The sequence below is a fragment of the Streptomyces sp. NPDC002446 genome, from assembly GCF_053595675.1.
Window position 1 is genome coordinate 57,672 of sequence record NZ_JBSFYC010000020.1, and the last position, 52,282, is coordinate 109,953.

Annotated in this window: 18 protein-coding genes (1 of these 18 running past the window's edge); 8 read left to right on the forward strand and 10 right to left on the reverse strand. The window is 74.0% G+C overall.

Annotation, left to right across the window (positions count from 1 at the left end; all coding sequences use genetic code 11):
* From ACWD6P_RS14340 to ACWD6P_RS14365, 6 genes are all read right to left on the reverse strand, one after another.
* Nucleotides 1–1,975 carry the 5' portion of a glycoside hydrolase family 3 C-terminal domain-containing protein gene (locus ACWD6P_RS14340; RefSeq protein ID WP_451444382.1) on the reverse strand. It extends 350 nt beyond the left edge of the window, so the window shows 1,975 of its 2,325 coding nt (coding positions 1–1,975); it begins with the start codon at nucleotides 1,973–1,975; its stop codon lies beyond the left edge, outside the window.
* A 343-nt stretch (nucleotides 1,976–2,318) separates the two neighbouring features.
* Nucleotides 2,319–3,593, reverse strand: a complete 1,275-nt coding sequence (locus ACWD6P_RS14345) for an activator-dependent family glycosyltransferase (protein ID WP_451444383.1) — start codon at nucleotides 3,591–3,593, stop codon at nucleotides 2,319–2,321.
* Nucleotides 3,594–3,602: 9 nt separating this feature from the next.
* Nucleotides 3,603–4,688, reverse strand: coding sequence for a cytochrome P450 family protein (locus tag ACWD6P_RS14350; protein ID WP_451444384.1), 1,086 nt, complete (start codon nucleotides 4,686–4,688; stop codon nucleotides 3,603–3,605).
* Nucleotides 4,685–14,467 carry an SDR family NAD(P)-dependent oxidoreductase gene (locus ACWD6P_RS14355; protein WP_451444385.1) on the reverse strand — a complete coding sequence of 3,261 codons (9,783 nt, stop codon included), beginning with the start codon at nucleotides 14,465–14,467 and terminating at the stop codon, nucleotides 4,685–4,687. Before ACWD6P_RS14355 ends, ACWD6P_RS14350 begins: the two co-directional genes overlap by 4 nt.
* Nucleotides 14,464–25,461 (reverse strand): acyltransferase domain-containing protein, encoded by a 10,998-nt coding sequence (locus ACWD6P_RS14360; RefSeq protein ID WP_451444386.1) that lies wholly within the window; start codon nucleotides 25,459–25,461, stop codon nucleotides 14,464–14,466. Before ACWD6P_RS14360 ends, ACWD6P_RS14355 begins: the two co-directional genes overlap by 4 nt.
* Nucleotides 25,462–25,474: 13 nt before the next feature.
* Nucleotides 25,475–36,400 (reverse strand): SDR family NAD(P)-dependent oxidoreductase, encoded by a 10,926-nt coding sequence (locus ACWD6P_RS14365; RefSeq protein WP_451444387.1) that lies wholly within the window; start codon nucleotides 36,398–36,400, stop codon nucleotides 25,475–25,477.
* A 522-nt stretch (nucleotides 36,401–36,922) separates the two neighbouring features.
* Here ACWD6P_RS14365 and ACWD6P_RS14370 point away from each other — a divergent pair.
* Genes ACWD6P_RS14370 through desII form a run of 4 tightly spaced genes read left to right on the forward strand, consistent with a single transcriptional unit; the run spans nucleotide 36,923 to nucleotide 42,079 of the window.
* Complete coding sequence (locus tag ACWD6P_RS14370) at nucleotides 36,923–38,152, forward strand: acyltransferase family protein (protein ID WP_451444388.1); 1,230 nt, start codon at nucleotides 36,923–36,925, stop codon at nucleotides 38,150–38,152.
* Nucleotides 38,149–39,363: a cytochrome P450 family protein gene (locus ACWD6P_RS14375; protein ID WP_451444389.1), complete on the forward strand. Its 1,215-nt coding sequence runs from the start codon at nucleotides 38,149–38,151 to the stop codon at nucleotides 39,361–39,363. Before ACWD6P_RS14370 ends, ACWD6P_RS14375 begins: the two co-directional genes overlap by 4 nt.
* Before the next feature lie 2 nt (nucleotides 39,364–39,365).
* On the forward strand, nucleotides 39,366–40,565 hold the full coding sequence (locus tag ACWD6P_RS14380; protein ID WP_451444390.1) for a dTDP-4-dehydro-6-deoxyglucose aminotransferase: 1,200 nt from the start codon (nucleotides 39,366–39,368) through the stop codon (nucleotides 40,563–40,565).
* Nucleotides 40,562–42,079, forward strand: a complete 1,518-nt coding sequence (gene desII / locus ACWD6P_RS14385; RefSeq protein WP_451444391.1) for a dTDP-4-amino-4,6-dideoxy-D-glucose ammonia-lyase — start codon at nucleotides 40,562–40,564, stop codon at nucleotides 42,077–42,079. The genes ACWD6P_RS14380 and desII overlap by 4 nt, the downstream gene beginning before the upstream one ends.
* Before the next feature lie 30 nt (nucleotides 42,080–42,109).
* Here desII and ACWD6P_RS14390 read toward each other — a convergent pair whose 3' ends face one another.
* Complete coding sequence (locus ACWD6P_RS14390; RefSeq protein WP_451444392.1) at nucleotides 42,110–43,624, reverse strand: activator-dependent family glycosyltransferase; 1,515 nt, start codon at nucleotides 43,622–43,624, stop codon at nucleotides 42,110–42,112.
* Between ACWD6P_RS14390 and ACWD6P_RS14395 the strand changes: the two genes are divergently transcribed.
* On the forward strand, nucleotides 43,542–44,519 hold the full coding sequence (locus ACWD6P_RS14395; protein ID WP_451444393.1) for an NAD-dependent epimerase/dehydratase family protein: 978 nt from the start codon (nucleotides 43,542–43,544) through the stop codon (nucleotides 44,517–44,519). The genes ACWD6P_RS14390 and ACWD6P_RS14395 overlap by 83 nt on opposite strands.
* 12 nt (nucleotides 44,520–44,531) lie before the next feature.
* Here the strand turns inward: ACWD6P_RS14395 and ACWD6P_RS14400 are convergent, their stop codons facing one another.
* Nucleotides 44,532–45,506 carry a Gfo/Idh/MocA family protein gene (locus ACWD6P_RS14400; protein WP_451444394.1) on the reverse strand — a complete coding sequence of 325 codons (975 nt, stop codon included), beginning with the start codon at nucleotides 45,504–45,506 and terminating at the stop codon, nucleotides 44,532–44,534.
* Nucleotides 45,507–45,603: 97 nt separating this feature from the next.
* A complete protein-coding gene (locus ACWD6P_RS14405; protein ID WP_451444395.1) occupies nucleotides 45,604–46,773 on the reverse strand; it encodes a macrolide family glycosyltransferase in 1,170 nt (389 codons plus the stop codon).
* 705 nt (nucleotides 46,774–47,478) lie between these two features.
* On the opposite strand from ACWD6P_RS14405, the gene ACWD6P_RS14410 reads away from it, so the two are divergent.
* The 3 genes from ACWD6P_RS14410 to ACWD6P_RS14420 all read left to right on the forward strand — a co-directional run bounded on the left by ACWD6P_RS14410 (nucleotide 47,479) and on the right by ACWD6P_RS14420 (nucleotide 50,905).
* Nucleotides 47,479–49,206: a TlrC/CarA/OleB/SrmB family ABC-F type ribosomal protection protein gene (locus ACWD6P_RS14410; RefSeq protein ID WP_451444396.1), complete on the forward strand. Its 1,728-nt coding sequence runs from the start codon at nucleotides 47,479–47,481 to the stop codon at nucleotides 49,204–49,206.
* A 272-nt stretch (nucleotides 49,207–49,478) separates the two neighbouring features.
* Nucleotides 49,479–50,255: a class I SAM-dependent methyltransferase gene (locus ACWD6P_RS14415; RefSeq protein WP_451444397.1), complete on the forward strand. Its 777-nt coding sequence runs from the start codon at nucleotides 49,479–49,481 to the stop codon at nucleotides 50,253–50,255.
* A gap of 20 nt (nucleotides 50,256–50,275) precedes the next feature.
* On the forward strand, nucleotides 50,276–50,905 hold the full coding sequence (locus ACWD6P_RS14420) for a dTDP-4-dehydrorhamnose 3,5-epimerase family protein (protein ID WP_451444398.1): 630 nt from the start codon (nucleotides 50,276–50,278) through the stop codon (nucleotides 50,903–50,905).
* Nucleotides 50,906–50,994: 89 nt separating this feature from the next.
* Here the strand turns inward: ACWD6P_RS14420 and ahcY are convergent.
* Nucleotides 50,995–52,282 (reverse strand): adenosylhomocysteinase (gene ahcY, locus ACWD6P_RS14425; protein ID WP_451444399.1); only part of this gene is annotated, 1,288 nt, incomplete at its 5' end.

Here is a 52,282-nt window from a genome sequence, read left to right on the forward strand (position 1 = left end):
CGTACGCGAAGGACGTGTAGGAGAGGCCGAAGCCGAACGGGAAGAGCGGCTTGACCTTCTCGCGGTCGTACCACCGGTATCCGGTGTGGATGCCTTCGGACTGCCGCACGACGCCGTCGACGCCGGGGTAGCGCTCGGGTTTGCCGGCGACCGGGGTGGCCTGCTCGGAGGCGGGGAAGGTCTGGGTGAGCCGGCCGCCCGGTTCGGCGTCGCCGAACAGCAGGTCGGCGGTCGCCTCCGCCCCGGCCTGGCCGGGGTACCACATGTCGAGGACCGCCCGGGTCTTGTCGAGCCAGGGCATGGTGACGGACGACCCGGTGTTCAGGACGACGACCGTGCGGGGGTTGGCGGCCGTGACGGCCTTGATCAGCTCGTCCTGGCGGCCGGGCAGGGACAGGGAGGTCCGGTCGCTGCCCTCGGCGCCGTCGTCGTAGGCGAAGACCACCGCGGTCGAGGCCTTGCGCGCGGTGGCGACGGCCTTGTCGATCGCTTCCTGGGCCTTGGCCGGGGTCACCCAGCGCAGGTCGAGGGTCATCGGCTGGTCGACGACCGCTCCGCCGCTGATCTTGACGGTGTGCGTGCCGGCGGTCAGCTTCAGCGGGACGCTGGTGAGCTTGCCGAAGACCTCGCCGATGCTGATGGGTTCGCCGCCGTCGATCTGGATGGCGCCGTTGCCGCCGGTGACGCGGGCCGCGATGCGGTAGAGGCCGGCCTTGTCCACCGTCAGCTTGCCGTCATAGATGACGCCGCTCTTGCCGGGCTGCAGGACGGTGCCGGCGGTGAAGGCCGGCTTCAGGGCGGAGGCCGGGATCGGCTCGCCTGCGAGGTCCTCGCCCTCGGCGTAGGAGACGTGTGCGCCGTCGCCGAGCTTCTTGGTGAGGGCGTCCAGCGGGGCGGTGGCCGCGTCGGGGATGACGTAGGAGCTGCCGAGGCCCGTCGCCTTGGGGGTCTTGGCCGTCGGGCCGATCACCGCGAGGTTGTCCGTGGCGGCCGCGTCGAGCGGCAGCATCCGGTCCTGGTTGCGCAGCAGCACCGCACCGGACTCGGCCACCTTCTTGGCCACCTTCGTGCCGCCCGCGACATCGCGTTCGGGCCGCGGCGGCTTGTTCTTGTCCAGGAGGCCGAAGCGCTCCATCTGTCCGACGATCCGGCTCACCGCCCGGTCGAGGACGGCCTTGGGGACGGTGCCGTCCGTGACGGCCTTCTTGAGGGTGTCGCCGAAGTACTTGCCGCCGGGTACCTCGCCGCCGGGCGGGATGGCGACGGTCGTGTCGATGCCCAGTTCCTGGTCGAGGCCCTTGGTGATGGCGTCCGTGCTGTGCGTGGCCAGCCAGTCGGAGGTGACCCAGCCCTGGAACTTCAGCTGCTCCCTGAGGATGCCGTTCAGCAGCGTCCCGTTGCCGCAGGCCGCTTCGCCGTTGACCTTGGGGTAGGCGCACATCACCGAGGCGGCGCCGGCCTTGACGGCGGCGTCGAAGCCGGGGAGCTCGATCTCCTGGAGGGTGCGCTCGTCCACCTTGACGTCGACACCCATGCGGTTGTTCTCCTGGGTGTTGGCGGCGTAGTGCTTGACCGTCGCCATCAGGCCCTGGCTCTGGATGCCCTTGATCTCGGCGGCCGCCGTGCGCCCGGTCAGGAGCGGGTCCTCGCTGAACGTCTCGAAGTTCCGCCCGCCCTGCGGCACCCGGATGTTGTTCACCATCGGGGCGAAGAGCACGTCCTGGCCGAACGCGCGGCCCTCGCGGCCCAGCACCTGGCCGTACTTCGTGGCGAGTGAGTCGTCGAAGGAGGCGGCGAGGCTGACGGGAGCGGGCATCGCTATCGCCGGCCGGTGGATCGTCACGCCCGCGGGTCCGTCGGTGGCGCGCAGCTTCGGAATGCCGAGGCGGGGTACGCCCGGCAGGTAGACCTTGGCCGTCGCGTCCTTCGTGTCGTAGTCCCAGTGGACGAACGAGAGCTTTTCGTCCAGCGTCATCTGCGCGACAAGACGGTCGGCGCTTTCCGTACGACTGGGAGATGCGGGGGCCACGTCCAGGTTAAGGAGCGCAAGAACCGTCAGACATACGGAGGGCACCCATATTCGTCGTTTCATTTTCCTCTTCCCGGCGTGTGGTGTCTCCGTAGCCAAGAATTCCGGCGCAAAGACGCCATGAATACGTCCGTGCTTTCCGAAGCGGCGCGGGCTCTATATCCGCGGCGACCCTAACAAGATCGTCAGACCTCTCACAAGCCTGTTCGACCCCAACTCGACCTCGGCACTAGGGATTTACAAGGATGCTTTGACCGTCGGCCGGTACGCGTTATCCCCGAAGTTTCTCTCAGCCTTTTCGACGGCGCGCCGCGGTCATCTTCTCCAGCACAGCGACGACTTCCGTCGGCGTCGGCTCGGAGAGGATCTCGTCCCTTATTCTCGCCGCGCCCTCGCGGAGCGATGGGTCCTGAAGGACGCGCAGAACGCTTTCCCGGAACCGACTGGCCGTCAGTTTCCCGGCCGGCAGGGACACGGCCATGCCGACCTCCTCCGACAGGCGGGCCCGCTCGTCCGTGTCCCATCCGTGGGGCAGCAGGACCTGCGGCACGCCGTGGATCGCCGCGGTGTGCCAGGTGCCCGGCCCGCCGTGGTGGGCGATCGCGTCACAGGTGGGCAGCAGGGCGTGCATCGGGACGAAGTCGACCGTGCGGACGTTGTCGGGGACGTGCGAGACCGATTCCAGCTGATGGGCGTCGAGCGTGGCGATGAACTCGGCGTCGATGTCGGCGACGGCTTCCAGGATCTCCTCGGTGGTGATGACCTCCACCCCGCTGTCACGTCCCGAGACGCCCAGCGTGAGGCACACCCGGGGCTTGGCGGGCGGCTCGTGCAGCCATTCCGGCACGACGGAGGGGCCGTTGTAGTCGACGTAGCGCATCCCCACGGTCGGCAGGCCCAGGTCGAGGCGCATGCCGGCCGGTACGGGGTCGATGGTCCACTGGCCGACGGCCATCTCCTCGTCGAAGCCGGGCTCCGGCGCCACCCCGTGCCGGCTCAGGGTCCATTCGATCCACTCCGCGAAGGGGTCCTCCCGGTGCTCCGGCTCCTGCCGGTCACGCAGGTCCAGGAAGGCGCGGCGGGACTTGGTGGTGATGTCCGGGCCCCACAGCAGCCGGGCGTGGGCCGCTCCGGTCACCTTGGCCGCGATCGGGGCGGCGAAGGTCAGCGGTTCCCAGATCAGCAGGTCCGGCTGCCATGAGCGGCAGAAGTCGACCATCCCGTCGATCAGCGAGTCGGGGGTCATCAGCGCGAAGAGGTTGGGCGTGAGGGCGGTCTGCATGCCCAGGAGGTGATCCCAGGTCGCGGTCTGCAGAGCGGCGTCGGTGAAGTCCAGTGACCGCACGTACTTGATCATGTCTTCGCCGACCGCGCTCATGTGCCCGACGAGGTCGACGTCCTCGCCCACGGGCACCGCCGTCAGACCGGCGGCGGTGGTGATCTCGGTCAGCCCCGGCGACCCGACGACCCGGACCTCGTGCCCCGCCGCGCGACAGGCCCAGGCGAGCGGGACGAGCGGGTAGAAGTGGGTCTTGCTCGTCATGGAGGAGAAGACGATACGCATCGGCAGTCCTTAGATCTCGACCGGGCACCGGCTGATGCCCCGCAGTACGGGCGAACGGCGGCGGTGGACCACGGGGCCCGCCGGCGCCATGCCGGGCAGCGTCCCGGCCAGGGCACGCAGTGCCGCGACGGCGTGCCGGGCGGCGAACTCGTCCAGGCCGTCCCGGTATCCGAGGCCCGACGTCAGGGCCGGTGGCGCGGCCGCGCGGTCCACGTCGAACCGGTCGGGCGCGGCGAACACCTCCGGGTCGCGGTTGGCCGCCGCGACGGCCACCACCACCTCGTCGCCCTCCGCGATCGCGGTGCCGTGGACCGACTGCCCGGCGGTGGCGTAGCGGCTTTCGAGATGGACCGGGGGCGCGGTGCGCAGGGTCTCCGCCACGATGCGGTCCGCCAGGTCCGGGTCGTCGGCCAGCCGGCCGGCCAGGCCCGGGGTGCACAGGGTGGCGAGCACGGCGTTGCACACCGTGTTCGCCGCCAGCTCGCAACCGGCCCCCGCCAGGACGCCGTCGGCGCCCGCCAGTGCACGCAGACCGTCCAGCGCGGCCACGGTCTCCTCGGTCACGGCCAGCGGCTGCGGGCTCAGCCGGGCGTCCAGGGCGGTGGCACTCGACCGCAGCAGGGCGGCGAGGCGCCGCGCGTCCTCGCCGGTCAGCCCGAGGTGCGCGGTCACGCCGCGGAGGGGGACCTCGCGGGCGAGGTCCCGCATCAGGTCGAAACGCGTCCCCGCCGGCGGCAGCAACGCGCGGTACTCCCGGACCAGTTCGTCCACGGCGGCGGGCTGCGGGCCGGCGGCCGTCCGCACGTCCAGGAACGGCCGGGCCCAGTCCGCGGCCGCCTCCCCCGCGGCCCGGGTGAACCCCGGGCCGTCCAGTACCTGAGCGGCGGCGGCGTACCGGGTCACGACCCAGGCCCCGGTGCGGCTGCGGAAGAGGGCGGGAGAGGCCGAGCGGATCTGCTCGTACCAGCGGGCCGGTTCGTCGTCCTGCCCGCACAGGAGCATCGCGTACGGGTCGCCGTTCACGCCGAAGGCCCAGTACCAGCCGCGGGCCATCTGGAGCCGGCTGCCGAGCCGGCTTCGGTCGGTGGTCTTCATGCCATGTTCCCTGTCCATGTGTGGATGCGGTCGGCGACGGCGTCGGCGTGCTCCTGCACCATCGAGAAGTGGTTGCCCGGCACGTCCACGCACGCGTGCGGGAACGGCCAGGCGGACTGCCAGGACTCGTCGTCCGGCCACTGCCCCAGCGGCTCGGAGGCCCGGACCAGCAGGGTCGGGACGGCGAGGTCCCGCGGCCGCCAGGTGCGGGTGAAGCGGTGGTACGCGCCCAGGGCGGTGAGCCGGGTGTCGTCCACCCGCACCCCGTCGCGGCCGAACATCGTGTCGGTCAGCTCCGTGAGCCAGCCCTGCACCGCCTGCTGCTGTCCGGGCGGATAGACGTCGATCAGGACGATGCCGTGCGGCGGGCGGCCGCGGTCGGCGAGTTCGGCCCCCAGGGCGTGCGCCATCATGGCGCCCGCGGAGTGGCCGACGAGCACGAACGGCCCGTCCGCGGACCTGAGGACGGCGTCCGCCTGGACGCCGAGGACCGCCGCCAGCGACGCGGGGAGCTGCTCGCCCGGCTCGTAGCCCGGCTGCGGGAGCGCGGACACCGGCATCCGGCCCCTGAGGGCGGCGGCCAGCCGGAGGAATTCGTGCGGCCCGGCCACCGGCGCCGTACCGGCACAGCAGATCGCCCGGACCTCCCCCGGGCCGGCCGCCAGTTCCACGAGGTCGACCGGGGCGGCCAGGTCCTTCGGGCCCTCGAAGTGGTCCCGGTGGTCGGACAGTTCGCCCAGCAGCTCCAGGTAGGAGTCGAAGCGTCCCTGCCGTACGGACCGCTCGTAGAGGGTGCGCAGCATGCCGCCGTCGGGGGCGGCCGGGGCGTGCGGGGTCCCGGACGTGAGCTGGGGCCGCAGATGAGCCGCGACGTCGGTGACGGAGGGGTGGTCGAAGACCAGGCTGGTGGGCAGGGACAGACCGGTGGCCTCCTGGAGCCGGTTGCGCAGCCCCACCGCCGTGAGGGAGTCGAAACCCAGCTCGGTGAAGGGCTGGTGCGGCCCCACGGCGTCCGGGTCCGGGTGCCCGAGCACGGCCGCCACCTGTGCGCGGACCCAGGTGGCGAGCGTCGCCTCGGCCTCGTCCTCGGGCAGGCCGGACAGCCTCTCCCGCCAGCTGGGCCCGTGTCCCGGCCCGTCCTGGGCAGCCGCGGAGGGCGCCTGCCGGGCGGCGTCGGGCAGGTCCTCGATGAGCGGGCGCGGCCGGGCGGCGGTGAAGCCGACGGCGAACCGGTTCCAGTCGACGTCGGCGATCGAGACGCAGACGTCCCGCTGTTCCAGGGCCTGTTGGAGGGCCCGCACCGCCTTGTCGGGAGCCATCGGGCGCAGCCCGCGCCGGATCAGGCCGGGCAGGTCGGCGTCGGCCATGCCGCCGTCGGCCCAGGCCCCCCAGGCGACGCTGGTCGCGGCCTTGCCCTGCGCCCGGCGCCGGTGCGCCAGCGCGTCGAGGTAGGCGTTGCCCGCGGCGTAGGCGCCGAGCAGGCCGCTGCCCCAGACCCCCGCGTTGGAGGAGAAGAGCACGAACGTCTCCGCGTCGGGGCACAGGGCGTCCAGCAGCCGGGCGCCGACCGTCTTCGCGCGGGTCACGCGCGCCAGGTCGTCCGGGTCGAGGTCGGCCACGGCCCGTCCGTCGGGGACGCCGGCCAGGTGCATCACCGTACGGATCCGCTCCCCCTGCCGCTCCAGTCCGTCGATCAGTTCCTTCAGCCGGCCTTGGTCGGTGACGTCGCAGGCCGCGAAGGTCACCCGGGCGCCCAGGGCGGTCAGTTCGGCGGCCAGTTCGGCGGCCCGCGGCGTCTGTCCGCCCGACCTGCCGACCAGCACCAGGTGCTCTGCCCCGGAGCGGGCGAGGTGGCGGGCGACGTGGCCGCCGAGGGCGCCGGTGCCGCCCGTGATCAGCGCTGTGCCGGCCGGCTGCCACGGGGCCCTGCCGGGCTCAAGCGGAGCCCTGACGAGCCGTCGGGCGTGGCAGCCGGTCTCGCGCAGCGCGAGCTGGTCCTCGTCCCCCGCGCCCGCGAGGCAGGCGGCGAACCTCTCCCGTACGGGCTCGGTGAGCTCTGCGGGCAGGTCGAGCAGGCCGCCCCAGCGCTCGGGGGCCTCCAGGCCCATCACCCGGCCGATGCCCCAGACCATGGCCTGCGCCGGGTCGGCCGGGTCGCCGGTGCCGTCCTCTTCCACCGCCACGGCCCCGCTCGTCACCAGCCACAGGGGCGCGTCGACGCCCGCGTCGCCGAGCGCCTGGTGGAGGGCGAGGTTGGCGGTGACGGCCCGCAGGTCGTCACACGGACCGTCCGCTTCCGCCTCCAGGGCCAGGACGGAGATCACCGCGGTGACGTCCGGGGCCGCCTCCCGCAGCTCCTTGGCGAGGACGTCCCGTCCGGCCGCGACGGCGTCCGTCGTGAGCCGCAGCACCGTGCCGCCGGCTTCTTCGACGGCACGGACCACGGCGTCCTCCCGCGGGCCGGTGCCGGAGCCGACGACCAGGTACTTCCCGGACAGCGGGCCCGCGGCCGGGGAGAGGGGCCGCCACTCGATGCGGTAGCGCCAGTTGCCCACCCGGTCGGGGACCTCGGGCGCCAGCCAGTAACGCTGGTGCTCGAAGGGGTAGTTGGGCAGGTGGGCGAGCGGGCGGTCCGGGAAGACGGCCCGCCAGTCGACGGGCACGCCGCCCACGTGGGCGCGGGCGAGTTCGCGGACGAAGTGCCGTTCGCCCTCGTCCCGGTGCAGGCTGCCCAGGACCAGCGCCTGGCTCCCAGACCGCTCGGCGGTCTCCTGGACGCTGGTCGTGAGAACGGGGTGCGGGCTCACCTCGACGAAGGTGTCGCAGCCGTCCGCGAGGGCGGCGCCGATCGCCTCGTCGAAGCGGACCTGGGAGCGGAGGTTGTCGTACCAGTACGCGGCGTCCATGGCGCCGGTGTCGCAGCGTTCACCGCGCAGCGTGGAGTAGAGCGGCGTCGCGGACGGCCGCGGGGTGACGTCCGCGAGGTCGGTGAGGACGCGCTGCCGGACCCGCTCCATGTGGGGCGAGTGCGAGGCGTAGCTGACGGGGATGCGCCGGGCGCGGATTCCGTCCGCGGCACAGCGTCCCTCGAACGCGGTCAGGGCTTCGGGGTCACCGGCCACCACGACCGACGCCGGGGAGTTGACCGCGGCGACGCTCACCTGCTCCGGCCAGTCGGCGATCAGTTCCCGCACCTGGTCCTCGGGCAGCGAGACGGAGGTCATGGCGCCGTCGCCGGCGAGGTCGGCCAGCGCCCGGGCCCGCAGCGCCACCACCCGCGCCGCATCCGGCAACGACAGGGCACCCGCGACACACGCCGCCGCGATCTCCCCCTGCGAATGCCCCACCACGGCGTCCGGCTCCACACCGCACGCCCGCCACAGCGCGGCTAGGGACACCATCACCGCGAACAGCACCGGCTGCACCACATCGACCCGGTCCAGCGAAGGAGCACCCTCCACCCCGCGGATCACGTCCACGACCGAGAAGCCCGCCACCTCCGCAAGAGCCTCATCACACTCCGCCAACGCCTCGGCGAACACCGGGACGTCAAGGAGCCCACGCCCCATCCCCGCCCACTGCGAGCCCTGACCGGGGAACACCCACACCACCCGACGCCCTCGACCACCGGTACCGGTGAGCAGGCCGGGAGCCGGCAGCCCCTCGGCGAGCCGTCGCAGGAGGTCCTCGGCCGTCTCGTGGTCCTCGGCCAGGACGACGGCGCGCCGCTCGTGGTGGGTGCGTCCGGTCGCGAGCGTGCGGCCGACGCGCTCCAGCCCGTCCGTGCCCGCCGCGTCCGCCAGCACCGGTGTCAGGCGGCGGGCCTGGGCGGCCAGCGCGGTGTCCGTACGCGCCGACAGCACCAGCGGCACGGCACCCGCGGCCCCCAGCACGCCCACCGGACCGCCGGCGGCCTGCGTCTCCTGGACCGCCGAAGGGGGCTCCTCCACGATCAGATGCGCGTTGGTTCCGCTCACACCGAACGCCGACACCCCCGCGCGGCGCGGACGGCCGGCCGCCACCGGCCATGCGCGCTCCTGGCGCAGCACCTCCACGGCGCCCGACGACCAGTCCACATGCGGCGACACCACATCGGCGTGCAGCGTCCTCGGCAGCACCCCGTGCCGCAGCGCCAGCACCATCTTGATGACCCCGGCCACCCCGGCCGCCGCCTGGGCGTGCCCGATGTTCGACTTCAACGAGCCCAGCCACAGAGGCTGTTGGGGATCGCGGCCCTGTCCGTACGTGGCCAGCAGCGCCTGCGCCTCGATCGGATCGCCCAGCACCGTTCCCGTGCCGTGCCCCTCCACCGCGTCCACCTGATCCGGTGTCAGACCGGCGGCGGCGAGCGCCTGCCGCACCACCCGCTGCTGTGCGGGGCCGCTGGGCGCGGACAGGCCGTTGCTGGCCCCGTCCTGGTTCATCGCGCTGCCCCGCACCACGGCCAGCACCTGATGCCCGTTGCGGCGGGCGTCCGACAGCCGCTCCAGCACCACAAGGCCCACGCCCTCGGCGAATCCAAATCCGTCCGCCTGCTCGGAATAGGCCTTGCAGCGCCCGTCGGCGGCCAGCGCGCCCTGCCGCGAGAACTCCTCGAACACCTCGGTCCCCGACATCACCGACACCCCGCCGGCCACCGCCAGGCAGGACTCGCCGTCCCGCAGGGACCGGGCCGCCAGGTGCAGCGCCACCAGCGACGACGAGCACGCCGTGTCCACCGTCAGCGCGGGCCCCTCAAGCCCCAGTACGTAGGCCACCCGGCCCGAGGTGACGGCGGGTGAGCCGCCGGTGAGGAGGTAGCCCTCGCTGCTCTCGGGGGTGTCGGCGCCGTGGCCGTAGCCCTGGTAGGCGCCGCCCAGGAAGACCCCGGTGTCGCTGCCGCGCAGCGCGCGCGGGTCGATGCCGGAGTTCTCCAGCGCCTCCCAGGCGACCTCCAGGACCTGGCGCTGCTGCGGGTCCATCGCCAGCGCCTCGCGCGGGGAGATCCCGAAGAACGCCGCGTCGAAGTCCCCCGCGTCGTCGAGGAAGCCCCCGTAGCGGGGGCCGGCCGTGCCGTCGGCGGCGGTGTCGCCGAGGCGGTCGAGGTCCCAGCCCCGGTCGGCGGGTATCTCCGAGACGGCGTCACGGCCGTCGGCGATGAACTCCCACAGCTCGTCCGGGGAGTTGATGCCGCCGGGGAACCGGCAGGCCATACCCACGACGGCGATCGGGTCGTCCTCGTGCCCGGCGTCGCCGCCGACAGGCCGCGGCCCCGGCCCGGGCTCCGCCCCGCCGGTCGGGGTCTCCTCGGAGACGAACAGCCGGTCGAGCAGGTAGTCGGCGAGAGCGGTGACGCTGGGCCGGTCGAAGATCAGGGTGGTCGCCTCGCGCAGGCCGGTCACCGCGGTGATCCGGTTGCGCAGCTGCACCGCGGTCATCGAGTCGAAGCCGAGGTCGCGGAAGGCGCGGTCCCGGTCGACGGCCTCGGCGTCCGCGTGTCCGAGCACCGCGGCGGCCTCGGCCCGCACCAGGCGCCGCAGGTGCTCTTGGCGTTCCCTGGCCGACAGCGGCAGCAGCTTCTCCCGCAGCCGGGAACTGCCCTGCTCGGTCTCCTCCCCCGGCCGGCCGGCCGGGGGCGCGGCGGGCAGCGTCCGTGCCAGTTCGTCGAAGAGCGGCCGGTGCCGTGCGGCGCCCATGAGGTCGAGGAACGCCCGCCGGTCGAGGTCGGCGACACAGACGCAGGCCTCGTCGCGGTCCAGGCAGCCGTCCAGTTCGGCGAGGGCCTGCTCGGGCGGCATCGGCCGTACGCCCTGGCGGCGCAGGAAGTCCTGGCCCGCGTCGTCGGCCATGCCCGGTCCGCCCCACAGCCCCCATGCGACGGACAGCGCGGGCAGCCCGCGGTGCCGGCGCCGCCGGGCGAAGCCGTCCAGGTAGGCGTTGGCCGCGGCGTAGGCGCCGGCCTGGGTCGCGCCCCACACTCCGGCGTTCGACGAGAACAGCACGAAGGCGGCCGCGTCGGGGCAGAGCTCGTCGAGGTGCGCCGTCCCGGCGATCTTGGCGGCGGTGACGCGCGCGAACTCCTCCTCGGTGATCCGGTCCAGCGGCGTGGACTGCGGTACGCCGGCCGTGTGGAAGACGGCGTCGACGGTCCGGCCGAGGGCGCGCTCGTCGGCCAGCAGCGCGGCGAGCGCCTCCCGGTCCGCGACATCGCAGGCGGCGAGGGTCACCCCGGCGCCCAGGGCGGCCAGTTCGTCCCTGAGCCGTGCGGCCCCCGGCGCGTTCGGGCCCCGCCTGCTGGTGAGTACGAGATGTGCGGCGCCCGCGCGCGCCAGGCGGCGGGCGACATGGGCGCCGATTCCGCCGGTGCCGCCGGTCACCAGGACCGTGCCGCGTGGCGACCAGCCATGCGCGTCGGCCGGGGCGTCGGCGAAGGCGTCGGCCGGGGCGTCCGCCGGGGCGGGCACGAGCCGGGGGACGCTGATCCCGCCCGCGCGGATCGCCACCTGGTCCTCGTCGCGGGGCCGGGCCAGCACCGCCGTCATCGGCGCGAGAAGGTCCTGGTCCGGCGCGGGCAGGTCGATCGTCCCGCCCCAGCGCGTGGGGTGTTCCAGGCCGACGACCCGGCCGAGGCCGCACACCGCCGTCTGCGCGGGGTCCGGCTCCCCGTCGTCCTCGGTCACCGCCACGGCGCGCCGGGTCAGCACCCACAGCGGTGCCTCGACGTCGGCGTCGCCCAGGGCCTGCGCGAGGGTCAGGGTCCGCCACGCCGGCAGGTGCGGCGCGTCGGCGGCCCCGTCCTCGGGAGCGTCCAGGGCGAGCAGCGAGACCACCGCCGTCGGCTCCCCGGCGGCCGCGGCCGCGCGCAGGGCTGCCGCCGTCGCGGCACGCCCCTGTCCGCCGCAGTCGACGGCGGTGACCGTGGCCGAGGCCCGTTCGAGGGCCGTGCGGACCTGGTCGTACCAGGCGCCGGGGACCTGACGGCCGGTCACCAGGAGGACATGGCCGGTGAGGGGGGCCGCCTCCCAGGCGGCGTCCTGCCAGTCCACCCGGTAGCGCCGGCCCTCGTCGGCGGGTTCGGCGCGGCGGTCGGGTGCCGTGTGCCAGAACGGCTGGTGCTGGAAGGGGTAGCAGGGGAGTTCGGCCACCGCGCCGTCCGGTGTCGCGGCCGACCAGTCGATCCGTACGCCGCGCACATGCGCCTCGGCGAGCGCCGCCAGGAAGCGGTCCAGGCCGCCCGCGTCCCGTCGCAGGGTGCTCAGGACCGCGGCGTCGGCTCCCACCGCCTCCAGGGTGGCCTCGATGCCGGGGGCGAGGACCGGCTGCGGGCTCACCTCGACGAAGGCGTCGAAGCCCGCCTCGGCCAGCAGTCTCGTCCCGGTCTCGAACCGCACCTGTTCGCGGAGGTTGCGGTACCAGTAGTCACCGCCCATGACGGCGGTGTCGATCGGCTCGCCGGTCGTCGTGGAGTACAGGGGCACGGGCGCGGTCCGGGCGGCGACACCGGACAGCGCGGCCGTCAGCTCCTCGCGCAGCGGTTCGACCATGGCCGAGTGGGAGGCGTAGTCCACCGGGATGTTCCGCGCCCGGACGCCGTCGGCCGCGCAGGCGTCGAGCAGCGCGTCCAGGTGCTCGCGGGGGCCGGCCACCACGACCGTCCCCGGGCCGTTGACCGAGGCGATCGACAGGGCGCCGCCGTAGGGGGCCAGCAGCGCCTCGGCCTGCTCCTCGGTACGGGCCAGGGAGACCATGCCGCCGGTGCCGGCGAGGGACCGCAGCGCCTTGGCGCGCACCGCGACCACCTTCGCGGCGTCCTGGAGCGACAGGGCGCCGGCGACGCAGGCGGCCGCGATCTCCCCCTGGGAGTGCCCGATCACCGCGGCAGGTTCGACGCCGTGGGCCCGCCACAGCGCCGCCAGCGACACCATCACCGCGAACAGCGCGGGCTGGACGACGTCCACCCGCTCCAGGGGCGCGCCGTCGGCGATCACCTCGGTCAGCGACCAGTCGACATAGGGGGTCAGCGCCTCCTCGCAGTCGCGCAGGGAGCGGGCGAAGACCGGTGAGGCGGCCAGCAGTTCGGCGGCCATCCCCTGCCACTGCGATCCCTGCCCCGGAAAGACCATCACGACCTTCCGGCCCGCACGCGCCGTGCCGGTGACCGCTTTCGCGTGCGGCTCCTCCCGGGCCACGGCGCGCAGGGCGGCCAGGGCCTCCGCGTGGTCGCCGACGACCACGGCGCGGTGCTCGAACGCGGTGCGCCGGGTGGCGAGGGTGAAGGCGGTGTCCGGCAGCGGGGCGGCGCCGGGCCGCTCCAGGTGGGCGGCGAGCCGTCCGGCCTGGGCCCGCAGGGCGTCCTCGGTCCGGCCGGACAGCAGCAGCGGGTACGGGCCCTCCTGCCGGCCGCCGGCCGGCGGCTCCGGGGCCGGGTCGGGTTCCGGGGCCTCCTCGACGAGGACGTGCGCATTGGTCCCGCTGATGCCGAACGCGGAGACTCCCGCACGGCGCGGCCGGGTGCCGCGCGACCACGGCCTGCTCTCGCCGAGCGGTACGACGGCGCCCGTCTCCCAGTCGATCCGCGGTGAGGGGGCGTCGAGGTGGAGGAGGCGGGGCAGCCGGCCGTGCTGGAGGGCGAGCACCGTCTTGATCAGGCCCGCGACGCCGGCGGCGGCCTGGGTGTGTCCGATGTTGGACTTCACCGAGCCGATCCACAGCGGGGCGTCCTCGGGCCGCCCGGCGCCGTAGGTCTCCAGCAGGGCGTGTGCCTCGATGGGGTCGCCGAGGGTGGTTCCGGTGCCGTGCGCCTCGACGTAGTCGACATCGGCGGGGCCGAGCCGGGAGTCCTTGAGCGCCTGCCGGATCACCCGCTGCTGGGCCGGGCCGTTGGGTGCGGTGAGGCCGTTGCTGGCGCCGTCCTGGTTGACGGCCGAGCCGCGCAGGACGGCCAGCACCCGGCGGCCTTCGCGCTGTGCCGTGGACAGCCGCTGCAGCACGAGGAGACCGACGCCCTCGGCAAGGCCGAAGCCGTCGGCGGCCTGGGCGAAGGGCTTGCACCGGCCGTCCGCGGCCAGTCCGCCCTGGCTGCTGAACTCGGTGAACGCGCCGGGGGTGCTCATGACGGTGGCGCCGCCCGCGAGCGCGGTGGTGCACTCCCCGCGGCGCAGGGACTGCATGGCCAGGTGGGTCGCGGTGAGGGAGGAGGAGCAGGCGGTGTCCACGGTCAGCGCCGGGCCTTCGAGGCCGAGCGCATACGCCACCCGGCCGGAGGCCACGCTGGAGGCCGTGCCCGTGCCCAGGTAGCCGAGGACGTCCGGTGACGCCTCGTCGGGGCGCGGCCCGTAGTCGACGGCGCCGACTCCGGCGAAGACGCCGGTGGCGGTGCCGCCCAGCGACGCGGGGTCGAAGCCGGCGCGTTCCAGGGCTTCCCAGGCGACTTCGAGGAGCATCCGTTGCTGCGGGTCCATGGCCAGCGCCTCGCGGGGCGAGATGCCGAAGAAGTCGGCGTCGAAGCCGGCGGCGTCGTGCAGGAACCCTCCGGTGCGTCCGTCGGGGGCGGCGGTGTCCCAGCCGCGGTCGGCGGGCGGGCCGCCGACCGCGTCGCCGTCCGCCATGAGGAAGTCCCACAGGGCGGCGGGGCTGTCGATGCCGCCGGGGAACCGGCAGCCCATGCCGACGATCGCGATCGGCTCGCCGGCCCGGTACTCGGTCTCCCGCAGCCGCGCGCTGACGGCCTCCAGGTCCCCGGCCGTCCGCCGCAGGTAGCGGCGCAGCTTGCTCTCGGTGGTCTCCTGATCCCCGCTCATCGTCCCTCGTTCCCCTCACCGAACCGCTGATCGAGAAGTTCGAACAGCTCCTCGTCGTCGACGTCGTCGACGGCCGTGCGGGAGTCCCCGCCGCCGCCCGTGGCACCCCACCTGCCGAGCAGGGCCGTCAACCGCGCCTCGATCGCCCTGCGTTCACCGGCGGCGTCCTCGGTGACCCCGGTGGTGTCCCGCCAGCCGTCCAGCGCCGCCTCCAGCGCGGCGAGGTGCTCGAGGGCCGCGGCCCCCGGGCGCCGCGGGTCCGCCTCCGGCGACCCGGACGCGTCCGCGAACAGCCGGCCGTCCACGTAGGCGGCCACCGCCTCGGGGGTCGGGTGGTCGAAGACGAGGGTGCTCGGCAGCCGCAGGCCGGCCGCGGCCCCCAGGCGGTTGCGCAGCTCGACCGAGGCCAGGGAGTCGAAGCCCAGCTCCCTGAACGGCCGCCCGGGCGGCACCGATTCGGCCGTGTCGTACCCGGCGACGGCGGCGGCCTGGGCCCGTACGGCCTCTGTCAGGGCGGCGAGCCGGTCGGGGCGCGGCAGCGGCGCCAGGCGTGCGGCGAGTCCGTCCCCGCCGGACTGTTCCCGGGCGGCCTGGCGCAGCGGCGTGTGCAGCAGCCCGCGCAGCACCTCGGGCGAACCGCTGTGGCCCTGCGGCCGGGAGGTGTCCAGGCGCAGCGGGTACAGGACCGGGTCGCCGCGCCGGATCGCGAGGTCGAACAGGGCCAGGGCCCGTGCGGTCGGCAGGGGCCGCATGCCCGCCCGGGCCATCCGCCGGGTGTCCCGCTCGTCCAGCGCGCCCGTCAGGCCGCTGGCCTCCTCCCACAGTCCCCAGCCGAGGGACGTCGCGGGCAGCCCGCGCGCCTGCCGGTACCGTGCGAGCGCGTCCAGCGCGGCGTTGGCCGCCGCGTAGGCGCCCTGGCCCGGCCCGGCCAGTACGGAGGCGCCCGAGCCGAACAGGGCGAAGAAGCTCAGTTCGCGCCCCTGGGTCAGTTCGTGCAGGTGCCAAGCGGCGTCGGCCTTGGGCGCGAAGACCTCGGCCAGCGCGTCCGGTCCCACGGAGGCGGCCAGGCCGTCCGCGAGCACCCCCGCGGTGTGGACGACGCCCGTCAGCGGGTGCGCGGCCGGGATGCCGTCGAGGACGGCCGCGAGCGCGGCGCGGTCGGAGACGTCGCAGGCCAGCGTGGTCACCGTCGCGCCCAGCCCGGCCAGCTCGACTTCGAACTGTGCCGCTCCGGGGGCTGCGGGCCCCCGGCGGCCGAGCAGCAGCAGGTGGCGCACGCCGTGCTCGGTCACGAGGTGGCGGGCGAGGAGCCGTGCCAGGGTGCCCGTGCCGCCGGTGACGAGCACGGTGCCGTCCGGGTCGAGCGGTGCCGGCTGGACGAGCACCAGCTTTCCGGTGTGCCGCCCCGTGCTCATGTGCTGCAGGGCGGCCGACGCGCGCTGGAGCGGCCAGGCCGTGACCGGGAGGCGCCCGACCTTCCCGTCGGTCACCAGGGCGGCGACCTCGGAAAGGATCGCGCCGAGCCGGTCGGGCCCCGCGTCGGCGAGGTCGAAGGGCAGATAGCGCCCGCGGAACTGCTCCGGGTCGCGCAGGTCGGTCTTGCCCATCTCGACGAACGCCCCGCCGTCGGCGAGGAGTTCCGCCGATTCGTCGAGCAGCGCACCGGTCAGCGAGTTGACCACGACGTCCATGCCGCGGCCGCCGCTGACGGACCGGAACCGCTCGCCGAATCCGGCTTCCCTGGACGAGGCGATGTGGTCGTCGTCGAGTCCGAGTCCGCGCAGGATGTCGTGCTTGGCGGGACTGGCGGTGGCGAAGACCTCCGCACCGGCAAGGCGGGCCAGGCGGACCGCGGCCATGCCGACGCCGGTGGCGGCGGCATGGACCAGGACGGTCTGCCCGGGCCGCAGACCGGCGAGGTCGTGCAGCGCGTAGTGGGCGGTGGTGAAGGCGATGGGCAGGGCGGCGGCCTCGGTGGTGCTCCAGCCCTGCGGGACGGGGGCGACCAGCCGGTGGTCGGTGACCGCCACCGGCCCGAAGGCGCCTTCGAACAGGCCCATGACCCGGTCGCCCGCCGTGATGCCCGTGACGTCCGGGCCGGTGGCGGTGACCACTCCGGCGCCCTCGGTGCCCATGACGGCGGCACCGGGGTACATGCCGAGGGCGATCAGGACGTCGCGGAAGTTCACGCCGGTGGCCCTCAGTTCGACCCGCACCTCGCCGGGGCCCGGCTGCCGTCCGGCGTCCGGCGTCGCCGTGAACGCGAGGGCGTCCAGGGAGGTGCCGGCGGGTTCCAGGCGGGCGGGCGACCGGGGCGGCAGCAGGGCCGCCGCGGCGCGGGTGGAGGACAGCCGCGGCACGAGCGCGAGGTCGCCGCGCAGTGCCGTCTGCGGGTGGTCGAGCACGGCGGGGATCCGGACGAGGTCCGCGGGGGCCGTGCCATCGCCGTCGGCGAGGTCGACGAGGACGAAGTTCCCCGGCGACTCCGCCTGCGCGGAGCGGACCAGGCCCCAGACCGCGGCCTGCGCGGGGTCCGCCCCCGTATCGGCCGGGCCGGTGCTCACGGCGCGACGGGTGAGGAAGACCAGGCGGCCGGTCCGCTCCGGTGCGTCGAGCCAGTCGCGGACGAGTCCGGCCGCGTGCAGCACGCTCTCGCGCACGGACCCGGCCGGGTCCGCCGCCTGCCACGGACGGCACTGCACGTAGACGGCCTCGGGTTCCGGCTCGCCCGCCGCGACCGCCGCGGCCAGGGCCGCCAGGTCCGGGTGGTCCTTGCCGAGTTCCGGCAGGCCGCCGCCGACGGTGGCGCAGCGCACGGCCGTGCCGCCGGTCTCCGGCAGGGGCCGCCAGGACAGCTGGTAGAGGTCGTCGGCGCCGGTTTCCTCCCCGTCGCCGTGCCGCGGCGTGCCGTCGGCCGGGCGCACGGTCACGGCGCTGACCTGGGCGACCGGCGCTCCCGCGGGGTCGGTCACCGACAGGCTCATCGCGTCGCCGTCGGCGGGGGCCGCCGTCACGCGGATCGTGGTGGCCCCGGACGCGTACAGGGTGGTCCCGTTCCAGGAGAAGGGGAGGAACACCCCTTCCCGGTCGGCCAGGGAACTCAGGCCGAGGGTCTGCGCCGCCGCGTCGAGGAGGACGGGGTGCAGCAGATAGCCCCCGTCGGCCTCGGCGGGTCCGGCGGCCGCGGGGAGTTCGGCCTCGGCGAACACCTCCTCGCCGCGCTGCCACGCGGCGCGCAGCGCCCGGAAGGCGGGCCCGTAGGCGTAGCCCCGGTCGGCCAGGCGCGCATAGGCGGCCTCCAGGTCGATGGGCTCGGCGCCCGGCGGCGGCCAGGCCTGAGAGGTCGCCGGCGGCGCCGCGGCCTCGCCGAGGACACCGGTCGCATGCCGGGTCCAGGGCGCGTCGGGGGTGCGCGCGTCGCGGGCGTGGACGTCCACGGTGCGGGTGCCGTTGTCTGCGGGGGCGCCGACCGTCACGCGCACGGCGGTGGCCGGGCCGAGCACCAGCGGGGCGGCGAGCACCAGTTCCTCCAGGGCGGGCGTGCCCGCGTGCCGGCCGGCCGTCAGGGCCAGGTCGACCAGCGCGCTGCCGGGGAACAGCGGCGTGCCGCCGACGGCGTGGTCGGCCAGCCACGGCTGGTCCCCGAGCGCGATCCGCCCGGTCAGGACGTATCCGCCGTCGGGTATCTCCAGCGCCGTGGACAGGACGGGGTGGGCCACGGCGTCCATGCCCAGCGCGCCGGCGTCGCCGCGGCTGCGGCGCGGGCGGGGCCAGTAGTGGGTGTGCTCGAACGGATAGGTCGGCAGTTCCGCCGTGCCGCCGGGCCCCACGGCCGGCCGCAGGTCGACGGGCAGGCCGTCGGCCTGGGCCTCCAGCAGGTTGCGCAGCAAGGTGCGCGCCCCGGGGCGGTCGCGGCGCAGGGAGGCGCGGGTGACGACGTCCCGGCCGAGGTCCTCGGCGGTCTCCTCGATGCCGGAGAGCAGCACCGGGTGCGGACTGACCTCGATGAAGGTGTCGAAGCCCTGGCCCATCAGGTGCCGTACGGCCGCATCGAGGCGGACCGTCCCGCGCAGGTTGCGGTACCAGTACGCCGCGTCGAGCCCGGCGGTGTCGAGCGGGCCGCCGGTGACGGTCGAGCAGAACGGCACGGCGGCGGACCGGGCCTGCACCGTGCCCAGTGTGTCGGCGAGTTGCTGCTCGACCTGTTCCACCTGCGGGGAGTGGGAGCCGTAGCCCACGGCGATCCGCCGCGGGGACATCTGCTCGGCCTGCGGCGAGGCGAGGAACTCGTCGAGGGCGGTGGCCTCTCCGGCGACGACGAGGGAGCGCGGCCCGTTGACCGCGGCCACGCTCAGGCGGCCGTCCCACGGCGCCAGGGCCGCCTCCAGCTCGTCGGGCGAGGCCGTGACGGAGGCCATGCCGCCCTGCCCGTTCAGCTCGCGCAGCACCTTGCTGCGCAGCGCCACGACCTTCGCGGCGGTGTCGAGGGTGAGGGCACCGGCGACGCAGGCGGCGGCGATCTCGCCCTGCGAGTGGCCGATCACGGCGGCCGGTTCCACCCCGTGGGCACGCCACAGCTCTGCCAGCGACACCATCACCGCGAACAGCAGGGGCTGGACGACGTCGGGCCGCTCGAAGGCGTCCTTCGGCCCGTCGCCGCGCAGCGTGGCGAGCAGGTCCCAGTCGATGTACGGAGCGAGCGCGGCCGCGCAGGCCGCCATCGACGCGGCGAAGACCTCCGAGTGGTCGAGGAGGTCGACGGCCATGCCGGTCCACTGCGAGCCCTGGCCGGGGAAGACCAGCACGGCCTTGCGGTCGGCCGCCGTGCGCGGCGTCACCACATCGGCCGCGGCCTCGCCGGCGGCCAGGGCGTCGAGGGCGGCGCACAGCGCTTCCCGGTCGTCGGCCAGCACCGCGGCCCTGATGTCGAAGCGTGCCCGGCCGGCCGCGAGCGTCCGTGCGGTGTCGGCCAGGGAGGTCTGCGGCGAGGTGCGCAGCAGCTCGGCCAGCGCCCGCGCCTGCGCGGTCACCGCGCTGCGCGTACGGGCGGAGAGCGGGAGGGCCACGGCGCCCGCCGCGAGGCCGCTGCCCGCGGGAGCTTCGGCCGGGTCGGCGGGGGGTTCGGCCGGGTCCGCGGGGGCCTCTTCCAGCACGAGGTGGGCGTTGGTTCCGCTGACGCCGAAGGAGGACACGCCGGCGCGGCGCACGCGCGGGCCCCGCGGCCAGTCCTCGTTCTCGCGCTGGACCTGGATCGTCCCCGCCGACCAGTCGATCTCGGGGGAGAGTTCCTCCGCGTGCAGGCTGCGCGGGATGACGCCGTGGCGCATCGCCAGGACCATCTTGATCACGCCGGCGACACCGGCGGCCGCCTGGGTGTGGCCGATGTTGGACTTCACCGAGCCCAGCGCGAGGGGCCGTGCGCGGTCCGTCCCGTAGGTGGCCAGCAGCGCCCCGGCCTCGATCGGGTCGCCGAGCCGGGTGCCGGTGCCGTGCGCCTCCACCACGTCGATGTCGGCCGCCGACAGCCGGGCGTCGGCGAGCGCCTGCCGGATCACTTCCTCCTGGGCCGGGCCGTTCGGCGCGGCCAGGCCGTTGCTCGCGCCGTCCTGGTTGACCGCGCTGCCCCGCAGCACCGCGAGGACGGGGTGGCCCAACTCCCGGGCCCGGGAGAGCGGTTCGAGGAGCAGCGCGCCGGCTCCCTCGGCGAGGCCGAAGCCGTCCGCCTGCGCCGAGAACGGCTTGCACCGCCCGTCGGCGGCCAGGCCGCGCTGCCTGCTGAAGTCCACGAACGTGTAAGGGTCGGAGATCACGGTGACGCCGCCGGCCAGGGCCATGGCGCACTCGCCGCCGCGCAGCGCCCGCATCGCCAGGTGGATGCCCACCAGGGACGAGGAGCACGCCGTGTCCACCGTGATCGCCGGGCCCTGCCAGCCGAAGACGTAGGCGAGGCGACCCGACAGCACGCTGGCCGAGTTGCCGAGCCCCTGGTAGCCCTCGACCCGGGCGGCCTCGCTCTCCAGGAGCGGCATGTACGACTGGCCGTTGGACCCGACGAACACACCCACGCGGCTGCCCCGCAGCTGCTCCGGATCGATGCCGCCCCGCTCCACGGCCTCCCAGGCGGCTTCGAGCATCAGCCGCTGCTGCGGGTCCATCGCGAGGGCCTCGCGGGGGGTGATGCCGAAGAACTCCGCGTCAAAGCCCGCCGCGTCGGTGAGGAACCCGCCGCGGTCGGCGTAGCTGGTGCCGGGGTGGTCGGGGTCGGGGTGGCAGAGGGCCTCCAGGTCCCAGCCGCGGTCCCGGGGCAGCTCGCCGGTGAGGTCCAGGCCGTCGACGACGGCCCGCCACAGCTCTTCGGGCGAGCCGATGCCCCCGGGGAAGCGGCAGCCGATGCCGACGACGGCGATCGGCTCCTGTTCCGCGTTCGCTGCGGTGCCGGGCACCACGGCGGTGCTCTCCGGGCGGGGGCCGGCGGCCAGCCGGGACAGCAGGTGGCGGGCGAGGCGGGTGATGGTCGGGTGGTCGAACACCAGGGAGGCGGGCAGGCGCAGGCCGGTGGCCGCGGCGAGCCGCTTGCGCAGTTGCACCGCGCCCAGCGAGTCCAGGCCCAGTTCGGTGAAGGCCCGCCGTCCGTTGACGTCCTGTGCGCTGTCGTGTCCGAGGACCGCCGCGGTGGCCTCGCCGACCACGGTGATCAGCAGGTCCTCCTGTTCCGCGGGCGGCAGGCCCGCGAGGTGGGCGGCCAGTTCGGCGGCCGGGCCGCTGTCCGGCGCGGCGGGCGCCGCCGTGGGCTCCGCTGCCTCGCGTGCCTCGGCGATCTCCCCGAACAGTGCGGTCGGCCGGGCCGCGCCGTAACCCGCGGCGAAGGCGGGCCAGTCCACGTCGGACACCGCGACGGCAATCTCGCCGGAGTCCAGTACGGACTGCAGGGCCGTCAGGGCGCGATCGGCCGTCAGGCCGCGCAGTCCGCGCTGGGCCGCCGGCTGCGCGGCGGTGCGGGGGGCGTCGGGCAGGGCCCAGGGGCTCCAGGCCACGGCGGTGCTCGGGTGGCCCTGGGCCCGCCGGTGTGCGGCGAACGCGTCGAGGCAGGCGCTGCCGGCCGCGTATCCGGCCATGCCCGCGCCGCCCCAGACGCCGGCCACGGAGGAGCAGTGGATCTCCCGCTCCACCGGCCGTCCTTCGAGGACCCTGGCGAGGGTCAGGGCCGGGCCGGTCTTGGCGTGCACGGTGGCGGCGAAGTCCTCCGGGTCGGTTTCGAGGACCGGCCCGAACTCCAGGCGGGTCGCGGCGTGCAGGACGGTGCTGACGTCGTACGGGGCGGCTTCGAGGGCGGCCCTGAGGGCGTCCTCGTCCGCCGCGCAGCAGGTGACCGTCGTGGTGCCGTCCCGCAGCGCGCTCAGCAGGCCCTCGCCCGCCTCGCCCACCAGGACGAGGTGCTCGGCGCCGCCGTCGGCCGCCCACTGGGCGAGCCGTTCGCCGATCGGGCTGTCCGCTCCGGTGACCAGCACGGTCCCGTGCGGGCGCCAGCCGGGCCCGCCCGCGGCGGCCGCCTGGTGCGCCCGCACCAGGCGTCGCCCGTACAGGCCGTCGGCGCGTACGGCGAGATGGTCCTCGACGGCGCGCCCGCCCGCCAGGATGCCGGGCACCCGGTCGAGCAGGGCCTGGTCGGCCCCGGTGGTTCCCGCGGCCCCGGCCGCGTCCCGCGGCAGGTCCAGCACGCCGCCCCAGCGCTGCCCCAGCTCCAGGCCGGCGACCCGGCCCAGGCCGTGCACGGCGCTCTGCGCGAACGAGCCGATGCCGTCGTCCTCGGGTGTCTGTACGGCGCCCTGGGTGAGGCACCACAGCGGCGCTTCGACGCCGACGTCGCCGAGGGCCTGCAGGAGCGTCAGGGTGGCGACCGCGCCGGCGGGCACGCCCGCCCGGCCGCGGTGGTCCGACTCATCGGCCGCGAGCAGCGACACCACACCCCGCAGTCCGGTGGTTCCGGCCGTGGCGGCGGTGAGGGCCGCGCCGGCCTCGGCGCGGCTCAGGCCCGGCTCCAGGACGCATTCCAGGGGCGTGCCGCCGGCGTCGCGGAGCGCGGTCACCAGCGGTCCGGCCCAGGCGGGGGCGTCGGCCGGGGTGACGACCAGCCACGTCCCGCGCGGATCGGCCCCTTCCGCGGCGGTCAGCGGCGTCCACGCCACGCGGTAGGTCACCTCGCCGGCTCCGCCACGGGCGGGCGCGGCGGCGGACGTCCAGTAGTGCTTGCGCTGGAAGGGGTAGGCCGGAAGCGGGATGCGGCGAGCGTCGGCGAAGGCCGGCTGCCAGCGCACGTCGACGCCCCGGACATGGGCGGTCGCCACGGAGGTGAGGAAGGACTCCGGGCCGGGCGCGTCGCGCCGCAGGGTGCCGACGGCCACGGCCTCGGCTGCCTCCCGTCCCTGCGCTTCCAGCGTCTCCTCGACGGTCGCCGCCAGCACCGGGTGCGGGCTGACCTCGATGAAGGCGTCGTGGTGTGCGGCGGCGAGGAGGCGTACCACGTCGTGGAAGCGCACCGGCTCGCGCAGGTTGCGGTACCAGTAGTGCGCGTCCAGTTCCCCGCCCTCCATGAGGCGGGAGGTCACCGTCGAGTAGAAGGGCACCCGTGCGCGGGCCGGACGCAGATCCCGCAGGGCCTCGGCGAGTTCCTCGCGGACCTGCTCCATCTGCGCGGAGTGCGAGGCGTAGTCCACGTCGATGGTCCGGGCCCGGACTCCCTGGTCGGCGCAGGCCGCCACGAAGGACCGCACGGCCTCGGGTTCACCGGAGACGACGACGGAGGCGGGGCCGTTGACCGCGGCCACCTCGACGGCGTCCGCGTACGGCTCGATCAGCTCCCGTACGGTGGCCTCGTCAAGGGCCACGGCCGCCATCGCGCCCTGCCCGGCCACCGACCGCAGCAGGCGGCTGCGCAGGACCACGAGCCGGGCGGCGTCCTCGAGCGTGAGCACCCCGGCGACGTGGGCCGCGGCGATCTCGCCCTGCGAGTGCCCCGCCACCGCTGCCGGTTCCACGCCGTACGAGCGCCACAGGGCGGCCAGGGACACCATCACCGCGAACAGCGCGGGCTGCACCACGTCGACGCGGTCGAGCCCGGGGGCGCCGGGCTCCTGCCGGAGCACCGCGGCCACCGACCAGTCCTGCCACGGGGCCATCGCCTCGTCGCAGGCCTGGATCGCCTCGGCGAAGACCGGTGACCACGCCAGCAGGTCGGCGGCCATCCCCGCCCACTGCGAGCCCTGGCCGGGGAAGAGGAACACGGCGGAGCGTCCGCGCGATTCGGCGGTTCCCTGCGCGCGCGCCCGGCCGGCGGCCACCTCGCGCATCCCCAGCAGCGCCGCTTCGCGGGAGCCGGCCAGGACCACCGCACGGTGCTCGTGCCGGGCCCGGGCCGTGGCCAGCGAGAAGCCGAGGTCGGGCAGTTCGACGGCGGTGTCCGCGACCACGGCGGACAGCCGTTCCGCCTGGGCGCGCAGGGCCTGGTCGGTCCGCGCCGAGACGACCAGCGGCACCGGGCTCTGCGGCGTCACCGACTGCGGCGTACGCTCCCCGGTCTCCCCGGTCTCCCCGGACTCCTGGGTCTCCTGGGTCTCCTGGGGCTCGGGGGCCTCCTGCAGGACGACGTGGGCGTTGGTGCCGCTGATGCCGATCCCCGACACGGCGGCGTACCGCGGCCGGTCGCCGCGCGGCCAGTCCCGCTCCTCGGCCAGCAGGGCGACCGCGCCCGAGGACCAGTCGATGTGCGGCGAGGGTTCCTCGGCGTGCAGGGTCCTGGGCAGCCGCTCGTGCTGGAGGGCGAGCACCATCTTGAGCACGCCGACCGCGCCGGCGGCGGCCTGGGTGTGGCCGATGTTCGACTTCGCCGAGCCCAGCCACAACGGCCGCTGTGTGCTGTGGTGTTGGCCGTAGGTGTCGAGCAGGGCGTGGGCCTCGATGGGGTCGCCGAGGGTGGTGCCGGTGCCGTGCGCCTCGACCGCGTCGACGTCGCCGGGGGCGACACCCGCGTTGGCCAGTGCCTGCTCGATGACCTTGCGCTGGGCCGTTCTGCTGGGTGCGGACAGGCCGTTGCTGGCACCGTCCTGGTTGATCCCGGTGCCGCGGATGACGGCGTGCACGGTGTGCCCGTTGCGCTGGGCGTCCGACAGGCGTTCCAGCAGGAGCACCGCGACGCCCTCACCGAAGCCGAAGCCGTCCGCGCCCGCGCCGAACGCCTTGGAGCGACCGTCGGGCGCGAGGGCGCGCTGCCGGGCGAAGTCGATGAACACCTCGGGGCCGGCCATCACGGCGGCGCCGCCCACGATCGCCATACCGCACTCGCCCCGGCGCAGCGACGTCACCGCCAGGTGCAGGGCCACGAGGGAGGAGGAGCAGGCGGTGTCCAGTGTGATGGCGGGCCCTTCGAGCCCGAGGGTGTAGGCGATCCGGCCGGAGGCGACGGACGGCGCGGCACCCGTGACCGCGTAGCCCTCGGTGTCCTCGGCGAGGCCCCCGGCTTCGCCGTAGCCGTGCCGGGCGACGCCGAGGAACACCCCGGTCTCCGTGCCGCGCAGGGCGTGCGGGTCGAGCCCGGCGTGCTCGACCAGTTCCCAGCACGTCTCCAGCAGGAGGCGCTGCTGGGGATCCATCGCGGCGGCCTCGCGCGGCGATATGCCGAAGAAGGCGGCGTCGAACTCCCCCGCGCGCTCCAGGAAGCCGCCCTTGCGCACATAGGTCGTGCCGGGGTGGTCGGGGTCGGGGTGGTAGAGGCCGGCCAGCTCCCAGCCCCGGTCCTCCGGGAAGCCGGACAGCCGCTCCTCGCCCGCCGCCAGCACGTCCCAGAAGCCCTCGGGGGTGTCGATCCCGCCGGGCAGCCGGCAGGCCGTGCTGACGATCGCGATCGGGTCGGCCTCCAGCTCGTGGATGCGCTGGCGGGCCGCTCGCAGGTCCAGGGTCGCCCGGCGCAGGTATGAAGCAACCTTGTCGTTGTCCGTCACCGTGTTGTGTCCTTTACCTGTTCGTCGCCGACTGTCCGTTGTCGCCGAGCTCGCGACCGAGGGCCTCCATCAGTTCGTCGAATCCGGCCTCGGCGAGATCCGTCTCCTGGGAGGGCGGTGTGCGGGTGACACCGTCGTGACCGGTACCGGCCGCGCTGGTGCGCAGGGCGGTCAGGACGCGGTCGAGATGCCGGGCCAGTTCGGCACGCTGCGGCCCGGGCACGTCCGCGAGTCCCGCCTCGAGCCGGTCGAGTCCGTTGCGTGCCGCCGTGACGACGTCCTCGTCGTCGTGCGGGTCCGCGAACAGCTCGGACCGGAGGTGGTCCGCCAGCGCGGCGGCGTTGGGGTGGTCGAAGACCAGGGTCGAGGGCAGGGCGAGACCCGTGGCCTCGCTCAGGCGCTTGCGCAGCCGCACGGCGCCCAGCGAGTCGAAGCCCAGTTCGCGGAAGGCCGTGTCCACCGCCACCGCGCGCAGGTCCTCGTGTCCCAGGACCGCGGCGGCGTGGGAACGCACCAGCTGCGTCAGTTCGTGGTGCTGCTCGGCCGGCGGCCGTCCGGCGAGCCGGTCGCGCAGGGGCGCTCCCGCCGCTGGTTGCGGCCGCGCGGCCGCGGCGGCCCGGGCTCCCGGCACCGCGTCGAGCAGCGGCCGTTCCCTCAGCGCCGCGTACGTCTCGGTGAACCGCGGCCAGTCGACATCGGCGACGACCATGGCGGTCTCGTCACCGGCCAGCACCGTTTCGAGCACGTCCAGCGCCCGGTGTCCTGGCATGGGGCGCACGCCCTGGTCGCGGAGCCGGGCGACGGCCTGCGCGTCGTTTGTCATGCCGCCTTCCGCCCACAGTCCCCAGGCCACGGATGTCGCGGCCAGGCCCCGGGCGCGGCGGTGGTGGGCGAAGGCGTCGAGGAAGGCGTTGCCGGCCGCGTACGCCCCCTGCCCGGCGCTGCCCCACACGGCGGCGCCGGAGGAGAAGAGGAGGAAGAGGCTCAGGTCGGGGCAGGCGGCTTCGAGGTTCCGCGCGCCCTGCACCTTGGCGGCCAGGACCTCCCGGAACTCCTCGCGGGTCATGTCCTTGAGGGCGGTCTGCTGGTTCAGTCCGGCCGCGTGCACCACGCCGGTGATCGTCGCGCCGTCCGCGCGCAGCCCGTCGACGAGCCCGGCCACCGCCGCGCTCGCGCCGATGTCGCAGGCGTGGACGGTGACCCGGGCGCCGAGCCCGGTGAGTTCGGCGACCAGCGGGGCGACGCCCGGTGCCGTCTCGCCCCGGCGGCTGACCAGTGCCAGGTGCTGTGCGCCCCGGGCCGCCAGCCAGCGTGCGGTGAGCGCGCCGAGGCCGCCGGTGCCGCCGGTGACGAGGATCGTCCCCTGCGGCACGACCTGGTCGGCGGCGTCGGGCACCCGGTCCGCGCCCGGCGCGGCGGGCAGCAGCCGGCGTGCGAACACGGCGTGCGACCGGACCGCGAGCTGGTCCTCCGTGCCGGTCAACGCGCGGGCGAGAAGGGCGCGTTGCGCCTCTCCGGCCTCCTGCGGCAGATCCACCAGGCCGGTGTGCCGCTCACCGCGTTCGAGCGCGGCCGCCTGGCCGAGGCCCCACACCTGCGCCCCGGCCGGGCATGTCACGGGGTCGTCCGCGCCGGTGCCGACCGCGCCGCAGGTCGCCAGCCAGACGGGCGCATCGGCGTCCGCCGCCTCCAGTGCGCGCAGCAGGCCGAGCGTGGCCTCGGCTCCGGCGTCCGTGTCGCCGAGGGCCAGCAGGGAGAGCACCCCGGCGTACGCGCCGGACTCGGCCTGGGTGGCGAGTGCGTCGCGGACGGCGGCGGTCAGCGCGTGCGGATCGTCGAGCGGGACGGTGACCGTGTGGGGCGGGGCCGCGTGTGCGGCGAGGGCGGCGGCAGCGGCGTCGCGCCAGGCGAGCTCGGCGGGGCGGCCGTCCGTCGTGTCGGGCAGCAGGAGCAGCCAGCGTCCGGCCGGGCCGGCAGAGGTGCTGGTGGTCTCCTGCCAGCCGACGCGGTAGCACCATCCGTCGTCCGTGTGCGACGGCCCGGACGCTTCGGGCAGCAGCCAGAACCGTTCGTGGTCGAAGGGGTAGGTCGGCAGGTCGGTCAGCTCGCCGTCGCCGTGCACGGCCCGCCAGTCCACCGCGACACCGGCCACGTGCGCCTCGGCGGGGGCGGCCAGGAAGCGTTCGGGCGTGTCGTCGTCGCGCCGGACGGAGCCCACCACCACGCTTGCGTCACCGAGCGTGTCCTGCATGCTTCCGCTCAGCACCGGATGGGGGCTCACCTCGACGAACGCGTCGTAGCCCGCCGTGCCGAGCGCCTCGATCGCGGCCTCGAACTCCACGGTGCGGCGCAGGTTCTCGTACCAGTAACCGGCGTCCAGCTCGGGGCCGTCGACGAAGGCGCCCCGCAGGGTCGAGTAGAGGGGAACGTCGGGCGTACGGGGGGCGATGCCGGACAGCGGGGCGATGACCGCTTCCCGCAGGCGTTCCATGTGGGAGGTGTGCGAGGCGTAGTCGACGGGGAGCACCCGCGCGTCGATACCCTCCCCGGCGCAGTGCTCCCACAAGGTGTGCACCGCCTCGGGGTCACCGGCCACCACCACGGCGTCGTGGCCGTTGACCGCGGCCATCTCCAGTGCGCCGGGCGCGGCGTTGCGCAGCAGCTTCTCCGCCTCCGCACGGCCCAGGCGGAGCGACAGCATGGCACCGTCGCCGGCGAGGTCGGCCAGCGCCCGGGCCCGCAGCGCCACCACCCGCGCCGCATCCGGCAACGACAGGGCACCCGCGACACACGCCGCTGCGATCTCGCCCTGGGAGTGCCCCACGACGGCGTCCGGCTCCACACCGCACGCCCGCCACAGGGCGGCTAGGGACACCATCACCGCGAACAGCACCGGCTGCACCACATCGACCCGGTCCAGCGAAGGAGCACCCTCCACCCCGCGGACCACGTCCACGACCGAGAAGCCCGCCACCGGCGCAAGAGCCTCATCGCACTCCGCCAACGCCTCGGCGAACACCGGGACGTCAAGGAGCCCACGCCCCATCCCCGCCCACTGCGAGCCCTGGCCGGGGAAGACCCACACCACACGACGCCCCTCAGCGCCGGCACCGGTGAGGGTGCGGGGCGCGGGTCGGCCCTCGGCGAGAGCGCGCAGGGTGTCGGTGGCGTCCTCGATGTCGCGTACGAGGGCCACGGCCCGCCGGTCGAAGATCTGCCGTGACTCGGTGAGGGAGCGGGCCACATCCCGCAGCCGGATGTCCTGATGTGCCGTCAGGTGGTCGGCCAGGCGCCGGGACTGGGCGGCCAGCGCGGTGTCCGTACGCGCCGACAGCACCAGCGGCACGGCACCCCCGGCTCCCAGCACACCCGCCGGGCCGGCGGCGGTCCCCGCCTCCTGCCTCACCGAGGGAGACTCCTCGACGATCAGATGCGCGTTCGTTCCGCTCACGCCGAACGCCGACACTCCCGCCCGGCGTGGACGGCCGTTGCGCGGCCACTCCCGTGCCTCGCGCAGCACCTCCACGGCGCCCGACGACCAGTCCACATGCGACGACGGCACATCGGCGTGCAGCGTCCTCGGCAGCACCCCGTGGCGCAGCGCCAGCACCATCTTGATCACGCCGGCCACCCCGGCCGCCGCCTGGGCGTGCCCGATGTTCGACTTCAACGAGCCCAGCCACAGGGGCCGCTGGGGATCACGGTCGGGTCCGTACGTGGCCAGCAGCGCCTGCACCTCGATCGGGTCACCCAGCACCGTCCCGGTGCCGTGCCCCTCCACCGCGTCCACCTGATCCGGTGTCAGTCCGGCGGCGGCGAGCGCCTGCCGCACCACCCGCTGCTGCGCGGGGCCGCTGGGCGCGGACAGACCGTTGCTGGCCCCGTCCTGGTTGACCGCCGAGCCGCGCACCACGGCCAGCACCTGATGGCCGTTGCGCCGGGCGTCCGACAGGCGCTCCAGCACCACAAGGCCCACGCCCTCGCCCATGCCGAAGCCGTCGGCGTCATGGGAGTACGCCTTGCAGCGGCCGTCGGCGGCCAGCGCGCCCTGCCGCGAGAACTCCGTGAACACCTCCGGGCCCGCCATCACCGAGACCCCGCCGGCCACCGCCAGAGCACACTCGCCGTCCCGCAGCGACCGGGCCGCCAGGTGCAGCGCCACCAGCGACGACGAGCACGCCGTGTCCACCGTCAGCGCGGGACCCTCAAGCCCCAGCGCGTAGGCCACGCGGCCCGAGGCGACGCTGGCGGTGCTGCCGGTGAGCAGATACCCCTCGACCTCGTCCCGGCCCTCCACCGGTCCGGCGGCATACCCCTGGTGCGACATGCCGACGAACACCCCGGTGTCGCTGCCGCGCAGGGTCTGCGGCCGGATGCCCGCCCGTTCGAACGCCTCCCAGGTGACCTCCAGGACCTGGCGCTGCTGCGGGTCCATCGCCAGCGCCTCGCGCGGGGAGATCCCGAAGAACGCCGCGTCGAAGCCCCCGGCGTCGTCGAGGAAGTTGCCCATGGGGCGGGCGGCACCGGTGCCCAGCACCGCGCGCCGCTCCCAGCCCCGGTCGTCCGGCGCCGCGCCGGCCGCGTCACGGCCGTCGGCGATGAACTGCCACAGCTCGTCCGGGGAGTTGATGCCGCCGGGGAACCGGCAGGCCATACCCACGACGGCGATCGGGTCGTCGTCGTGTGCGGCGTCGCCGCCGACGGGCCGCGGCCCCGGCTCGGGCTCCGCCCCGCCGAAGAGTTCGGACTCCAGGCGGGAGGCGACGGCCCGGGCGTGCGGGTGGTCGTACACCAGGGTCGTGGGCAGGCGCAGACCGGTCGCCGCCGTGAGCCGGTTGCGCAGTTCCACCGAGGCCAGCGAGTCGAAGCCGAGTTCCAGGAACGCCCGCTCCGGGGGGATCCGTTCCGGGTCCCGGTGTCCGAGCACCGAGGCGGTGTGCTGCCGCACCAGGTCCAGGAGCGCGCGCCCGCGCTCGGCGGCGGGCAGGTCCGCCAGGCCGCCGCCGAGCGGCCCTCCGGCCGCGCCGTGTTCCCGGCGCAGGGCCTCGCGCGCGTCCCGGGCCTCGGGCAGCGCGTCGAACAGCCGGGTGGGCCGCTGCGCGGTGTACGCGAGCAGGAACTCCGCCCACTCGATCCCGATGATCATCGGGCAGACTTCCGCCCGGTCCAGTGCCATCTGCAGGGCGTCGAGGGCCTCTTCCGGAGCCATCTCGACGACGCCGTGCCGGCGGAAGCGCTCCGCCACGGGGCCCTCCGCCATGCCGCTGCCGGCCCAGGTGCCCCATGCCACCGAGGTCGCCGGGAGCCCCTCGGCGCGCCGCTGCCGGGCGAGGCCGTCCAGGTAGGCGTTGCCCGGGGCGTAGCAGCCCAGGCCCGGCGCGCCGAACGCGGAGGCGAACGAGGAGAACAGGACGAACGCGGTCAGGGGTGCGTCCGCGGTGAGTTCGTGCAGGTGCCGGGCGCCCAGGGTCTTGGCGCGGCCGGCCTGTTCGATCCGTTCGCCGCTCAGGGTGTCGAGGGTGCCGTCGTCCAGGGTGGCCGCGGTGTGGAACACCGAGGTGAGCGGCTGGTCCGCGGGCAGGCCGTCCAGGAGCGAGCGCAGGGCCTCGCGGTCGGTGACGTCGCAGGCCGCGAGGGTCACCGCGGAGCCCAGCGCGCGCAGTTCGGCGGCCAGTTCCTCGGCTCCCGGGGCGTTTGGGCCGCTGCGGCTGGTGAGGACGATGTGCGGGGCGCCGCGGTGGGCGAGCCACCGGGCGACATGGCGGCCGACGCCTCCGGTGCCTCCGGTGACCAGCGCCGTACCGGTGGGCTCCCAGGTGTGCGGCGCGCTCCGGGGCCGGGGCACGGCCCGCTTCCAGCGGCGCGCGAACACCCCCTCCGCCCGCAGGGCGACCTGGTCCTCACCGCTCTCGCCGGTCAGCACGCCGGCGAGCGAGCGGGCGATCTCGGCCGTGGAACCGGCGGGCACGTCGATCAGCCCGCCCCACAGTTCGGGGTGTTCGAGGGCGATGACCCGCCCCAGACCCCACAGGGCCTCCCGCGCGGGGTCGCCCGGGCGCTCGTCCGGCGCGGTGACCTGGACCTCTTCGGTCAGGCACCACAGGGAGCCGTCGAGTCCGGAGTCGGCGAAGGCCTGGGCGAGGGCGACGGTGCCGCCGAGCGACGGCAGGCCCAGGGGTGTGCCGGTGTCCTCGCCCTTCTCGTCGACGGCCAGCAGGGACAGCACCCCGACCCGGTCCGCGCCCTCGGCGGCGCGCCGCAGGGACTGCGCCAGTTCCGTCCGCGTCGCCACGGCGCCGATCACGAGGTCCGACACCGTCGCACCGGCCGCTTCCAGGGCCGTGCGCGCCGCCTGCGCGGCCGGTTCCGCGGCCCCGTCGTAGCGGACGAGGAGCCAGCTGCGCGGGCCCGCCGCGGAGGGCCTGGCAGCGGGCACCCGCTGCCAGTCGATGCGGTAGCGCAGCGCGGCGGCCGCGTCGTGCTCCGCCCCGCCGGGCGCGGCGGGCGCGTCCGGGGCGGGCTCCCACCAGAAGCGCTCCCGCTGGAACGGCGAGGTGGGCAGCGGAACCGGGCGCGCCGGGACGCCGAGGAACACCGACTCCCAGCGCACGGGTACGCCCGCGGCCCACGCCGTGGCCAGGGCGCGGGCGAAGTCCTCGGGCCCTCCGTGGCCGCGGCGTACGGTGCCGACCGTGACCGGGTCCGCGCCGGCTTCCTGTCCGGTCTCCTCGATGGCGGTGGTGAGCACCGGGTGGGCGCTGAGCTCGATGAAGGCCCGGTGTCCCTGTTCCACGAGCGCCCGCACGGCCGGTTCGAACCGTACGGTCTCCCGGAGGTTGCGGAACCAGTAGGCGGTGTCCAGCGCCGTGGGGTCCGCCCAGTCGCCGGTCACGGTGGAGAAGAAGGGCACGGCGCCGGGCAGCGGCTCGATCTCCCCGAGTTCCTCGTGCAGGGCGGCGCGGGCGTCCTCCATGCGCGCGGTGTGCGACGCGTAGTCGACCGGCAGGCGCCTGGCCCGCACGCCCTCCGCGGTGAGGGCGGCGAGGAGGTGGTCGAGGTCGTCGTCCGGTCCGGCGGCCACCACGGAGCGCGGCCCGTTCAGGGCGGCGGTCTCCAGTCGGCCGTCGTAGCGGCCGAGCCGGCGCGTCAGGTCGGCGGCGGTGGTGGCGACCGCCATCATGCCGCCGCCTCCGCGCAGTCGGGCGATGACGCGGCTGCGGACGGCCACCAGGCGGGCCGCGTCGTCGAGTGACAGGGCGCCGGCGACGCAGGCGGCCGCGATCTCCCCCTGGGAGTGCCCGATCACCGCGGCCGGTTCGACGCCGTGGGCCCGCCACAGCGCCGCCAGCGACACCATCACCGCGAAGAGGACGGGCTGCACCACCTCGACGCGGTCGGTGGACAGGTCGGCGTCGGGCCGGCCGTCCGCGGCGGCGGCCTCCGCGCGCAGGAAGGGCAGGACGCGGAAGTCCAGGTGCGGTTCCAGGGCCGCGGCGCACTCGTCCATGGCGCGCGCGAACACCGGTGAGGTGTCGTACAGCCGGACCGCCATGCCCGCCCACTGCCATCCCTGGCCGGGGAAGACGAAGACGGGCGCGGACTGCGGCCGGGCGGTGGCCACGACGGCGTCCGCGGTGTCGCCCTCGGCCAGCGCGGCCAGTACGTCCAGTGCCTCGGCGCGCCCATCCGGCACGACCGCGGCCCGGTGGCGGGCCGCGGCCCGGGTGGTGGCCAGCGAGAACGCCACGTCCGTGGCGGTGAGTTCGGGGTGCTCGCGCAGGTGCGCGGCGAGCCGGCCCGCCTGCGTCCGCAGCGCGGCCTCGCTGTGCGCCGACACGACCCACGGCGCCAGGACGCCGGAGCGCCGCCGGTCCGGCCCCGCGGTCCGCTCGCCCGACGGGCCGGTGGCTCGCTCTTGCCGTGGCGGTGCCTCGACGATGGCGTGCGCGTTGGTGCCGCTGATGCCGAAGGACGAGACTCCCGCCCGGCGGGGCCCCGCCGCGTCGGGCCAGGCGACCGGTTCGGTCAGCAGCCGCACCTCGCCCTGGGACCAGTCCACTTCCGTGGAGGGGCGGTCGGCGTGCAGGGTCTGCGGCAGCGTGCCGTGCTGCATGGCGAGCAGCATCTTGATGACGCCCGTCACGCCGGCGGCGGCCTGGGTGTGGCCGACGTTGGACTTCGCCGAGCCCAGCCACAGCGGGCGGTCGGCGGGGCGATCCGTCCCGTACGCCTCGATCACGGCCTGGGCCTCGATCGGGTCGCCGAGCCGGGTGCCGGTGCCGTGGGCCTCGACCGCGTCCACGTCGGCCGCGGTCAGTCCGGCCTCGGCGAGCGCCTGCCGGATCACCCGGGCCTGGGCCCGGCCGTTGGGCGCGGACAGCCCGTTGCTCGCGCCGTCCTGGTTGACCGCCACCGCGCGGATCAGGCCCACGACGGGGTGGCCCAGGCGCCGGGCGTCGGACAGCCGCTCCAGCAGGAGCACTCCGGCGCCCTCCGCCATCCCGAAGCCGTCGGCGTCGGCGGAGAACGCCTTGCACCGGCCGTCGGGGGCGAGCGCGCCGAGCCTGCTGAAGTCGACGAGCATGCCGGGCGTCGGCATCACCGTCGCGCCGCCGGCCAGGGCGAGGTCCGTCTCCCCCGCGCGCAGGGAGCGGCAGGCGAGCTGGAGGGCCACGAGCGAGGACGAGCAGGCCGTGTCCACGGTGACGGCCGGTCCTTCAAGGCCCAGGGTGTAGGCGATCCGCCCGGAGGCGACGCTGGTGGTCGTGCCGGTGACCAGATAGCCCCCGACGTCCTTGCCGCCGTCGGCCAGGCGCGGGCCGTACTCCTGGGCGATGACGCCGGTGAACACTCCGGTGGGCGTGCCGCGCACCGTCTCGGGGGAGATTCCGGCCCGTTCGAGCGCTTCCCAGCTGACCTCCAGGAGGAGCCGCTGCTGCGGGTCCATGGCCAGTGCCTCGCGCGGCGAGATGCCGAAGAAGTCCGCGTCGAAGTCGGCGGCGTCGTGCAGGAAGCCGCCGGAGCGCTGCCGCACGGTGCCGGAGCGTGCCGGGTCCGGGTGGAAGAGCGCCTCCAGGTCCCAGCCGCGGTCCGTGGGAAGGCCCGCCACGGCGTCGCGCCCGCCCGAGAGCAGCTCCCAGAACTGCTCGGGAGTGTGCACGCCGCCGGGCAGCCGTACGGCCATGGCGACGACCGCGATCGGCTCGTCCGCCGCCCGGTCGGCTCCCGGTTCCCGCTGCTCGGGGGCCGGATCCGCGCCCGGGCCGCCGCGGGGCGCGCGCGGGCGCAGCAGGTCGTACAGCGCGTCGGTGAGGGCCCGCGGGGTGGGGTGGTCGAAGAGCGTGGCGATGCCGATGTCCTGGCCGAGGGCCGTCGCGAGGCGGTCGCGCAGCTGCACCGCGAGGACGGAGTCGAGCCCGAGTTCGGCGAAGGTGAGTGAGCCGTCCACGGGTTGGGTGCCGGTGCCGGTCACGGCGGCGGTCTCCGTGTGCACGAGGCGCGTCAGTCGCTGCCGTATCTCGTGGTCCGGTGTTCCCGGGGGGAAGAGCCCCGGCCGGGAGGGTTCGGCGGCCGGTGCGCCGAGCTCTGCTCCGGCGGGCGGCAGGTCCGGCAGGTCGGCTGGGAGGGCCGGCTCGACACCGGGGAAGGCAGCCGTCCAGTCCACCTCCACCCCGTGGGTGTACGCCTCTGCCGCCGCGGTCAGGAAGCGCCGCAGTCCGCCCTGGCCGCGTTGCAGCGTGGGGAGCACCGGGCGGGTGACGCCTGCCGCGTCGAGCGTCTGCCGCACGGCACCCGCGAGGACGGGGTGCGGGCTCAGTTCGACGAACACGCCCGCCCGGTCGTCGGCGCAGGCCCGCACCGAGCGCTCGAACTCCACGCGGTTGCGGAAGTTCGCGCACCAGTAGTCCGCCGTCAGTCCGCGGGTGTCGAGGGTGGTGCCGGTGAGGCTGGAGTAGAAGGGGACGGTGCCCTCGCCCGGGGTGAACCAGTCGAGCGCCGTGCGCACTCCGTCGACGACGTCGTCCATCTGCGGGGAGTGCGCGGCCATCGAGACGCCGATGACCTGGGCGCGGACCCCTTCGGCGGTCAGCTCCGCCACGCAGCGCCCGATCGTGTCCGTGGCACCGGCCAGCAGCACCGAGCGGGGGCCGTTGATGCCGGCCAGGACGACGTCCGGGCCCCAGGAGTCCAGCCGGTCGGCGAGCTCGTCGGCGGGCAGCGCCACCGACGCCATGTCCCCCTTGCCGACGAGCGGCATGAGTTCCCTGCTCCACAGCGCCACCGCGCGGGCGCCGTCCTGGATGTCGACGCTGCCGGCGGCGTGGGCGGCGGCGAGGTCGCCCATGCTGTGCCCCACGACGGCGTCGGGCTCGACGCCGAAGGAGCGCCACAGTTCGGTCAGGGCGGCGCTCACCGCGTAGAGGGCGGGCTGTACGACCTCGACCCGGGGCGGGGCGCCCGCGGCGGCCGCGGTGTCGAGGGCTTCGGTCAGCGACCAGCCGGACTCGGCGGCGAAGACCTCGGCGCACCGCGCGATCGCGTCCGCGAACACCGGGGACTCGCCGACGAGTTCCGTGGCCATCCCCGGCCACTGGGAGCCCTGGCCCGGGTAGAAGAAGGTGACCGGCGCCGCGGCGGCGGCCGTTCCGCGCGCCACTGCCACATGCGGGACGTCGTCGGCGACCGCGGCCAGGCCGTCGAGGAGTTCCTCGCGGGAGGAGCCGACGATCACCGCTCGCTGCGGCAGGCGCCGGTCCTGGCGGGCGAGCACGGCGCCGAACTCGTCGACGCCGGTGTCCGGATGCGCGTGGAGGTAGCCCAGCAGCCGGCGGGCCCAGGTCCGCAGCGCGCCGGCGTCCGCTCCCGACAGAACCCACGGCCGGGCCGCCCCTCCGGCAGCTGCGGAAGTGTTCTCGTCCTGAAGGGGGCTGCCGTTCACACCTGACTCCTCGTCGTCCGCGCGTTACCAGGGAGCGGACCTCTGCAGAACACGGCCCACGGAAATACCGACCACATCGACTGCGACCTGGCCGGCGGGCTACGCAAGCCACAGAAAGAAACTATCAATCCCGCGAGCCATAAACGGTCGACTACCGTTGGTCAGTGGCTATGTGAAAGTACACCAGCAAGCCTGCCGAGCCAAGGGATTACCGCACTACCGAATTTCATGGAAGCCGCAGGTCAGAGCCGTTCAAACGATACTTGAACGCGATTCCAGCGGCCGTGATATCGACCCTCGAGCTTCCCTGTAGCCGGATTCGACCGACCTGCGAAAAGATATCGGCGGAAGCGGCTCCGGGCTGGTCGGACCACGATGGACTCCGGGAATTTCGAATTCTCCCACCGAATCCGACCAGCTCGGGTAACGTCCATTCTCCGCCGGTCCTGTGCAACACGACATTCCCGTTATCAGCGGTCTGAACTCCTGGACAGCGGCAACCCACAGAAGGGCCAGTGAGCCGTGCTACCTGCGGACAAATCCCCCGAGCTCTCCCCCGCCGACACACCCGACGGCCGGGGAAGCCAGGCCGAACGGCTGCCGTCGCTGACCGGGCTGAGGTTCTTCGCGGCTTTCCTGGTGTTCGCCTGCCATGCGCTGAGCCAGTTCAGCCCCCAGGCCGACGCCGCCTCGCGCGACCTGGCCTACTTCCTGCTGCCGGCCGGGCCGGTCGGGGTCTCCTTCTTCTTCGTCCTCAGCGGGTTCGTCCTGGCGTACGCGGCACGGCCGGGTGACACCGTCCGGCGCTTCTGGCGGCGGCGGGTGGCGAAGATCTACCCCAGCCACGTGGTGACCTGGTCGGCCGGTCTCGTCCTGGCTCTCGTCACCGGCACCGTCGTGACCGTGTCGACAACGGCCGCCGCCCTCCTGCTCGTTCAGGCCTGGGTGCCCGGCATGGTGCTCACCGCCACGGTCAACCCGATCTCGTGGACGCTCGCCTGCGAGCTGTTCTTCTACCTGCTGTTCCCGTTCCTGTACGGGGCGCTGCGCCGGCTGCCGCGGCAGTACCTGTGGCCGGCCGCCGGCACCCTGGCCGCCCTGATCATGGCCGCCCCCCACCTGGTCCGGCTGCTGCCCGGTCAGCCCATGCCCCTGGCCGGCTACAGCCTGACCCAGTTCTGGCTCATCTACACGGCGCCCCCCGTACGCCTCCTGGAGTTCGCGCTGGGCATCGTGCTCGCCCTCCTGGTCCGGCGCGGGATGTGGCCCCTCGTCAGCAGCTGGCTCGCCGTCGTCCTGTGCGGCGCCGGCTACGCGGTGGCCGGGGTCACGACGATGGTCACCAAGGCGCCCCACCTGTGGGCGATGGTCAGCGCCACCGTCATCCCGCTGGCCGTGCTCATCGCCACGGCCGCCACCCGGGACCGGAAGAACCTCCCCTCCCTGGCACGCCGTCCCCGCGTGGTGCGGCTCGGCGAACTCTCCTTCGCCTTCTACCTCGTGCACCACATGATCCTGACGGCCTGCTTCACCGCGCTGCCGGACGGCTTCCGGCCGGGCCTGATCGCGCTGATCGGCCTGGCGGTCGTGCTGTTCTTCGCCTGCTGGGCCGCCGCCTGGCTCCTGCACACCGCGGTCGAGCTGCCCGCCATGCGCCGCTGGAGCCGCCCTTCGGCAACTCCCCGCGGGCATGACGCGCCACACCGCGCTCCCGGGCGATCCGAGTCCCTCACCGGTGAAAGGACACCATGAAACAGCCACCACTGCCCGAGGTTCTGGACCTGAGCAGCGAGCTCTTCCACACCGACCAGTACGCGACCTACCGAGAGATCCTCGAACAGCGTCCGGTCACCAAGGTGCGCTTCTACGGCGGCTCCTTCGTCTGGCTCGTGAACCGCTACGAGGACGTACGGGCCGCGCTGAGCGACCCCCGGCTCAGCAACGACCCCACGAAGCAGACGGACTTCGACCTCTCGGCGGCCACGGGCATCCCGGACGACCTGACCGAGTACTTCCAGCGGAACATGTTCCGCAGCGACGAGCCGGACCACGGCCGGCTGCGCAAGCTCGTCTCCAGGGAATTCACCATGCGGCGCATCAACGCGCTGCGGCCGCGGATCCAGGAGATCGCCGAGGACCTGCTGGAGAAGTTCGCCGCCACCGGCGGCGGAGACCTGGTGAGCGCGCTCGCCCGCCCGCTCCCGCTCACCGTCATGTGCGAGCTGCTCGGCGTGCCGGAGGAGGACCGCGCGGACTTCCAGACCTGGTCCCAGCACGTCGTCGAGAGCGATCCGGCGTTCGCGGAGCGCAACGCCGCCTCCTACCGCAGCCTCTTCGAGTGCGTCCGCTCCCTGGTCCGCCGCCGGCGCGACGAGCCGGGTGAGGATCTGCTGTCGGCCCTGGTCGAACTGCGCGACTCCGGGGACCGCCTCTCCGAGGCCGAGCTGATCTCGACGGTGTTCCTGCTGCTCGTCGCCGGCATCGAGACCACGGTGAACGTGATCGGCACGGGGGCCTTCCTCCTGCTGAACCACCCCGAGCAGCTCTCCCGCGTCCGCGCGGACGGCGCCCTGGTGGGGTCCGCCGTGGAGGAGATCCTGCGCTACATGGCGCCCATCGAGATGACGAGCCGGCACAGCCTGGAGCCCGTCGAGATCGGCGGGGTGTCCATCGACGCACAGAGCACCGTGCTGATCAACCTGGCCGCCGCCAACCGCGACCCGGCACGGTTCGAGGACCCGCAGTCCTTCCGCGTCGACCGGAACGACGGCAGCCACCTCACCTTCGGCCATGGCATTCACTACTGCCTCGGCGCCGCGCTGGCGCGGGCGGAGGCGGAAATCGCCTTCGACGTCCTCCTGAAGCGCTTCCCGACACTGCAACTGGCCGCTCCCGCCTCGGAGTTGACGTGGCGACACGTCTTCATGCGGGGTCCGGTCGAGCTGCCCGTCTCCTGGCGGTGAGCATGAAACGTGCCCTCACCGATCTCGCGCTCTTCGGCGGTCCGGCGACCTTCCTGCGCCCGCTCCTGGTGGGCATGCCCACCGTCGGCGACCGGGCACGGTTCCTCGCCCGGCTCGAATGGGCCCTGGACAACGACTGGCTGACCAACGGCGGCCCGCTGACCACGGAGTTCGAGGCCCGCATTGCCGACCTCACCGGCGTGCGGCACTGCGTCGCCACCTGCAACGCCACCGTGGCGCTCCAGCTGGTGCTGCGGGCCTCGGGCGTCACCGGGCAGGTCATCATGCCCTCGCTGACCTTCGCGGCGACTCCCCACGCGGCGAGCTGGGTGGGTCTTGAGCCGGTGTTCTGCGATGTCGACCCGGCCACCGGCTGCCTCGATCCCGCGCGGGTCGAGGAACTCATCACCCCCGCCACCGGAGCCATCGTCGGCGTACACCTGTGGGGCCGGGCGGCACCCGTCATCGAGCTGGAGAAGCTCGCCGCCGAGCACGGGGTGAAGCTGTTCTTCGACGCGGCCCACGCCTTCGGCTGCACCTCCGGCGACCGGCCGATCGGCGGCTTCGGGAACGCCGAGGTGTTCAGCTTCCACGCCACCAAGACGGTCATGTCCTTCGAGGGCGGGGCGGTGACCACGGACGACGGCGAGCTCGCCGAACGGCTCGTGGCCCTGCGCAACTTCGGCATCGACCAGGACAAGTCGGTGACCGCCGTCGGCATGAACGCCAAGATGAGCGAGTGCTCGGCGGCCATGGGCCTCACCTCCCTCGACGCCTTCGCCGAGACCCGCGAGCGCAACCGTGAGAACCACGCCCTCTACCGGTCGGAACTGCGCGGGGTGCCGGGCGTCGAGGTGCTGCCCTTCGACGAGACCGAGCGCAACAACCACCAGTACGTGATCCTGCTGACGGACCGCGCCGTCACCGGTCTGCACCGCGACCGGCTGCGGACACTGCTGCAGGCCGAGAAGGTCTTCCCCCAGCTGTACTTCTCGCCACCCTGCCACCTGATGCCCGCCTACCGGACCGATCCCCCGCTCCGGCTCGAACACACCGAGCGGCTGGCCGAGCGGGTGCTCGCGCTGCCCACCGGACCGTCGGTGTCCTTCGAGGACATCCGCCGGGTGTGCAGCATCATCCGGCTCGCCGCGGAGCGCGGCGAGCAGATCGACGCGATGTGGGACAGGGCAGTGCCCGCATGAGCGCCATCCGTCCGAAGCCCGACCCGGAGGTAACAGTTCTCGTGGACACCGTCCAAGCGGTAGCGCCCGCGCAGGCGATCGAAGACGTGGCACGCCCCGGCAGCGACCGTGCCGCGGCGATCCGCGCACTGCAACCCCGCCTCGCACAGCTCGGCGACACCGGCGACGGGGCCCGGGAACGGGCGGAGCACCTCGTCGACCTGGCCGTGCGGTACGGCTCCCACCCGTTCACCACCCTGGAGCAGGCCCGCCACCTGCTGCACGTGGACCGGGCGGCCTTCGCCACACTGCTCGACCTCTTCCGCCGCATACCCGAGCTCGGCACGGCCGTCCAGCGGGGTCCGGAGGGGAAGTACTGGACCAACACCATCCTCCCGCTGGAACGGACCGGCGCGCTCGACGCGGTGCTGCACCGCCGCCCGGCCTTCCCCTACAGCGTCGGCCTCTACCCCGGGCCGACCTGCATGTTCCGCTGCCACTTCTGCGTACGTGTGACCGGTGCGCGGTACGACGCGTCCGCGCTGGACGCCGGCAACGCCATGTTCGCGTCCGTCATCGACGAGGTGCCCGACACGCAGCCCTCGACGGTCTACTTCTCCGGCGGGCTGGAGCCGCTCACCAACCCGGGGCTCGGCGAACTGGCGGCGCGCGGCGGCAGTCGCGGGCTCGACATGACGCTCTACACCAACGCCTTCGCGCTCACCGACAGGACGCTGGAGCGCCAGCCGGGACTGTGGTCGCTGCACGCGATCCGTACCTCGCTGTACGGCCTGAACGACGCCGAGTACGAAGCCACCACGACCAAACCGCGCGCCTTCGGGCGGGTGCGGGACAACCTGGGTTCCTTCATGGCGCAGCGGGCCGAACGGCGTGCCCCGCTGCGGCTCGGCCTGAACTACATCGTCCTGCCCGGCCGGGCCGATCGGCTGATGGACCTCGTGGACTTCGTGGCCGGGCTGAACGAGCACTCCCCCGAGCGTCCCCTCGACTTCGTGACGGTGCGCGAGGACTACAGCGGCCGTGACGACGGCCGGCTCGCGGCCGCCGAGCGCGCCCGGCTGCGCGACGCGCTCCAGGACTTCACCGCCTACGCACGGGAGCGGACACCTGACCTGCACATCGATCTCGGGTACGCGCTGGAGAGCATGCGCAGCGGGGTGGACGCCGAGCTGCTGCGCATCACCCCGGCGACCATGCGCGGCTTTGCGCATCCGCAGATCGCGGTGCAGGTCGACCTCCTGGGCGACGTCTACCTCTATCGCGAGGCCGGGTTCCCCGACCTCAAGGGCGCAGACCGCTACATCGCCGGGCGCGTCACCCCGACCAGGAGCCTGCACGACGTGGTCCGCGAATTCGTCGAGCGGAATCCGCACATCGAGCCGCGGCCCGGCGACGAGTACTTCCTCGACGGTTTCGACCAGGCCGTGACCGCCCGGCTCAACCAGATGGAGCAGGACATCGCCGACGGCTGGGAGACGCACCGGGGCCTGCTGCGCGCGGGAGACGAAGGGTGAGTACCCGGCGGCGCCCCGCGCCGCCGGGGCTCAGACGGCAGCCGCCGCCGGGCGGACGTCCCGGTGCCGGCCGGTGAGTTCCTCCAGGACGGCCACCGCGTCCTGGGGGCTGCGCTCGGCGCGGGCCTCGTCCCGCAGCCGGCGGGCCTGGTCGAGGAACGAGGGCTCGGCGAGCACCCGGGCCACGCTGTCCCGGAGTCCCTCGGGGCTCACCTCGTCCTCGCTCAGGTGCAGGCCCGCGCCCTCGGCCGCCGTCTGCTGCGCCCGCAGGATGGTGTCCCACAGGTACGGCACCATGACCTGCGGCACCCCGTGGTAGAGGGCCGTCGACCAGGTGCCGTTGCCGCCGTGGTGGATCACCGCCGAGCAGCCCTCCAGCAGGACGTTCAGCGGGGCGAAACCGACGACCCGGACGTTCTCCGGCAAGGGTCCTGCCTCCCGCAGCGCGGCGGGGTCGGCGGTGACGACGATCTCCGCGTCGACCTCCGCCAGCACCTGGAGGTAGCGGTGGAAGACCGCCGGATCGGCGGTGAAGCTGCTTCCGGTGGACCCGGTCGTCAGGCACACCCGCCGGCGGGACCCGGCCTCCTTCAGCCAGTCCGGGACGACGGCCGGGCCGTTGTACGGCAGGTACCGCGTGGGCACCGTCGGCAGCGACAGGTCGAGCCGGAACCGCTCCGGCAGCATGTCGACGGTCCACTGGCCGACCACCAGCTCCTCGTCGTAGGCCACCCCGTACCGCTGGGCGGCCCCGGCCAGCCAGTCCTTCAGCGGGTCGGGGCGCTGCCCGGCGGGCCGTTCGGTGAGCTGCTCCAGGAACGCCTGACGGAAGTACGCGTTCAGGTCGCTCGCGGTCAGGATCCGTGCGTGGGCGGCGCCGCACGCCCGGGCGGCGATCGCCCCGGCGAACGTGTACGGCTCCCACAGCACCAGGTCCGGCTGCCACTGGCGGGCGTACCCGACGAGTTCCCGGACGAACGACTCGTCGTTGATCACCGAATAGAAATAGGGAACAGACAGGTCGTACAGGTTGAACAGAAAGTCCCAGTCGAACGCTTCCGGGCGGGACAGGTCGATATTCGCGGAGTATTTCTGGAGTTCCGCGCCCTTCTCCTGCATCGCCTCCAGCAGCCGGTGGTCCGCTCCCACCGGTACGGCGGTGAGCCCGGCACCGGTGATCGTGTCCGCAAAACCGGGCTGACTGGCGACCCGTACGTCATGCCCCGCGGCACGCAAGGCCCCCGCGAGAGGCACGAAGCCATGGAAATGCGAGGTGTGCGCGAAAGCCGCGATAAGCACACGCATAAGCCAACTCCTTTGACCCGATACCCATTGACGGACAGCCGGTGATTCTGCCGCAGCGCCCGGGCCGTGCATACGCGGGCCGATCTCCTCTGGATTCAGGGACGAGTGCCCCTTGAGGGTGCGGTGCGGCAGCACGCCACGAAGAGAGGCAACAGCAATGGCCGGTCCCCTTTCCCCCGGCACGGGGCGGGACACCTCCCGCCGTCCCCTGGTCGTCGTCCTGGGCGCCTCCGGGTACATCGGTTCCGCCGTGGTGCGGGAGCTCTCGCGCCGTCCGATACGGCTGCGCGCGGTGGCGCGCGGCCCGTTCGCCGTGCCGGCCGGCGGCCTGGCGGCGTCCGAGGCGGTGCGGGCCGACCTCACCGAGGAGGGCGCCGTCGCCGACGCGGTCCGCGGCGCCGACGCGGTGATCCACCTGGTCGCCCGCATGGCGGGCCAGGGTTCGTGGCGGTCCGCGGCCTCGGACCCGGAGGCGGAGCGGGTCAATGTGGACCTGGTGCGTGAAGTGATCGCGCAGTGCGCGGCGGCACCCGGCGAGGGGCCCGCCCCCACCCTTGTCCTGGCCAGCACCAATCAGGTGGCGGACGGCGGCCCCCAACGCAGCGCCTATGCCCGGCAGAAGGCCGCCGCGGAGCGGCACCTGCTCGACGCCGCGGCCCGGGGTGCCGTCCGCGGCATCGCGCTGCGCCTGCCCACCACTGTCGGCAGCGGCGCGGGCGTGACGCCCTCGATGGCCGACCGGGCCCTGTCCGGCGAGGCCCTCGCCCTGTGGCACGACGGCACCGTGCGGCGCGAATTCCTCGACGTGACCGACGCGGCCCGCGCTTTCGTCACCGCGCTGGACCATGCCGCTGACCTCAACGGCCGGGCCTGTGCGGTGGGCGGGCACATCGTCGCACTCGGCGATCTGTTCCGGACCATCGCCGACAGCGCGGCCCGCCACACCGGACGGCCGCCCGTTCCGGTGCTGTCGGTGGCTCCCCCCGACTACGCCGAGACCGGCGACTTCCGCGACCTCGACGTCGACTCCTCGGTTTTCCGGGACGTGACGGGGTGGCGGCCGGAGGTTCCCCTGCGCCGGGCCGTCGACGACGTCGTGTCGGCCCTCGCCCGGCGCCGGGCACTGCCGCGCTGACCGGCGGGTTCGTCAGTCGCCGCGCCGCGCGACGGCGCGCAGGTCCTCGATCAGCCGGGCCTGGTCCGACAGGGCCTCGCCCGTCAGCGGGGACGGCGCACCTGAGCGGACGCCCTCGACGAAGGCCGTCACCACGGAGCGGAACTGGTCGTGCGGGGGCACGGGAAACTCCTCGCGGGATCCGTCCCGTTCGAGGTGGACGACCGCGGTGTGGTCCGCGGGCGGCGTGTAGGCCCACGGCACGGTGATTCGCCCTTGTGAGCCGGTGAGCTCGTACCGGCAGCGGTAGGCGTGTTCCAGTCCGAACCCGAGCTGCGCCACCGCGCCGCCGGGCGCCGCGAGCAGCGCCGCCCCGCCGGTGTCGACGCCGGTGCGGCGGTCCAGTTTCAGGTATCCGCCGACCACCTCCAGACCGGGGCCGAGGTAGCGCAGGGCGGTGCGCAGCGGATAGACGCCGATGCCGGTGAGCGCGCCGCCGCCCAGGTCACGGCGGTGGCGGATGTCGTCCGCCGGCTTGCCGGGGATGGTGAACTCACAGGCCAGGGAGCGGACTTCGCCGATCCGCCCCGCGGCGAGCAGTTCGTCGACGAGGTGGTGCTGGGGGTGGCAGAGGAACATGTAGTTCTCGAACAGGGCCCGGCCGCGGGCGCGGGCGAGTTCCCGCAGCGCCGTGGCCTGCCGTGCGGTGGCGGTCAGCGGTTTCTCGCACAGGACGTGCTTGTCCGCCTCCAGTGCCCGCCGGGTCCAGTCGGCGTTGAGCGCGGGTGGCAGCGGGACGTAGACGGCGTCGAGGTCGGGCCGGTCGAGCACGGCCTCGTAACCGGTCACCGGCTCACCGCCGAACCGCCGGGCGAACGCCGCCGCCTTGGCCGCGTCCCGGCTCCCGATCGCGACCACCTCGACCGATGGATGGCCGGCGAGCGCGGGCAGCATGCGCCGCCAGGCGATGTCCGCGCAGCCCAGTACGCCCATCCGCACCCTGTCCACCGCCACCGTCCTCGTTTCTCGCCGCTCACCCCGTCATGGACACCTGGCCGGCGGCCCCGCGGGCAGGGGCCACCGGCCGATGCGATCCTTCGGCGGATCAGTCCAGGGCGGCCTCGATGAGGTCGGCGGCCCGCTTGGTCCCGCCCTCGGCCCGCAGCTCGGCGCGCAGCTCGTCGGAGCGGCGGCGGACCTCGGGGTCGGCGGTGAGCTCCAGCAGCGCCGTGCGCAGCGCGTCGGCGGTGGCGTCAGCGGTGTCGATGCGCCGGGCGACGCCGAGCTTGACGAGCTGGTCGGCGTTGCCGAACTGCTCGGCGCCCTGCGGCACGGCGATCATCGGCACACCGGTGTAGAGCCCCTCGCTGCTGCCGCCCATGCCGGCGTGGGTGACGAAGGCGTCGGCCTGCTCCAGGATCGCCAGCTGCGGCACCCAGTTGTGCACCTCGACGTTGGAGGGGATCTCCCCGAGCTCCTTGGCGTCGGTGTGCTTGCCGATCTGGAGGACCACGTGCCAGCCGGCCAGGCCGCCGAAGGCCGCCAGGCACTGGCGGTAGAACTCCGGCTGCAGGGTGTAGGCCGAGCCGAGGGAGACCAGCAGCACCTTCCCGGCGTCCGCCGGCCGGGTCCAGCCGCCCTGCTCGGAGCGGTCCCCGAGACAGGGGCCGACGAAGGTGACGACGTCGGTGTTCACCCGGTCCGCGTTGGGCTGCATGGCCTTGGTGATCACCGCGATGGTCCGGGCGGGCATGCCGCTGAAGGCGTCCACGTCCAGCGTGGTGGCTCCGCACCCGGCCAGCCAGGAGGCGAACTTCTGCCGGTACGCGTCGGCGCCCGGCAGCTGCATCAGCTGATCTCCGACCTCCTGCTGGTAGCCCTCCCAGGACACATAGCTCGGGGACAGCTGCACGAGCGGGCGGCTTTGCGCCTCGGCGAGCGCACGGCCCGCGTAGGACCCGATGTCGTAGAGGTAGAGGTCGGCGGGGTCCTCGTCGTAGTGGGCGCGCAGCTGGGGAAGGACCTGCATCGCCTCGTCGAGGAAGAGGGACATCGCCGAGATCGGGTCCTGCGGCCAGTTGTTGTCGGCGACGGGCAGGGTGGTGGTGTAGGGGACGAACTCGGCACCGGTGGGTTCGATCAGCTCGGCGACGTTCGGGGCGCCGGCGTACGTCACCCGGTGTCCCCGCGCCACGAGTTCACGAATGACCTCGAGGCCGGGCAGGACGTGGCTGACGATGGGACTGCCGATCATCGCGATGTGGCGACGAGACATAAGGGTTCGCTCATTTCAGTGCTACGGCGTATGGATACGACAACCCCCTCGGCCCGGGACCGCCGCACGGGGAAGCTCCCGGCGGCGGACGGCCTAGGGGGAGAAAGCAGAACGGTCAGGGGGCGCCGCGGCCCTCGTCAGCCGTAGATCTGGGGAAAGTGCATACCGCAGACACTAACCACATCCCCGGTTTCCGGAGAAGTGCGGGCCGTCTCCGCTCGCCCGCGGGCGCGGCCGCGTGCATCGCGTCCGGACACGCACCGCGCCCCTGATCGTTTGCGCAGCTGCCGCCCGCCGTGCGGCCGGTCGGCGGCCTTCCCGGGACGGACGCCGGTCTCCGGACCACCGACGGCCGCCCACCGACAACCAGCCGAAAATCACCGCCACTTGGCCGATTCCTTACCACACGTCGCCCCCCTCGCCGAACACCTCTGCTAATGTCTCGTGCCGTGATCTTCTCTTTCGTCGCCACCGGCATTTACTTCATCTGACGCCGCCCCCCGAGCACCTCTAGCTCCGGGCGCCATGGGCACGGCGAGCGCCGCTTCTCCAGCGGCTTTCCAGCGCCGTTCAAGCGCCGCACCGGCCTTTCACGACAGCCTTCTGTCCTGCGCCATGCGGTCATGCCCGTCTCCGGTACCCGTTCGAGCAGTGCTCCCCTCGGTCGACCTTTCCTGACCTACGGATGAAACGGCGTGCAATTCCATGCAGAACTCCTCTTCCACGAACAGCCTTCTCCCGTCTTCCCCCGCGCACGCGGGCACCGCGCTCGTCGAGGAGCGGCAGCCGGAACCGAGCGCACCGGCGGCCGGCGGTTTCCGGGTGGTCCTCGACGACATCCAGCACGCCCGCGGCACCCGCCGCCTGCTGGACGGCGTGCACCAGTCCGTGGCCCTGGGCGAACGCATCGGCGTCATCGGGGAGAACGGATCGGGCAAGTCCACCCTGCTGCGCCTGCTCGCCGGACTGGAAAAGCCCGACGGGGGCCGGGTGCTGGTGCGTGCGCCGGGCGGCACCGGCTACCTCCCGCAGACCCCCGAGCTGGCGCCCGACGACACGGTGCAAGACGCCATCGACCACGCCCTCGCCGAGCTGCGCGCGCTGGAGCACGAACTGCGCCGCTGCGAGGCGGCCATGGCCGAGGCGGACGGCGACGAACTCACGGCCCTGCTGGCCGAGTACGGCGATCTCATGGAGGCCTTCGAGGCCCGGGACGGCTACGCGGCCGACGCCCGGGTGCAGGCCGCCATGCACGGCCTGGGCCTGGCGTCCGTGGACACCACCCGGCACCTGGCCAGCCTGTCCGGCGGCGAGCAGGCCCGGCTGGGCCTGGCCTGTGTGCTCGCCGCCGCACCGCAGCTGATGCTGCTCGACGAGCCCACCAACCACCTGGACCGGGCCGCGCTGGAGTGGCTCGAGGAACACCTGCGCTCCCACCGCGGCAGCATCCTGGTCGTCTCGCACGACCGCGTCTTCCTGGAGCGGGTGGCCACGGCCCTGTGGGACGTGGACGCCGAGCGGCACACGGTCCACCGCCACGGCGGCGGCTACGCCGGCTATGTGAAGGCCAAGGCGGCCCTGCGGCTGCGGTGGGAGCAGCAGCACCAGGAGTGGAAGGAGGATCTGGCCCGCCAACGCGAACTGACGCGCGCCGCGGCGGACCACGCGGCCGCCGGACCGCGGGCCAACACCGACCGGACGAACGGCCGTCACCAGCGGAGTGTGGAGAAGCAGATCTCCGCCCGCGTGCGCAACGCCAAGGAGCGGCTGCGCCGGCTGGAGGAGAACCCGGTCCCCCGCCCGCCGAAGCCGATGCGGTTCGCGCCCCGGATCGAGGGCGGCGACTCCACGGGCGACTCGGTCGTCGCCGGGCTGCACCAGGTCGCGGTGGCGGACCGGCTCGATGTGCCGGAGTTCGAGGTGGGTGCGGGGGAACGCGTTCTGATCACCGGCCCCAACGGAGCCGGCAAGAGCACCCTGCTGCGGGTGCTGGTCGGCGATCTGGAACCGGACCGGGGCGCGAGCACGCGTCCGGCGCGCACCGGCTGGCTGCCCCAGGAGACACCGGTCACCGCGCCCGGGCTCAGCCTCCTGGACGCGTTCAGCGAAGGCCTGCCCGGCGATGCCGAGGCACATCGCGGGGCGTTGCTGGGCCTGGGGCTCTTCCGGCCGTCGGATCTGGCCACCGCGGTCGGCGGGCTGTCCGTCGGCCAGCGCCGGCGGCTCGCCCTGGCCCGTCTCCTGCACGACCCCGTGGATCTGCTGGTGCTCGACGAGCCGACGAACCATCTGTCACCGGCGCTGGTGGAGGACCTGGAGGAGGCCCTGTCGCACTACCGGGGAGCACTGCTCGTCGTCTCCCACGACCGCATGCTCGAAAGGCGGTTCACCGGACGCACAGTGCGCCTGGAGAACGGCTCCATCCGCGACTGAGCGAGCTGTTGCGCCGTACCACCCCATGAGACGATCCCCGGGGTGATCACCTAAGGGGAACGTCCGTACGTGGAGCGGGCGGCGGTGCCGTACGGCGCCGCCGCCGCTGCGCGACCGTCCCCCGCCGCCCGTGGCTGAACTGCCGCCTCGCGCTCTCCTTCCGTGCGGCCGCGCAGCTGATCCGGCCTGGCAGACCAGCGGATCCGCCCCTCCCCCGACCACCTGACAACGCTCCGGCTTTTCTGACCCACCGGCGAAAGGAACAGCCCCTCATGGCCAAGGACGGCTTCACCGACCCGCGCATCGTTCCCCACGAGTCGGATCAGGAACGGGACGCGCGTGAGCGGCTCACGAAGCTCCTCGTCGACAGCCCCATACCGCCCGAATACCTGATCGACAACCTGCCCGTCTACCTGCGCCGCCACCAGCTCGCCGACCTGCTCTCCATGGACGCGCTGTACCGCATGCTGCCCGAGATCCCGGGCGTCATCATGGAGTTCGGTGTGCTGCACGGCCGTCACCTGGCCACGCTCACGGCCCTGCGCAGCATCTACGAGCCGTACAACTCGCTGCGGCGCATCATCGGTTTCGACACCTTCACCGGCTTCCCCGACGACATCAAGGACGTGGACAAGGCCAGCACCAGCGCCCATCCCGGGCGTTTCGCGGTCCCGGAGAACGAGGTCGACCACCTGCGCGAGGTCCTGGCGGCCCATGAGGCCACCGAGCCGTTCGGGCACACCCAGCGCTCCTTCGTCGTCCAGGGCGACGTGCGCGAGACCGTTCCGCAGTACCTGGAGGACAACCCGGAGACGGTCATCGCCATGGCCTACTTCGACCTGGATCTCTACCAGCCGACCAAGGAGCTCCTGGAGGCGATCCGGCCGCATCTGACCAAGGGAAGCATCCTCGCGTTCGACGAGCTGGCCCACCCCAAGTGGCCCGGTGAGACCACGGCGCTGCAGGAGGTCTTCGGCCTGGACTGCGCACCCCTGCGCCAGCTGCCCGGCCGTGAGCCGCCGGTCATCTACATGAAGTGGGGCGAGTGACCGGGTCGCCGGCTTCCGTGATGACGACTCGACAGACCGGGGTGACCGCGCCCACGACCGTACGGGAACTCGCCATCGAGGGCGCCTTCGAGTTCACCCCCACGGTGTTCCCCGACCGTCGCGGCTCGTTCGTGACCACGTATCAGCACCATCTGTTCGCCGAGACGACCGGGCACGCCTTCCCCGTCGTCCAGACCTGCCAGAGCACCTCGCGCCGTGGTGTGGTGCGCGGTGTGCACTTCACCTCGACGCCGCCGGGCATGGCCAAGCACGTCTACTGCGGGCGGGGCCGGGCGCTCGACTTCGTCGTCGACCTGCGGGTGGGCTCGCCCACCTTCGGCCGGTGGGACACGGTCCAGCTCGACGAGGAGAGTCTCCGGTCGACGTATCTGCCGGTCGGTGTGGGCCATGTGTTCGTCGCGTTGGAGGACGACACCACGATGGTGTACCTCATGTCCGGGCCGTACGTGCCGGAGCATGAGCTCGCCGTCTCCCCGCTGGACCCGGCGCTCGGGCTGCCCGTCACGCTCGACGGCGTCGAGCCGATCCTGTCCGAGCGGGACGTCGCGGCCCCCACCCTGGCCCAGGCACTGGAGTCGGGCATCCTGCCGGACTACGAGGCCTGCCGTGCGCTGGAGGCGGCGCTGTAGCGGGCCGCGGCCGCCGCACCGCACACGAGGCCGCCGAGGCGCAGAGCGCCCCGGCGGCCTCGTGTGCGGCAGTATCCGGTGACCGGTGTTCAGTAGCGGTAGTGGTCCGGCTTGTAGGGGCCGTCGACCTCGACACCGAGGTAGGCCGCCTGCTCCGGGCTCAGCGTCGTCAGCTTCACGCCGAGCGCGTCCAGGTGCAGACGGGCGACCTTCTCGTCGAGGTGCTTGGGGAGCACGTAGACGTCGGTCGGGTACTCCTCCGGCTTGGTGAACAGCTCGATCTGGGCCAGCGTCTGGTCCGCGAACGAGTTGGACATCACGAACGACGGGTGGCCGGTCGCGTTGCCCAGGTTCAGCAGGCGCCCCTCCGAGAGCACGATGATCGTCTTGCCGTCGGGGAACGTCCAGGTGTGGACCTGCGGCTTGACCTCGTCCTTCACGATGCCCGGGACCTTGGCCAGACCGGCCATGTCGATCTCGTTGTCGAAGTGGCCGATGTTCCCCACGATCGCCTGGTGCTTCATCTTGGCCATGTCCGAGGCCATGATGATGTCCTTGCTGCCGGTCGTGGTGATGAAGATGTCGGCGGTCTCGACGACGTCCTCGAGCGTGGTGACCTGGTAGCCGTCCATGGCCGCCTGCAGCGCGCAGATCGGGTCGATCTCGGTGACGATCACGCGGGCACCCTGGCCGCGCAGCGACTCCGCGCAGCCCTTGCCGACGTCGCCGTAGCCGAACACGACCGCGGTCTTGCCGCCGATCAGTACGTCCGTGGCCCGGTTGATGCCGTCGATCAGGGAGTGCCGGCAGCCGTACTTGTTGTCGAACTTCGACTTGGTCACCGCGTCGTTCACATTGATCGCGGGGAACAGCAGAGCGCCGTCACGGTGCATCTCGTACAGGCGGTGCACACCCGTGGTGGTCTCCTCCGTCACACCGCGGATGCCCGAGGCGAGGGTCGACCAGTCGAGGGTGCTGTCCTCCAGCAGGGCGCGGACGACGGCGAGTTCCTCGTTGGCGGCCTCCGGCAGCTCTCCCGTCTTCTGGTACTCGACGCCCTTGTGGACGAGGAGGGTGGCGTCGCCGCCGTCGTCGAGGATCATGTTCGGGCCCGCGTGCCCGGGCCAGGTCAGGGCCTGCTCGGTGCACCACCAGTACTCTTCGAGGGTCTCGCCCTTCCAGGCGAAGACGGGGATGCCGGCGGCGGCGATCGCGGCCGCGGCGTGGTCCTGGGTGGAGAAGATGTTGCAGGACACCCAGCGGACCTCGGCGCCCAGGGCGACCAGGGTCTCGATCAGGACGGCGGTCTGCACGGTCATGTGCAGCGAGCCGGTGATGCGGGCGCCGGCCAGCGGCTGGGCTGCGGCGTACTCCTTG

Coding starts and splice junctions, on each gene's coding strand:
- ACWD6P_RS14345 (WP_451444383.1), bottom strand. CDS start 3,593: ATGCGTATCGTCTTCTCCTCCATGACGAGCAAGACCCACTTCTACCCG.
- ACWD6P_RS14415 (WP_451444397.1), top strand. CDS start 49,479: ATGGCCAAGGACGGCTTCACCGACCCGCGCATCGTTCCCCACGAGTCG.
- ACWD6P_RS14380 (WP_451444390.1), top strand. CDS start 39,366: ATGAAACGTGCCCTCACCGATCTCGCGCTCTTCGGCGGTCCGGCGACC.
- ACWD6P_RS14355 (WP_451444385.1), bottom strand. CDS start 14,467: ATGAGCGGGGATCAGGAGACCACCGAGAGCAAGCTGCGCCGCTACCTG.
- ACWD6P_RS14420 (WP_451444398.1), top strand. CDS start 50,276: ATGACGACTCGACAGACCGGGGTGACCGCGCCCACGACCGTACGGGAA.
- ACWD6P_RS14350 (WP_451444384.1), bottom strand. CDS start 4,688: ATGAAGACCACCGACCGAAGCCGGCTCGGCAGCCGGCTCCAGATGGCC.
- ACWD6P_RS14390 (WP_451444392.1), bottom strand. CDS start 43,624: ATGTACCCGGAGGCGCCCAGGACGACGACCAGGGGACGGCGGGAGGTG.
- ACWD6P_RS14375 (WP_451444389.1), top strand. CDS start 38,149: ATGAAACAGCCACCACTGCCCGAGGTTCTGGACCTGAGCAGCGAGCTC.
- ACWD6P_RS14410 (WP_451444396.1), top strand. CDS start 47,479: ATGCAGAACTCCTCTTCCACGAACAGCCTTCTCCCGTCTTCCCCCGCG.
- ACWD6P_RS14395 (WP_451444393.1), top strand. CDS start 43,542: ATGGCCGGTCCCCTTTCCCCCGGCACGGGGCGGGACACCTCCCGCCGT.
- ACWD6P_RS14405 (WP_451444395.1), bottom strand. CDS start 46,773: ATGTCTCGTCGCCACATCGCGATGATCGGCAGTCCCATCGTCAGCCAC.
- desII (WP_451444391.1), top strand. CDS start 40,562: ATGAGCGCCATCCGTCCGAAGCCCGACCCGGAGGTAACAGTTCTCGTG.